We start from the raw sequence: 40711 nt of genomic DNA, 5'->3' as shown, positions 1-40711 counted from the left end.
GCGGCCGTTCTTCCGGGCAATCAGCTCCGCATGGCTGCCGCTCTCGACGATGTAGCCGTCGTCCACGACCAGGATGCGGTCGGCATTCGCGATGGTCGCAAGCCGATGGGCAATAACAAGCGTCGTGCGGCCGCAAGAGAGTTCGGCAAGGGATTGCTGGATGGCGCGCTCCGTCTCCGTGTCGAGCGCCGAAGTCGCCTCGTCGAGGATGAGGATCGGCGGGTTCTTCAGGAAGATGCGGGCGATGGCCAGGCGCTGCTTCTGGCCGCCGGAGAGTTTTACGCCGCGCTCGCCGATGATTGTGTCAAAGCCGTCGGGAAGGTTTGCGATCACGTCGTCGAGGCGCGCCCGGCGGGCGGCGTCGACGATCTCCGCCTCGCTTGCCTCCAGCCGGCCATAGGCGATGTTCTCGCGGATCGTGCCGGCGAAGAGGAAGACGTCCTGCTGCACGATGCCGATATTGGAGCGCAGCGACTTCAGCGTCATGTCGCGGATGTCGACGCCGTCGATGGCGATCGTGCCGCCCGTCACCTCATAGAAGCGCGGCAGCAGCGAACAGATCGTCGTCTTGCCCGCGCCGGACGGGCCGACGAAGGCGATCGTCTCGCCCGCCCTGATCGAAAGGTCGAGCCCGTCGAAGATCGGCCGATCGTCGCTGTAGCCGAAACGGACGCCGCGATAGTCGATGTCGCCGCGCAGCCGGCTGACATCGGTTGCCGTCTCGCGATCGCGGATATCCGGATCGGTGTCGAGGAACTGCGTGTAGCGCGTGAAGCCGGCAATGCCCTTCGGATAGGTCTCGATGATCGAGTTGATCTTGTCGAGCGGCCGGAAGAAGACGTTCACCAGCAGCAGGAAACCGACGAAGCCGCCGGCCGAGAGCTCGCCGCGCGTGACGAACCAGGCCCCCGCCAGCATCACCACCACCTGCACGAAGCGCATGGAGAGGTAGGAGAGCGACATGGAGGCCGCCATCACCTTATAGGCCTGAAGCTTGGTGACGAGGTAGTTGCGGTTGCTCTCGGCGAAGAGCCGGCGCTCGTGCTCCTCGTTGGCGAAGGCCTGCACGACGCGGATGCCGCCGACATTCTCCTCGATGCGCGCATTGAAATCGGCGACGCGGCCGTAGATAGCGTGCCAGGTCGAGGTCATGCGCGCGCCGTAATGGGTGGTGACGAAGGCCGTAAGCGGCACGATGACGGCGGTGATCAGCGCCAGCGGTACATGCACCCACAGCATGAGGATGAAGGCGCCGATCAGCGTCATGATGGCGATGAAGAGGTCTTCCGGCCCGTGATGGGCGACTTCGCCGATCTCCTCGAGATCCTTCGTCAGCCTTGCGACAAGATGGCCGGTCTTCTGGTTGTCGAAATAGCCGAAGGAGAGCTTCTGCAGGTGGTCGAAGGCCTTTCGGCGCATCTCCGCCTCGATGCGGATGCCGAGCATATGGCCCCAATAGGTGACGATGACCTGCAGGCCCGCATTGACGAGGTAGATGAGGAAGAGGCCGACGGCAGCGAGCGCGATGAGATCGAGCCGGCCGGTCGGCAGCAGGCGGTCGATGAAGAGCGTCACGGCGACGGGGAAGGCGAGCTCCAGAAGCCCGGCGACGACGGCGGAGGAGAAATCCAGCGCGAAGAGGCCGCGGTGCGGGCGGTAATAGGACGCAAAACGCTTCAGGAGATCAGGCATCGGGAAGGCAGCCTTCAGTATCGGTATTACCGGCCAGGACGGCCGAGGGTGCCCCTTCCCCTATCGTCGTTCCATTCGCTTGTCGACCGGCGTCTTTCGGCACCACCATAAGCCGTTATAAAAGTGGGCCGGCAGCGATGACGTCAATCGCAGAGGAGGCAGACGGACCGCGTACGAAGATTCTTTGGCGAGGGTGTCCCGAAGGACCCTTGCCGCCCGCGCCGACAGCCCGTTCTTCGCGCCCGGCCGTATCATGACGCATTTGATATGCAACGATATCGATTGATGATTTGACTGTCATGGGCCTTCCGCGCTTCCCTGTGGGTCACAGGGAGGATGGCGATTTGCGCGCGAGCGCGCGCTCCGCATCGCCCGCAGAACAGAAAGCAAGGCACGACAATGACATTCAAACCCTCCCCCTGGCCGCGCAAGCTGCGTTCGCAGGAGTGGTACGGCGGCACCTCGCGCGACAACATCTATCATCGCGGCTGGCTGAAGAACCAGGGCTACCCGCACGACCTGTTCGACGGGCGTCCGGTGATCGGCATCCTCAACACCTGGTCGGACCTCACTCCCTGCAACGGGCATCTGCGCGAGCTTGCCGAGAAGGTGAAGGCGGGTGTCTGGGAGGCGGGCGGCTTTCCGCTGGAGGTTCCGGTCTTCTCGGCCTCGGAAAACACCTACCGGCCGACGGCCATGATGTACCGCAACCTCGCCGCGCTCGCGGTGGAGGAGACGATGCGCGCCCAGCCGATCGACGGCGCGGTGCTGCTCGTCGGCTGTGACAAGACGACGCCCTCGCTTCTGATGGGCGCGGCCTCCACCGACATCCCCTCCATCGTCGTCACCGGCGGGCCGATGCTGAACGGCTGGTTCCGCGGCGAGCGCGTCGGCTCGGGCACGGCGCTCTGGCAGATGTCGGAGGCAATCAAGGCCGGCACGATGAGCAAGGAGGACTTCCTCGACGCCGAGCAGGCGATGAGCCGCTCGTCGGGCACCTGCAACACGATGGGCACGGCCTCCACCATGGCCTCCATGGCGGAAGCCCTCGGCATGGCGCTGTCCGGCAATGCCGCCATCCCCGCCGTCGACAGCCGCCGCCGCGTGATGGCGCAGCTCACCGGCCGCAGGATCGTGCAGATGGTCAAGGACGACCTGAAGCCTTCCGACATCCTCACCCGCGAAGCCTTCGAGAACGCCATCCGCACCAACGGCGCCATCGGCGGCTCGACCAATGCCGTCGTGCACCTCCTGGCGCTCGCCGGCCGCGTCGGCATCGATCTGACGCTCGACGACTGGGACTGCCTCGGCCGCGACGTGCCGACCATCGTCAACCTCATGCCGTCGGGCAAGTACCTCATGGAGGAGTTCTTCTATGCGGGCGGCCTGCCTGTGGTGCTGAAGCGTCTCGGCGAGGCGGGCCTCCTCCACAAGGAGGCGCTGACCGTTTCCGGCGAGAAGATCTGGGACGAGGTCAAGGACGTTACCAACTGGAACGAGGACGTCATCCTGCCGACAGAGAAGGCTCTGGCCCGTGAGGGCGGCATCGCCGTGCTCAAGGGCAACCTCGCGCCGAAGGGCGCGGTGCTGAAGCCCTCCGCCGCCACGGCCTCGCTGATGGTGCATCGCGGCCGCGCCGTCGTCTTCGAGGATATCGACGACTACAAGCGCAAGATCAACGATCCCGATCTCGACATCGACGAGACCTGCGTGATGGTGCTGAAGAACTGTGGTCCGCGCGGCTATCCGGGCATGGCCGAGGTCGGCAATATGGGCCTGCCGCCCAAGGTACTGAAGAAGGGCATCACCGACATGGTGCGCATTTCCGACGCGCGCATGTCCGGCACCGCCTATGGCACGGTCGTGCTGCACACCAGCCCGGAGGCCGCCGCCGGGGGGCCGCTCGCCATCGTGCGCGACGGGGATTTCATCGAGCTCGACGTGCCGAACCGGCGCCTGCATCTCGATGTGCCGGACGGCGAGATCGAGCGCCGCCTTGCCGAATGGCAGAGCCCGGTCGAGCGCCCCGCGAGCGGCTACGGCATGCTCTACCACGACCATGTCACCGGGGCCGATACCGGCGCCGATTTCGACTTCCTGCGCGGCGCCCGCGGCAATGCCGTGCCGAAGGATTCGCACTGACCGCCCGGGCGATCTCTCGGGATCGCCCTTCGGGAAATGCGGCGGCCGCCGATCCGGCCGCCGCCCACTGGCTCCTGCCGTCTGACAGACTTTTCGAAGCCGCGTTTTCCCCGCCTTCCGCCGCCCTCCTATAATCGTCCCGAACCGACAGGACTGGAGCCGGACGAAATGGACGCGACCGAAAACCTCAACCTTCCCTATATCCTGCCCGCGCAGGCGCAGAAGCACGTCACCCATAACGAGGCGATCAAGGCGCTGGATGCGATCCTGCATCTCGCGGTCCTGAGCCGCGCGCTTTCGAGCCCGCCGGCAAGCCCGGCGGGCGGTGACCGCTATCTCGTGCCGGCGGGCGCGACGGGCGCCTGGACCGGCCAGGCGAAGGCGGTCGCCGCCTGGCAGGATGAAGCCTGGACCTTCTATCCGCCGCGCGCCGGCTGGCTTGCCTATGTCCTCGACGAGAATGTCATGCTGGCCTTCAAGGGCGGCGACTGGGCGCCCGCCGGCTTCGATATCGTCCTTCCCGACCGGATCGGCATCAATGCGACGGCGGATGCGACGAACCGGCTGGCCGTCGCGTCGCCAGCCTCGCTCTTCACCAACGAGGGTGCGGGGCACCAGATCAAGGTCAACAAGGCCAGTGCCGGCGATACGGCCTCGCTGCTCTTCCAGACGGGCTGGTCCGGCCGCGCGGAGATGGGGCTTGCCGGCAGCGATGCTTTCCGCGTCAAGGTGAGCGCGGACGGCGCGTCCTTCGTGGATGCCATGGTGGCGGACCCGGCGACCGGGCGCGTTCGCTTTCCCGCGGGCGTGGAGGGCCTGCGGCCGCAGCTTACCGCGAGCCGCACCTATTACGTCGCGGCCGGCGGCAGCGACGGCAATGACGGCCTGACGCCCGGTACGCCCTTCGCCACCCTGCAGAAGGCGGTGGATGCGGCGCACGCGCTCGATTGCGCCAGCCATGACGTGACGATCCAGCTTGCCGACGGCAGTTACGCCGGGGCGACGGTCGCCCGGCCGCTTCTCGGCGGCGGCACGCTCTTCATCAAGGGCAACGAGACGACGCCGGCCTCCGTGGTCCTCACGGGCGGCCTCGTCTTTTCCAACGGCGCGCAGGCGCGCGTCTCCGGCATCCGCATCGCCATTGCGACGGACCTCGTGCACGGGCTTTCCGTCGGTAACGGCGTGACCCTCCGGCTCGGCAAGATGGAATTCGGCGCCGTCGGCGCGAATGCCGACCACATCTTCTCCGACAATCCCTGCCGGATCGTGCTGGAGGAGAACTACACCATCACCGGCGGCGCGCGCCGGCACATGAACATCGGCGCCGGCCTCCTCACTGGCGAGGGGCGCACCTTCACGCTGACCGGCACCCCCGCCTTCACCCAGTTCGTCGCGGCCCGCAATGCCGGCATAGTATCGCTGTCGAGCCCGGTGATCGTCGGCAGCGCCACCGGCAGCCGCTACCTCGCCGAGACCAACGGCGTCGTCAACACCTTCGGCAAGGCGGCGACCTTCCTGCCCGGCTCGACGGCCGGCACTACCCCCTCCGGCGGCATCTATGCCTGACGGGACCGACGCGGCGGCTCTTGCATCGGGGCCGCCGGTCTGGTTATGACAGGCCATGTCGCTCGAATCCGTCCGCACCTTCTTCGCCCGGAATGCTCCCGATATCGACGTGCTCGTCACCGAGCAGAGCTCGGCGACCGTGCCGCTCGCCGCCGAGGCGCATGGCGTCGAACCCGCGCAGATCGCCAAGACGATCTGCCTGCGCGTCGGCGAGGAGATCGTGCTCATCGTCGCGGCCGGCACGGCGCGGCTGAGCAACCGCAAGTTCAAGGACCGTTTTGCCGCAAAGCCGCGCATGCTGGGCGCGGAAGAGGTGGTGTCGGCGACCTCCCATCCGGTCGGCGGCGTCTGCCCCTTCGGCCTTCCTTCGGCGCTTCCGGTCTATTGCGACGTGTCGCTGCGCGCCTTCGACGAGGTGGTGCCAGCAGCCGGCGCGACCAATGCGGCGGTGCGCATCGCGCCGGATCGCATGGCGGGTCTCGTCGGCGGCGAGTGGGTCGACATCTGCGATTGAGGCGACGGCGGGCGGCGCCTGCCGTGAAAGAGTTTCGCGCAAATCCGGGGCAATCCCCGGCTGGCGCGGGCGCCCCTGAACACGCAATATGACAAAGCTGTGATCACGGTGGCCTGTCTCTTTCGGACCGCCGCGCACAGGCGCGGAAGGAACCGCGAACGGGCCGCTGGAGGAGCATCTGGCCCGTATCTATCGCACGGCGGCGCAACAGCGCCCGCCAGGGGGAGAAAATATGTTTGAAAAGTTTTTCAAGCTGAGTGAGCACGGCACGTCGGTTCGCACCGAGGTGATCGCGGGTCTGACGACCTTCCTCACGATGTCCTATATCATCTTCGTCAACCCGGACATCCTGTCGACGACGGGCATGGACCGGGACGCCGTCTTCGTAGCGACCTGTCTGGCGGCGGCGCTCGGCTCCATGGTCATGGCGACCATGGCCAACTGGCCGATCGGCATGGCGCCCGGCATGGGCCTCAATGCCTTCTTCGCCTTCACTGTCGTCGCTGCCCTCGGCTTCACCTGGCAGCAGGCACTCGGCGCGGTCTTCATCTCCGGCATGATCTTCGTTCTCCTCACGGTAACGGGTGTTCGCAGCTGGCTGATCGAAGGCATCCCGCATTCGCTGAGAAGCGCGATTGCCGCCGGTATCGGCCTCTTCCTCGGCATCATCGCCCTGAAGAGCTCCGGCATCGTCGTCGACAACCCGGCAACGCTCGTCGGCCTCGGCGATCTGAAGCAGACCGGCCCGCTGCTGGCGATCCTCGGCTTCTTCGTCATCGCCGTGCTGGATGCGCTGCGGGTCAAGGGCTCGATCCTTATCGGCATCCTCGTCGTCACGGTCCTGTCCTGGATCCTCGGCGTCAGCGAGTTCCGCGGCGTCGTCTCCATGCCGCCGTCCATCATGCCGACCTTCCTGCAGCTCGACATCATGGGCGCCCTGCATGGCGGCCTGCTGCATGTCATCCTCGTCTTCGTGCTTGTCGAGGTCTTCGACGCCACGGGCACGCTGATCGGTGTCGCCAAGCGCGCCAACCTCATCCAGGAAGGCCAGAAGAGCCGCCTCGGCCGCGCGCTTCTTGCGGACAGCACGGCCATCGTCGCCGGCTCGCTGATCGGCACGAGCAGCACCACGGCCTATGTGGAAAGCGCTTCGGGCGTGCAGGCGGGCGGTCGCACGGGCCTCACCGCCTTCACCATCGCGATCCTCTTCCTTGCTGCTCTTTTCCTGTCGCCGCTCGCGGGCTCGGTGCCGAGCTATGCGACGGCTCCGGCCCTGCTCTATGTTGCAGGCCTCATGATGCGTGAGCTGACGGAAGTCGAATGGGAAGACCTGACGGAAGCGGCTCCGGCTGCGCTCACCGCGCTCGCCATGCCCTTCACCTACTCGATCGCCAATGGTCTTGCCTTCGGCTTCATCAGCTATGTCGTTCTGAAGCTCTTCACGGGCAAGTGGAAGGACATCCACCCGGCAACCGCCATCGTCGCCATCCTCTTCGTCATCCGCTTCGCCTTCTTCGCGGAGTAGGAAAGAACGCATAGACAGGAAAGGGCCGCGCGATGAGTGCGGCCCTTTTCGTTTGGGGAAATACGAAGGCCGGAGAGGAGCGACGAGCCCGCCGCGCTATCGCTAAGCGTCGCCCACCTCTCCTCCGTCATGGTCGGGCCTGACCCGACCATCCATGCGTGGATGAGGATGATGTCGGCGGCTGGGGAATGGTCCCCGAAACACGAACGGGCCACGCTCATCGCGCGGCCCGTTCCTTCATGGCTCACAAAATCCGGATACGAAAAAGCCGGCCCGTGGAGGCGGGCCGGCGGATCCGTGAGGCCGGTGGAAGTCTCAGCGGATCAGAAACGCTTCCTCGTAGAAATGCTCCTCGAGGTTGACGCCCTCGCCGCCGCGGTCGACCACGGCGAAGTCGGAGGGCTTGTCGAGCGGGGTCAGGATGCCGTGCCAGACGTTCCGGCCGATATTGACGCCCTGGCCCGGCGCCGTGCGGAAGGCGATCGGCTCGGCCGGGCCGTTTTCCGTCTCCTCGGCGACGACCACCAGGAAGGTGCTGTCGCTAAGTGGAATGAAGGCCTGGCTGCCGAGCGGATGCCGCTCGACCATGTTGAGTTCCAGCGGCAGCGGATAGGGCTCGCCGCGCAGGAGGCTGATCATCGGCCGCGCCTTCTCGCCGGTCGTCTCGACATGCGCAAGGTCGTGGTAGCGCACGCATTTGCCCGCATTGATCGGGAAATTGTGCGCGCCGTCCTGTTCGATGACCTGGCCGAAAGGCGCGAAAGCCTCGCGGGTCAGCGGTTTGATCTCGATGGTCTTCATGGATTTCCTCCCTCGGCCGGAATGGCCGGATACGCTTGCCGGCGACAGGCCGTGCTGGTGAACGTTGCAGCGGGACAGGGTGGGGAGGCTCCCCGTCTCGCCAAGGTTTATCATATTCCGCTCAGGCGGGAAGCAGGGCGTTGAGCCGGAGCAGGGCGATCCGCTCCACCTGGCGGCACGCGGTGGCGAATTCGGCGTCGCGATCGTTCGCGATGCGCTTTTCGAAGGCCGCGAGGATGCTGGCCTTCGTGTTGTCGCGCACGGCGATGATGAACGGGAAGCCGAATTTCATGACATAGCGCTCGTTGAGTTCGGTGAAGCGTGCCCGTTCCTCGTCCGTCAGTGCATCGAGGCCGGCGGAGGCCTGCTCCTCCGTCGAGCTTGCCGTCAGGCGCCTGGCCTCGGCCAGCTTGCCGGCAAGGTCCGGGTGGGCGACGAGGACGCCGAGCCGCTGCTCGTCGCTTGCCGCGCGGAACTGGAAGGTGAGCGCGGCGGCGAGGCCGATGGCCGTGTCGTTCGCCGGCGAGAGCTCGTCCGCCCATGCCCGGCGCGCCACCCAGTCGGAATGCTCGAAAATGCCGCCGAAGCGCTCGACGAACGCCTCCTCGCTCATCTCGGACGGCCGCTCGGCGCGCGGGCGCGGCGGGTGGGTCTTCGCCCAGTGCTCGGCGATGTCGACGCGCCGGGCGATCCAGACCTTTTCGTGGCCCTTGACGTAGTCGATGAAGCGGGCGAGCGCCATGACGCGGCCGGGCCGGCCGATCAGGCGGCAATGCAGGCCGATGCTCATCATCTTCGGGCTGCCCGCCGCCCCTTCGGCATACAGCGCATCGAACGAATCCTTCAGGTAGCTGAAGAACTGGTCGCCGGAATTGAAGCCCTGCGGGGTGGCGAAGCGCATGTCGTTGGCATCGAGCGTATAGGGAATGATGAGCTGCTGCCGGCCGTCATGCTCGTGCCAGTAGGGCAGGTCGTCCGAATAGGTGTCGGAGATATAGTCGAAGCCGCCGGCCTCGGTGACGAGGTCGACCGTGTTCACCGAACAGCGGCCCGTATACCAGCCGCGCGGCCGCTCGCCGGTGACGAGCGTGTGCAGGCGGATCGCCTCGGCGATGGCCTCACGCTCCTCCTCCGGCTTCATGTCCTTGTGCTCGACCCATTTCAGGCCGTGCGAGGCGATTTCCCAGCCGGCGTCGAGCATCGCGGCGACCTGGGCGGGCGAGCGCCTGAGCGCGGTCGCGACGCCATAGACCGTCACGGGCACGCTCTTTTCGCTCAGCAGCCGGTGCAGGCGCCAGAAGCCGGCGCGGGCGCCGTATTCGTAGATCGATTCCATGTTCCAGTGGCGCTGGCCGGGCCATTGCGCGGCTCCGACGATCTCGGAGAGGAATGCTTCGGATGCCGCATCGCCATGCAGCACGCAGTTCTCCCCGCCTTCCTCGTAGTTCAGCACGAACTGCACGGCGACGCGCGCTTCGCCCGGCCATGCGGCCTTTGGCGGGGTCTCTCCGTATCCGTGCATGTCGCGGCAATATCGCATGGAACGCTCCTCCAAACGTTTTCGATGACGCATGTTTAACCCAGGATTCGCGCGCGCAATTCCCCTGGAAAATTTGAAAGTCTCGAACGATCTTTCCGCTTTTCAGTGGAAACGGGCTGGCGGATAGTGATTGCAGGCGCATTGTGCTCGGGAGGAAAACATGCAGTCTCATTCGCACGGAGCCGGCCGGCTCACGACCCACGTCCTGGACACCGCCCGCGGCAAGCCGGCGGAGGGCCTGCGCATCGACCTCTACCGGGTCGAAGGCGACGCGTTCCACCACCTCAAGACCACCGAGACGAACGACGACGGCCGCTGCGACGCGCCGCTGCTTTCGGGCGAGACGATGAAGGCCGGCACCTACGAGCTGCGCTTCCATGCCGGCGACTATCTCGGCCGCACGGGCGACGGCCCGCTCTTCCTCGACATCATCCCGATCCGCTTCGGCCTTGCCGACGAGGGCGCGCATTACCATGTACCGCTTCTGGTCTCGCCCTTCAGCTATTCCACCTACCGCGGGAGCTAAACCATGGCGGCCGTGACGATCCGCTCGGAACTGCGTTTCATCCTCAACGGCAAGGACGTGTCCCTCAGCGACGTCGCGCCGGACCAGACCCTGCTCGACTGGCTGCGCCTCTCCCGCCTGCTGAAAGGCACGAAGGAAGGCTGCGCCGAGGGCGACTGCGGGGCCTGCACCGTGCTGGTGGGACGCCTGATGCCGGAAGGCGGGCTGGTCTATGAGGGCGTCAATGCCTGCATCCGCTTCCTCGGCTCGCTGGACGGCTGTCATGTCGTGACGGTCGAGCATCTGGCCGCTGCTGACGGGCGCCTCCATCCCGTGCAGCAGGCCATGGTGGATTATCACGGCTCGCAATGCGGCTTCTGCACTCCGGGCTTCGTCATGTCGCTCTATGCGCTCTGGATGAAGACGCCGAACCCGGGCGACCGCGAGATCGAGACGGCCCTGCAAGGCAATCTCTGTCGCTGCACCGGCTACGAGCCGATCCTGCGCGCCGCCCGCGCCATCTCGACCTATGGCGGCACGGACAGGGACCCGCTGCTTTCCGAACGCGAGACCATGATCGCCCGCCTCAAGGGCATGCGCGACGGCGCCCGCGTCGAGATCGGCGAGGGCAAGCGCCGCTTCATCGTGCCCGCCGGCCTCGACGACTTCGCCGCCGTGCTGGAAGCTTCGCCGACCGCGACGGTCGTTGCCGGTTCCACCGACGTCGGCCTCTGGGTGACGAAGCACATGCGCGACATCGCGCCGGTGGTCTTCATAAGCGGGCTCGACGAGCTGAAGTCGATTTCGGTGAAGGATGGCACGGTCTCCATCGGCGCCGGCGTCACCTATAGCGAGGCCGTCTCGGTCCTCGCGCAGCATATTCCGGTGCTGGCGCCCCTGATCCACCGCATCGGCGGCCAGCAGGTGCGCAACATGGGCACGATCGGCGGCAACATCGCCAACGGCTCGCCCATCGGCGACACGCCCCCCGCGCTCATCGCGCTCGGCAGCATGCTGACCTTGCGCAAGGGCGCCGAACGGCGCACCATCTCCCTGCAGGACTTCTTCATCGCCTATGGCAAGCAGGACCGCCAGCCGGGCGAATTCGTCGAGGCCGTGCATGTGCCGGTGCCGGCGGCCTCCGAGAAGGTCGCCATCTACAAGGTGACCAAGCGCCGCGACGAGGACATCACCGCGACGCTCGGCGCCTTCCGCCTGGCGCTGGCCGACGACGGCACGGTGGCGGCGATCACGATCGCCTATGGCGGCATGGCGGCGACGCCGAAGCGTGCCTCCGCCGTCGAGGCCGCGCTCCTCGGAAAGCCCTGGACCGAGGCGACCGTGGAAGCGGCCATGGAGACGTACACGGAAGACTACGCACCGCTGACCGACATGCGCGCAACCGCCGAATACCGCGCGCTGGTGGCAAGGAACCTGCTTCTGCGGTTCTTCGTGGAAACCACATCCGGCGCGGCGAGCGCGCAGGTGCAACGATACGAGGCAGCGTGAGCCATGAACAAGCATACGACCGACCTCAAGGCCGAGAAGATCACCGGCGGCGTGCATGCGAGCCCCCGCCATGACTCCGCCCACAAGCACGTCGCCGGAACCGCCGTCTATATCGACGACATCACCGAGCCCGCCGGCACGCTGCATGCCGGCCTCGGCCTTTCCACCGTCGCCCACGGCGTCCTGAAATCCGTCGACCTTTCGGCGGTGCGCGCCGCGCCCGGCGTCGTCGCGGTGCTGACGCACGAGGACATTCCCGGCGTCAACGACATCTCGCCCTCGGGCATGCACGACGATCCGGTGCTCGCCGCCGGCAAGGTGGAGTTCCACGGCCAGCCGATCTTCTGCGTGATCGCCGAGACGCGCGAGGAGGCCCGCCGTGCCGCCCGGCTCGCGAAGATCGAATATGAGGAACTGCCGGCCGATATCGACATCTGGGACCTCGACCAGTCCACCCACCGCCAGGTCTTCCCGCCGCTGACGCTGAAGCGCGGCGATGCGGCGGCGGCGCTCGAAGGCGCCCCGCGCCGTGTGAAGGGCCGCATGCGGCTCGGCGGCCAGGATCATTTCTATCTCGAAGGCCAGGTCTCGCTCGCCGTGCCGGGCGAGGACGACGAGGTCCTCGTCCACTGCTCCACCCAGGGGCCGAGCGAGACGCAGCACATGATCGCCCATGCGCTCGGCGTGCCGAGCCATGCCGTGACGGTGGAAGTGCGCCGCATGGGCGGCGGCTTCGGCGGCAAGGAGACGCAGGCAAACCAGTGCGCGGCGCTCGCCGCCATCGCCGCCAAGAAGCTGAACCGCGCCGTGAAGGTGCGGCTCGACCGCGACGAGGACATGGTCGCCACCGGCAAGCGGCACGACTTCGCCATCGATTACGATGTCGGCTTCGACGAGGAGGGCCGCATCCTCGCCGTGGACTATACCTTCGCGCTCAGGGCCGGCTTTTCGGCAGACCTTTCCGGCCCGGTGGGCGACCGGGCGCTGTTCCACTGCGACAACGCCTATTTCTTCCCGCATGTGCACGCCAAGACGGCGCTGCTGCATACCAACACGGTGTCGAACACCGCCTTCCGCGGCTTCGGTGGCCCGCAGGGCATGGTGGGCGCTGAGCGCGTCATCGACGAGGTGGCCTTCGCCGTCGGCAAGGACCCGCTCGAAATCCGCAAGCTGAACTTCTACGACGAGATCGGCGTCGAGGGCACCCGCAACCTCACGCCCTATCACCAGAAGGTCGAGGACTGCATCATCCAGCGCATCGTCGCCGAGCTGGAGCAGAGCGCCGACTATGCCGGCCGCCGCAAGGCGATCGCCGAATTCAATGCGAAGAGCCGCATCGTCAAGCGCGGTATCGCGCTGACGCCGGTCAAGTTCGGCATCTCCTTCACCAAGACCGAATCCAACCAGGCCGGCGCGCTGGTGCATGTCTATACGGACGGCTCCGTGCACATGAACCATGGCGGCACGGAAATGGGCCAGGGCCTGCACCTGAAGGTGGCGCAGGTCGTGGCGGAAGAATTCCAGATCGATCTCGACCGGGTGAAGATCACCGCGACGACGACCGCCAAGGTGCCCAACACCTCGCCGACCGCCGCCTCCTCGGGCGCCGACCTCAACGGCATGGCGGCGCAGAATGCCGCCCGCCAGATCAAGGACCGGCTGATCGATTTCGCTGCGGAAAGCCATCAGGTGCCGCGCGACCAGGTCGTCTTCCTGCCCAACCGGGTGCGCATCGGCAATGCCGAGATTTCCTTCAACGATCTCGTCAAGCAGGCCTATGTGGCGCGCGTCCAGCTTTCGGCGGCCGGCTTCTACAAGACGCCGAAGATCCACTGGGACCGCTCCAAGGGCCGCGGCCACGCCTTCTACTACTACGCCTACGGCGCGGCCTGCTCGGAAGTGTCCGTAGATACGCTGACCGGCGAATATGTCGTCGAGCGCACCGATATCCTGCACGATACCGGCCGCTCGCTGAACAAGATCATCGATATCGGCCAGGTCGAGGGCGGCTTCATCCAGGGCATGGGCTGGCTGACGACGGAGGAGCTGTGGTGGGACGGCAAGGGGCGGCTGCGCACCCACGCGCCCTCCACCTACAAGATCCCGCTCGCCTCGGACCGTCCGAAGATCTTCAACGTGGCGCTCACCGACTGGTCGGAAGCCTACGAGCCGACGATCCACCGTTCCAAGGCGGTCGGCGAGCCGCCGCTGCCGCTCGGCCTTTCCGTGCTGCACGCCCTGTCGGATGCGGTGGCGAGCGTGGCGGATCACAAGGTCTGCCCGAAGCTCGACGCTCCCGCGACGCCCGAACGCGTGCTGATGGCCATCGAGCGGCTGAAAGCCGGCCGAGCAATTCCAGGAAAAGTGTGATGCGGTTTTCCGTCCGGAATTGCGGCCAGGCGAAGAAGGGATAGGACGATGCCCGCCGCGCGCGAAGACATCCGGGATTTCCTGCGCCGCGAACCGGCGGTCATCCTGGTCGAGGTGACGGGAGCCGCGGGCTCCACGCCGCGCGACACCGATGCCTGGATGCTCGTTTCCGAGCGGTCCATCTTCGCGACGATCGGCGGCGGACAGCTCGAATACATGGCCATCGACCAGGCGCGTCGGGCGCTGCGTTCCGGCCTTGCCGCCGAGCCGATGAACGTGCCGCTCGGCCCGGAGATCGGCCAGTGCTGCGGCGGCCGGGTCGGCCTTGCCTTCACCGCTGTCGGGCCTTCGCTGGCAGGCGACCTCGTCGCCCGCAGCGAGCGGGAAATGGCGGCGCGCCCGCATGTCTATGTCTTCGGCGCCGGCCATGTCGGCGATGCGCTCGCCATGGCGCTCTCGCTCGCGCCGCTGCGCGTCATCCTCGTGGATACGCGCGAGGATGAGCTGATGGCCTCCACGGTGCCGCGCATCGAGACGTGCCTCACCCCCATGCCCGAGGCCGTGGTGCGCGATGCACCCGCCGGCAGCAGCTTCGTGATCCTCACCCATGACCACGCGCTCGATTTCCTCATCGCCGCCGAGGCGCTGAGGCGCACGGATGCCGCCTATGTCGGCATGATCGGCTCGAAGACGAAGCGCGCCACCTTCCGCAACTGGCTGTCGCGCGAAAGCGGCTCCCCCGATCTCTTCGATAAGCTCACCTGCCCCATCGGCGGCACCGCCCTCAAGGACAAGCGCCCCGCCGTCATCGCCACCCTCGCCGCCGCCGAGATCATGACGGCGGCGCTGACGTGGACGGTGGAGCGGGCGAAGGCTTCCGAAACGTTCAGTCGATAGTTTCCTCGAACGCCGCCGGCTCCTCGTCGAGCAGCCTGCCGATCAGCCGCTGACAGCGCTCCGCCATGAAATCGATCATCAGGCGGACCTTCGGGTCCTGGAAGCGCTTGTGCGGGTAGATCGCGGCGAGCTGCACGGAGGCGGGCGGGCTGTCCTTCAGGATCTCGACAAGCCTTCCGTCCTTCAGGTGGTTGTTCACCTCGAAGCGCGGCTTGTTGATGATGCCGCGGTCCTCCAGCGCCCACTGGGTGAGCACGTCGCCGTCGTCGCTGTCATAGGGGCCGGCGACCTCGAACTTGCGCGGGCCTTCGGGCATCACCAGCGTCCAGTAATATTCCTTCGAGCCGGGATAGCGCAGCAGGAGACAGTCGTGCCTGTCGGCGATCAGCGCGTCTGCGTTCGCGGGCATGCCGCGGCGCGCGAGATAGGCGGGCGAGGCGCAGAGCACGCGCTCGCATTTGAGGATGCCGCGCATGCGCAGGTTCGAATCCTCCAGCACGCCGAGCTTGAAGGCGACGTCCACGCCCTCGGCGAGGATGTCGACATTGTGGTCCGACAGGCGCACGCGCACCTCGATGTCGGGATACTTGTCGTGGAATTCGGGAATGCCCGAGGCGATCAGCCGGCGGCCGATGCCGAGCGGGGCGGTGATGCGCAGCGAGCCCTTGGGGTTGCGCGACAGGTCCGCGATCGCCGCTTCCGCCTCGTTCACCGCCTCGATGATCTTCACCGCGCCGTCGTAGAACACGCGGCCGTGCTCGGTCGGCGAGAGCTTGCGCGTGGTGCGGTTGAAGAGGCGCACGCCGAGATGGCGCTCCAGCTCCTTGATGCGGTTGCTGGCGACCGCAGGGGTGACGCGCTGGTCGCGCCCTGCCGCGGAAAGCGTACCGAGTTCGACCACGCGAACGAAGACGCGTACATTATCGAGATAGGACATGGCCCTTTCTACCACATCGGCGTATGGAGCAAAGTAGGCTCCATCTTTTAGTTTTTTTTGAAAGTGTTGGTGATTCACCGGGATTTCCGGGAAAATCACTTGATGGCAAACAAGCCCATGGAAAATGGGTGGAGGTCCCTATGTACGAATATGCCATTGCCTGGGATTGGGTCATGTTCGCGGTCCGCTGGCTGCACGTGATCACGGCCATCGCCTGGATCGGCTCGTCCTTCTATTTCGTCGCGCTCGACCTGGGCCTGAAGAAGCATCCCGATCTGCCGCCGGGCGCCTATGGCGAGGAATGGCAGGTCCATGGCGGCGGCTTCTACCATATCCAGAAGTATCTCGTGGCGCCGGCCAAGATGCCCGAGCATCTCGTCTGGTTCAAATGGGAAAGCTACGTCACCTGGCTCTCCGGCTTCGGCATGCTCTGTCTCGTCTATTACGCGGGCGCCGACCTCTATCTCATCGACCCGAACGTGCTCGACGTCTCCAAGCCGGTGGCGATCGCCATCTCGCTGGCCTCGCTCGGCTTCGGCTGGATCCTGTATGACCTGATCTGCAAGTCGCCCTTCGGCAATGACAATACGCGGCTGATGGTGGCGCTCTATTTCATCCTGGTCGTCGTCGCCTGGGGCTATACGCAGCTCTTCACCGGTAGAGCCGCGTTCCTGCATCTCGGCGCCTTCACGGCGACGATCATGTCGGCGAACGTCTTCTTCATCATCATGCCGAACCAGCGCATCGTCGTCGCCGACCTCATCGCCGGCCGCACGCCCGATCCGAAATACGGCAGGATCGCCAAGCAGCGCTCCACGCATAACAACTACCTGACGCTGCCGGTGCTGTTCCTCATGCTGTCGAATCACTATCCGCTGGCCTTCGGCACCGAGTTCAACTGGATCATCGCCTCGCTCGTCTTCCTGATGGGCGTCACCATCCGCCACTACTTCAACACCCGCCACGCCGATGCCGGCAACCCGACCTGGACCTGGCTCGCCACGGCCCTGCTCTTCGTCGCCATCATGTGGCTCTCCACGGTGCCTAAGATCCTGACGGGCGAGACGGCCGACGCGAAGGTCTCGGCAACCGCGCAGCCCTTCATGACGGCGGAAGCCTTTCCGAAGGTGCGCGACACCGTGCTCGGCCGCTGCTCCATGTGCCATGCCAAGGAACCCGGCTGGGAAGGCCTGATCGCGCCGCCGAAGGGCGTCGTCCTCGAAACTGACCACGATATCGCCAACCACGCGCGCGAGATCTATTTGCAGGCCGGCCGCTCGCATGCCATGCCGCCCGCCAACGTCACGCAGGTCTCCGACGAGGAGCGCAAGCTCTTCGTCGCCTGGTACGAAAGTGCCGTCAGCGGGGAGAAGACCCAGTGAGCGATCTCCTGATCCGCGGACGGGTACTCACCTTCGTCGCCGAGCCGCAGGGCATCGACGACACGGCCGCCTGGCGCTACTTCGAGGACGGCGCCGTCCTCGTGCGTGGCGGCAAGGTGGTGGACACGGGCGATCATGCTGTCATCAGCAAACTCGTCGGCGCGGATGTCGAGGTGGCCGATCACCGGCCGAACCTCGTTCTGCCGGGCCTTATCGATACGCATCTGCACTTCCCGCAGACCCAGGCCATCGCTTCCTACGGTGCGCAGCTCCTCGAATGGCTGAACACCTACATCTTCGTCGAAGAGCAGAAATTCGCCGACGCCGCCCATGCGGGCGCCGTGGCGGACCGCTTCTTCGACGAGCTTCTGTCGAACGGCACCACCACTGCCGTCGCCTATTGCTCGGTGCATCCCGAGAGCGTCGACGCCTATTTCACGGCGGCCGAGGCGCGGGGCATGCGCATGGTCGGCGGCAAGGTGATGATGGACCGCAACGCGCCCGACGCGCTGCGCGACACGCCGCAGAAGGGCTATGACGAGACGAAGGCGCTGATCGGGAAATGGCACGGCCGCGGCCGCGCGCACTATGCGATCAGCCCGCGCTTCGCCATCACCTCGACGCCGGAGCAGATGGAGATGAGCCAGGCGCTCGTCGCGGAAAATCCCACCTGCTATGTCCAGACCCACCTTTCGGAAAACCACGACGAGATCGCCTTCGCAACCTCGCTCTATCCGGAAGCGAAGGACTATACGGACATCTACGCCCGCTATGGCCTCCTGAACGAGCGCATGCTGCTCGGCCATTGCATCCATCTCAGCGACCGGGAAATCGGCGTGCTCGCCGAGACCGGCAGCGTCGGCGTCTTCTGCCCGACCTCCAACCTCTTCCTGGGGTCGGGCCTCTTCGACCGCGACCGTTTCGACAAGGCTGGCGCGCGCTGGTCGGTGGCGACGGATGTCGGCGCGGGCACCAGCTTCTCCATGCTGGAGACCATGGACGAGGCCTACAAGGTGCTGCACCTTCGCGGCCAGAAGCTGACGCCGTTCAATTCCTTCTACCGCATGACGCTGGGCAATGCCCGCGCGCTCGGGCTGGAGAAGCATATCGGCTCGCTCCATGCCGGGGCGGATGCGGATATCGTCGTGCTCGATTCGAGCGCCAAGACGGCGATGGAATACCGCATGCGCACGGCGAAATCGCTGCTGGAGGAACTCTTCATCCTCCAGACCATGGGCGACGACCGCTGCGTTGCGGAAGTCTATGTCGCCGGCAAGGCGATGAAGGGCAAGGGCGCAAAGCGCGCGGCGGCCGCAAGCCGCCTGCTCGAAACCGCCTGACGGATCCGGGGCGGATCGCCCCTCATCCGGCCTGCCGGCCACCTTCTCCTTGGCTGCGGGGAGAAGGAAAAGCGCGGCACGGTTTCCCGTCCCGCTGCCCAAACTGTTTCAGGAAACCGGCGCACCATCTTCCTTCTCCCCGCTTGCGGGGAGAAGGTCGCGGCAGCGGGATGAGGGGCCCGCGCGTTCCTCGGCCGACTACGCCAGCCGTCCCCCCATCGCCCGCGTCACGCCCTCCGCCGCCGCCCGCACTACGGGGCCGAACGCATCCACCTTGCTGTCGGGAAGCCGCACCGCCGGGCCGGACACCGAGATGCCGGCAACCGCCTCGCCATATTCGTCGAAGATCGGCGCCGCCACGCAGCGCATGCCGAGCGTGTGCTCCTCGTCGTCGATCGACCAGCCGCGGGTGCGGATCCTGCCTATGTCCTCCAGCAGCGTCGGGATCGTGTCGCGGGTCTTGTCGGTGAAGTGCTGCAGCGTGCGGCCGGCCAGCAGCGCCTCGATCCGGGCGTCGGGCCAGGTCGAGAGGATCGCCTTGCCGATGCCGGAGGCATGGATCGGCCCGCGCCGGCCGGGGCGGAAGAAGGCGCGCATCGGCGCATGGCTTTCGACCTGCGAGATGAAGACGACGTCGCCGTCGTCCTCGATGGCGATATTGGCGGTCTCGCCGCATCCTTCCATCAACTGCTTGAGGAACGGCCGGCTGATCGTGCCGAGCTTGCGGAAGCGCAGATAGGCGGTGCCGATCTCGAAGGCCTTGACGCCGATCGTCCAGGCGCCGGTCTCCCCGTCATGCATCACCATGCCGTGCTGGGCGAGCGAGGTGAGCAGCCGGTGCACGGTAGAGGGCGCCATGCCGGAAGCGTCCGCAAGGTCCGTCAGCGCCGCGCCGTCGGCCGCCGCCACCAGATCGAGCAGCTTCAGGCTCCGGTCGAGCACTTGCACCGAGGACGGCGCCGCGTTTTCCGCCGGTTTGCGCCCCGGTCGCCCGCGCGTCTTTTCCTGATGCTGCGCCATGATGGTTTTCTCCTGCCTGCCTTGTCATTTCCATAGCCGGCCCGGAGCGATTGTTCCAGTTTCGTTGAAAATGTTTATTTCCGTATGATGGGATTTATTTCCATTTTATGATTGCGCTGAAACGCCGATGCGCTACCTTCCCTCTCAAGAGACGGAGGAAAACCCATGGCTAAAATGCGTGCTGTCGACGCGGCGGTGCTGGTTCTGGAGAAGGAAGGCGTCGATTGCGCCTTCGGCGTTCCGGGCGCTGCGATCAATCCCTTCTATTCGGCGCTGAAGGCGCGCGGCTCGGTCCGCCATATCCTCGCCCGCCATGTCGAGGGCGCCAGCCACATGGCCGAGGGCTATACCCGTGCCCGCGCCGGCAATATCGGCCTTTGCATCGGCACGTCGGGCCCCGCCGGCACCGACATGATCACCGGCCTCTATTCGGCCTCCGCCGATTCGATCCCGATCCTCTGCATCACCGGCCAGGCGCCGCGCGCCCGCCTCGACAAGGAGGATTTCCAGGCGGTCGACATCGCCAAGATCGCCGCGCCCGTCACCAAATGGGCCGTCACGGTCATGGAGCCGGGCCTCGTGCCTTACGTCTTCCAGAAGGCGTTCCACACGATGCGTTCCGGCCGTCCCGGCCCGGTCCTCATCGACCTGCCAATCGACGTCCAGCTCGCCGAGATCGAGTTCGACATCGACGCCTACGAGCCGCTGACGCCCTACAAGCCGGCCGCCACCCGCGCCCAGGCCGAGAAGGCGCTCACCATGCTCAATGAATCCGAGCGCCCGCTGCTCGTCGCCGGCGGCGGCATCATCAATGCGGATGCCTCGGACCTCCTGGTCGAGCTTGCGGAAATCACCGGCGTTCCGGTCATCCCGACCCTGATGGGCTGGGGCGTCATCCCGGACGATCACCCGCTGATGGCCGGCATGTGCGGCCTCCAGACCTCGCACCGCTACGGCAATGCCACGCTGCTCGTCTCGGACTTCGTCTTCGGCATCGGCAACCGCTGGGCGAACCGCCACACCGGCAACATCCCGACCTACACGGAAGGCCGCAAGTTCATCCACGTCGACATCGAGCCGACCCAGATCGGCCGTGTCTTCACGCCGGACTTCGGCATCGTCTCCGATGCCGGCGCCGCCCTTCAGGTCTTCGTCGAGGTCGCGACGGAATGGAAGGCGGCGGGCAAGCTGCGCGACTGGTCCGGCTGGGCCGGCGAATGCCGCGAGCGCAAGCGCACCATGCTGCGCAAGACCCATTTCGACCAGATGCCGCTGAAGCCCCAGCGCGTCTACGAGGAGATGAACAAGGCCTTCGACCGCGACACCTGCTACGTCTCGACCATCGGCCTCAGCCAGATTGCCGGCGCGCAGTTCCTGCATGTCTACAAGCCGCGCAACTGGATCAATTGCGGCCAGGCCGGCCCGCTCGGCTGGACGCTGCCGGCAGCGCTCGGCGTGCGCGCCGCCGACCCGGACCGTCCGATCGTCGCGCTGTCGGGTGACTACGACTTCCAGTTCCTCATCGAGGAGCTTGCAGTCGGCGCCCAGCACAAGCTGCCCTACCTGCATGTGGTCGTGAACAATTCCTATCTCGGCCTCATCCGCCAGGCCCAGCGCGGCTTCAACATGGACTTCGAGGTCTCGCTTGCCTTCGACAACATCAACGCGAATGCCGACTCGGAAGCCGGCTACGGCGTTGATCACGTCGCGGTCGCCGAAGGCCTCGGCTGCAAGGCCATCCGCGTTCGCAGCGCCAACGAGTTCCAGGAAGCCTTCAACACGGCGCAGAAGCTGATGAAGGAGCACCAGGTTCCCGTCGTCATCGAGTTCATCCTCGAGCGCGTCACGAACATCGCCATGGGTGCCGACATCAACGCTGTCGTCGAGTTCGAGGAACTGGCAGAACGCGGCGAGGATGCGCCGACGGCAACGCTGGCCGCGCTGCTGGATTGAGGGCAAGCAATTCCAGGAAAAGTGTAAAGCGGTTTTCCGTTCGGAATTGCGCTTCAAGAAGGAGAGAACCATGCCGAAATTTGCGGCCAACCTGACCATGCTCTTCAACGAGGCGCCCTTCATGGAGCGCTTCGCCCTGGCCGCCAGGGCCGGCTTCGAGGGGGTCGAATATCTCTTCCCCTACGATTTCGACAAGGACGCGATCCGCGCCGAACTCGACAAGCATGGCCTGACGCAGGTCCTGCACAACCTGCCGGCCGGCGACTGGGCCGGCGGCGAGCGCGGCATCGCGGTGCTGCCGGATCGCGTCGACGAGTTCCGTGAAGGCGTGGCGAAGGCCATCGACTATGCCACGAAGCTCGGCTGCAGGCAGGTCAACTGCCTGTCGGGCATCGCGCCGGCCGGCGTGCCGGACAGCGTGCTGCGCGCCACCTTCGTCGCCAACCTCAAGCTGGCGGCGTCGGAACTCGGCAAGCACGGCATCAAGCTCCTGATCGAGCCGATCAACCATTTCGATATTCCGGGCTTCTACCTCAAAACGCCGGACCAGGCGGCCTCGATCATCGCGGAGGTCGGCTCGGACAACCTCTACATCCAGTACGATCTCTACCACCAGCAGCGCACCGAGGGCGAACTGATCGGCACCTTCAGGAAGCACCAGGCGCAGATCCCCCACGTGCAGCTTGCCGACAATCCGGGGCGCAACGAGCCGGGCACCGGCGAGATCGCCTGGCCCTTCGTGTTCAGGACGCTCGACGCGCTGGGCTACGACGGCTGGATCGGCTGCGAATACAAGCCGCGCACCACCACCGCGGAAGGTCTCGGCTGGCTGGCCGAAGTCGGCCGATGAGCCGGAAAATCATTTCAAGATTGGGAGTTTAGATCATGGCAAATATCGGCTTCATCGGCCTCGGCATCATGGGCACGCCCATGGCGCGTCACCTCCAGGATGCCGGCCACACCGTCATCACCTCGAAGTTTTCGGTCGCGCCGCGTCAGGAGCTTCTCGACAACGGCCTGAAGATCGTCGACAGCCCGAAGGCGCTCGCCGAGACCGTCGACACGATCATCCTCATGCTGCCGGACACGCCGGAAGTCGAGGACGTGCTCTTCGGCGAGAACGGCGTCTCCCACGGTCTTTCGGCCGGCAAGCTCGTCATCGACATGAGCTCGATCTCGCCGATCGCGACGAAGGAATTCGCCAAGAAGATCCGCGCGACCGGCGCCGAATATGTCGACGGCCCGGTCTCGGGCGGCGAGGTCGGCGCGAAGAACGCCTCGCTCTCCATCATGGCCGGCGGCTCGCAGGAGAGCTTCGACCGGGCGCTGCCGCTCTTCCAGCTCATGGGCAAGAACATCACCCTTGTCGGCGATTGCGGTGACGGCCAGGTGACCAAGGTCGCCAATCAGATCATCGTGGCGCTCACCATCGAGGCGGTCGCCGAAGCCCTCGTCTTCGCCTCCAAGGCCGGCGCCGATCCGGCGCGCGTGCGCGCGGCGCTGATGGGCGGCTTTGCCTCCTCGCGCATCCTCGAAGTGCATGGCGAGCGCATGGTCAAGCGCACCTTCGATCCGGGCTTCCGCATCTCGCTGCACCAGAAGGACCTCAATCTGGCCCTCCAGGGCGCCAGGACGCTCGGCGTCGCGCTGCCCAACACGGCATCCACGCAGGAGCTTTTCAATCAGTGCGCGGCCCACGGCGATGCGGGCCTCGATCACTCCGGTCTCGTCACCGCGCTGGAGCGCATGGCGAACCACGCCGTCGCATGACGGCCTGGCCGGGCGGGGAGGGGAGCCCCGCCCGGTCACCCCATCCTGAGGAGGAGAGACAGCCCCTCGTCCCGCCGCGCCGTCTTGGAGGAGACGGCGCTGGCTTGCGGATGAGGGGCTGTGTTTATATGAGCTACCCGCATGACCCGGAGGAACCCCATGCCGACCATCGCCGACCCGCGCGCCTTTCTCGAACATCTCTTTTCCGTCGCGGTCGATGCGGCCGATCCGGAAAAGGTGCTGGCCGCCAACCTGCCGGAAAAGCCGAAGGGCCACACGGTGGTGATCGGCGCCGGCAAGGGCGCCGCGCAGATGGCCCGCGCCTTTGAGCGCCTGTGGGATGCGCCGCTGACGGGCGTCGTCGTCACGCGCTACGGCTATGCGGTGCCCTGCGAGCGCATCGAGGTGCTGGAAGCGGCCCATCCGGTGCCGGACGACAGTGGCCTTCTCGCCTCCGGCCGGCTGATGGCCGCCGTGCGGGGCCTCACCGAGGACGACCTCGTCGTCGCCCTCGTCTGCGGTGGCGGCTCGGCTTTGCTGCCCGCGCCCGCCGGCGACCTGACGCTCGCCGACGAGATCGCCGTCAACAGGGCGCTGCTCGCCTCCGGCGCGCCGATCAGCGCCATGAACGCCGTGCGCAAGCAGGTCTCGCGCATCAAGGGCGGCCGGCTGGCCGCGCTCGCCCATCCCGCCCGCGTCGTCTCGCTGGTCGTCTCCGACATCCCGGGCGACAATCCCGCCCTCGTCGCCTCCGGCCCGACCATCGCCGACGAGACGACCCGCGCCGATGCCCTCCGCCTCATCGAGCGCTACCGCCTCGACCTGCCGGAAGCCGTGATGCGCCATATCGAGGGCGGTACGGATGAGCCGCCGCTGCCCTCCGATCCGCGCTATGCCCGCAACGAGGTGAGGCTCGTCGCCTCCGCCGCCGTCTCGCTGGAAGCCGCCGCCGCCGCCGCGAAGAAGGCCGGCATCGAGGCGGTCATCCTCTCCGACGCCATCGAGGGCGAAGCCTGCGAAGTCGGCCGCGTGCATGCCGCCATCGCGGCGGAAGTCGTGCGCCGCGACCGGCCGTTCCGCAAACCCGTCGTCATCCTCTCGGGGGGCGAAACCACCGTGACGATCAGGGGCAAGGGCAAGGGCGGCCGCAACGGCGAGTTCCTGCTCTCCTTCGCCTGCGCCACCGACGGCCTTCCGGGCCTTCATGCGCTCGCCGCCGATACGGACGGCATCGACGGCTCGGAGGACAATGCCGGCGCCTTCGCTGACGGCACCACGGTCTCGCGCCTCGCCGACAAGGGCAAGGACGCCGCCGAGTTCCTGTCGCGCAACGATAGCTGGACCGCCTTCGACGCCCTCGGCGACCTCTTCGTGCCCGGCCCTACCGGCACGAACGTCAACGATTTCCGGGCGATCCTGATTCAGTAGTCCAAGCGGGAAAGCTCCGGCACGCCGGAGCCTTTAACCTCGCTCCACCCGCTGTCGTCATCCTCTGCCTTGTGCCGAGGATCTGCCAACGCATTGAAATATCGAGACGTTGCAGAGGCTCGGGACAAGCCCGAGCATGACGGAGGAGAGGTTTGCGGTTCTATTGAACATGCAAAAAAAGCCCCGGCGCTGCCGGGGCTTTTCGTTTGAGCCTTCAAGGCGATCAGCCCTCGAAGAATTCCTTCATCCGCGCGAAGAAGCCTGACGATTCCGGGTTGTTCTCCTTCGAGGAAATCTCCTCGAATTCCTTCAGCAGCTCACGCTGGCGCTTGGTGAGCTTCTGCGGCGTCTCGATCTGGATCTGGATGTAGAGGTCACCGATCTGGTTGGAGCGCAGCACCGGCATGCCCTTGCCCTTGAGGCGGAACTGCTTGCCGGCCTGGGTGCCCTCGGGCACCGAGACGCGCGACTTGGTGCCGTCGAGCGTCGCGACGTCGAAGGTGCCGCCGAGGGCCGCCGTCGTCATCGAGATCGGCACGGAGCAATAGAGGTCCGCCCCGTCGCGCTGGAAGAATTCGTGCGGCTTGACCGACAGGAAGATATAGAGGTCGCCCGCAGGGCCGCCGCGAAGGCCGGCTTCGCCCTCGCCGGAAAGGCGGATGCGCGTGCCGTCCTCGATGCCGGCCGGAATGTTGACCGACAGCGAGCGCTCTTCGGTGATGCGGCCGTTGCCGTGGCACTTGGTGCAGGGGTCGCTGATCGTCTGGCCGCGGCCGTGGCAGGTCGGGCATGTGCGCTCGATGGAGAAGAAGCCCTGTGCGGCGCGCACGCGGCCGGAGCCCTGGCAGGTGGCGCAGGTTTTCGGGCTGGTGCCGGGCTTGGCGCCCGAGCCGGAACAGACGTCGCAGGTGATCGATGTCGGCACGCGGATCTGCGCGTTCTTGCCGGCATAGGCCTCTTCCAGCGAGATCTCCATGTTGTAGCGAAGATCGCCGCCGCGCTCGCGTCCACCGGAGGAACGCCGCTGGCGCCCGCCGCCCATCATCTCGCCGAAGATGTCCTCGAAGATGTCGGAGAAGCCGCCGCCGCCGAAACCGCCACCGCCGAAGCCGCCGCCGCCCATGCCGCCCTGCTCGAAGGCCGCATGGCCGTAGCGGTCGTAGGCTGCCCGCTTCTGCGGGTCCTTCAGCATCTCATAGGCTTCGTTGACGTCCTTGAACTTCTGTTCTGCGGAGGCATCGCCCGGATTCTTGTCGGGGTGGTACTTCATCGCCATCTTGCGGAAGGCGCTCTTCAGCTCCTTCTCGTCGGCGGTCCTGGAGACACCCAGCGTCTCGTAAAAATCAGCTTTTGCCATTCGGGTTCACGTCCGTTTCAGGGGAACGGTCTTTTTATTATGGACCGGGAAGCTTGCCTTGGCCTCACGCATGCGAAAGGCGGAAGCCGGGCGAAGGGAAGGCCATGACGTCATCGCCGCGATAAACGGGGGTGATCATGCTGCCTTGTTTCCCTTCGTGCTGACTTCCGCCTTTTCACTATCCGTTGCACCGGCCGCGTCGGACGCGGCCGGCATGTCAGGAGGCTCAGGCCGACTTCTTGTCGTCCTTGACTTCCTCGTAGTCGGCATCGACGACATTGTCGCCGGCCTCACCCGAGGAGGAGGCGGTCTCTTCGGCCTGCTGGGCCTCGTAGATCGCCTGGCCGAGCTTCATGGAGACTTCCATGAGCGTGTTGGTCCTGGCCTTGATGTCCTCGGCGTCCGGCTCGGAGGCTTCGACCGAGGTCTTGAGGGCGGCGATCGCCTCCTCAATGGCCTTGCGGTCGTCTTCCGTGACCTTGTCGCCGTATTCCTTGAGGGACTTCTCCGACGAATGGATCAGGCTTTCGGCCTGGTTCTTCGCCTCGACGCCCTCGCGGCGCTTCTTGTCGGCCTCGGCATTGGCCTCGGCATCCTTGACCATCTTCTCGATGTCGGCGTCGGAAAGGCCGCCGGAAGCCTGGATGCGGATCTGGTGCTCCTTGCCGGTGCCCTTGTCCTTGGCCGAGACCTGCACGATGCCGTTGGCGTCGATGTCGAAGGTGACTTCGATCTGCGGCATGCCGCGCGGTGCCGGCGGAATGCCGACGAGGTCGAACTGGCCGAGCAGCTTGTTGTCCGCGGCCATTTCACGCTCGCCCTGGCTGACGCGGATGGTCACGGCCGACTGGTTGTCCTCGGCGGTCGAGAAGGTCTGGCTCTTCTTCGTCGGGATCGTCGTGTTGCGCTCGATCAGACGGGTGAAGACGCCGCCCAGCGTTTCGATGCCGAGAGACAGCGGGGTCACGTCGAGGAGAAGGACGTCCTTGACGTCGCCCTGCAGGACGCCGGCCTGGATGGCGGCGCCCATGGCGACCACTTCATCCGGGTTCACGCCCTTGTGCGGCTCCTTGCCGAACAGCTGCTTGACGGTTTCCTGTACCTTCGGCATGCGGCTCATGCCGCCGACGAGAACGACTTCGTCGATCTCGGCCGCCGTGACGCCGGCATCCTTGAGGGCTGCCTTGCACGGAGCGACGGTGCGCTGGACCAGGTCGTCGACGAGCGCTTCGAACTTGGCGCGGGTCAGCTTCATCGTCAGGTGCTTCGGACCGGAAGCGTCCGCCGTGATGAACGGCAGGTTGATTTCGGTCTGCTGCGCGGAGGACAGCTCGATCTTGGCCTTTTCGGCAGCTTCCTTGAGGCGCTGCAGGGCGAGCTTGTCGTTCTTCAGGTCGATGCCCTGGTCCTTCTTGAACTCGTCGGCGAGGTAGTTGACCAGACGCATGTCGAAGTCTTCACCGCCGAGGAAGGTGTCGCCGTTCGTCGACTTCACTTCGAAGACGCCGTCGCCGATTTCCAGGACCGAGATGTCGAACGTGCCGCCGCCAAGGTCGTAGACGGCGATGGTCTTGCCGTCCTTCTTGTCGAGGCCGTAGGCGAGCGCGGCAGCCGTCGGTTCGTTGATGATGCGCAGCACTTCAAGGCCCGCGATCTTGCCGGCGTCCTTGGTCGCCTGGCGCTGCGCGTCGTTGAAGTAGGCCGGAACCGTGATGACGGCCTGCGTGATGGTCTCGCCGAGATAGGATTCGGCGGTTTCCTTCATCTTCTGCAGGATCATCGCGGAGATCTGCGAGGGGGAATAGCCCTTGCCGCGGGCATCGACCCAGGCATCGCCGTTGTCGCCCTTGACGATCTTGTAGGGAACGAGCGCCTTGTCCTTCTCGACGAGCTTGTCGTCGTAGCGGCGGCCGATGAGGCGCTTGACGGCGAAGAGGGTGTTTTCCGGGTTGGTGACCGCCTGGCGCTTGGCCGGCTGGCCGGTCAGCCGCTCACCGTCTTCGGTGAAGGCGACCATGGAAGGCGTCGTGCGCGCGCCTTCGGCGTTTTCGATGACTTTCGCGTCCTTGCCATCCATGACGGCGACGCAGGAATTGGTCGTTCCGAGGTCGATACCGATTACTTTAGCCATGTCATTCTCTCCTTGAAGCGAACTGCCGGAACCCATTCAGGCATTCTGTTGGCAGCCCCTAATGGTATGGTCTTGTCGAAAGCGCCGGCCTGAACCGAAGCTTTGCGGGGTATATAAGGACCCCTCCAGACGACTGCAAGACATGGACGAGGCGCAAAGCTCGCAAAATCAGCGCGTCCGGCAAGGTGAAAGGGTCGCCGCCGGCAATGTGGTGAGCTTGCCGGCGGGCGTCAAGCCGGCAGAACGGCCCGTGCCGCGGGGTACAGGTTTTATGCGGGCGTCAGCCGCCCATCAGGATGTCGAGAAGCGTCGTGCGGCGCGTGGCCGGCCGGCCCTCGCCGCCGACCTCGGCCGGCGGGATCATCCCGTCGTCGAGCGGCCCGTTGTCGAGCGGAACAGCGCCGGTCTGCTCGTTGGCGACGGCCGCGCCCGTGTCGATGGGCCGTTCGTCGGTGCCGAGCGTGCGCGAGATGATGTCGAAGAGCTGGTCGCCTTCCGGCGCCGGCTCGGTGGCCTGCAGCGGGTCGCCGCCCGCCGTGCCGAAGAGCGGCGAGGGCGAGAGGCCGGCATGGGCCGCCGTCATGAACTGGCTCCAGGCGCGCGCCGGAAGCCCGCCGCCCGTCACCTTCTTCATCGACTTGCCGTCGTCGTTGCCGAACCAGACGCCGGTCGTCAGGTTGCTGGTATAGCCGACGAAGAGCGCGTCGCGGAAGGACTGCGTCGTGCCGGTCTTGCCGGCGGCCGGCCAGCCGGGGATGCGGGCGTTCTTGCCGGTGCCCTCAGAGATCACGCGCATCATCATGCCGTTCATCATAGAAACGATGTTGGGCTCCAGCACGCGGGGCGGATTGTCGTAGGTGTTCTCGTAGAGCACCTTGCCTTCGGCGGTCGAGATGCGGCGGATGATGTGGGGCGTCGCCTTGTAGCCGCCGTTCATGAAGGGCGCATAGGCGGACGTCAGCTCGACGAGCGTCACCTCCGAGGTGCCGAGCGCGATCGAGGCATTGGCCTGCAGGTCCGATTCGATGCCGAGCCGGCGGGCGAGCTTGACCACCTCGTCCGGCCCCACTTCCATGACGAGCTGGGCGGCGATGGTGTTGAGCGATTCGGCGAAGGCCGAGGCGAGCGTCACCTCGCCGCGATATTTCTGGTCGTAGTTCTCCGGCGTCCACTTGCCGATCCTGACGGGCGCGTCGTTGCGCAGCGACAGCGGCGAGCGGCCCGCTTCAAGCGCGGCGGCATAGACGAAGGGCTTGAAGGCCGAGCCCGGCTGGCGCTTGGCCTTGGAGGCGCGGTCGAACTGGCTTTCGGCATAGTCGCGCCCGCCGACCAGCGCGCGGATCGCGCCCGTGCCGTCGATGGAGACGAGGGCGGCCTGCGAGGCATTGGACTTGGCGCCGTCCTTGTCGAGGATCTTCGAGATCGCCTCGTCGGCCTTCTTCTCCAGGTCGAGATCGATGGTCGTGTCGATGACGAGGTCTTCCTTGATGTCGCCGATCATGCCGGGAAGCTGGGCCATGACCATGTCGGCGGCATAGTGCTCGGCGCCGGACCAGTAGCTCTTCGCCCGCGCCGGGCTCTGCGACATCGCGGTCTTGATCTCCGCGTCGGTGATGTAGCCTTCCTCGCGCATCGCGCCGAGGACGACCTGGGCGCGTGCTTCCGCCGCCTCCGGGTCGCGCGCCGGCGAAAGGCGGGAGGGCGCCTTCAGGAGGCCCGCCAGCAGCGCAGCCTCGCCGAGATTGACGTCGCGCGCCGACTTGTTGAAGTAGCGCCGCGAGGCCGCCTCCACGCCGTAGGAATTCGAGCCGAAGAACACGCGGTTGAGATACATCGCAAGGATCTGGTCCTTGGTGTATTTGTGCTCCAGCCAGAGCGACAGCAGCACTTCCTGCACCTTGCGCTCCAGCGTGCGCTCGGGCGAGAGGAACATGTTCTTGGCGAGCTGCTGCGTCAGGGTCGAACCGCCCTGCACCATGCGGCCGGACGTCACGTTCGTCAGCATCGCGCGGGCAAGGCCGAGCGGGTCGATGCCGAAATGCGAGTAGAAGCGCCGGTCCTCGATGGCGATGACCGCCTGTGGAATATAGGGCGACATGTTTTCCAGCGACAGCGCCTCGCCGCCGGTGAGGCCCCGGTTGGCGATGATGTCGCCGTTGACCGAGAGGATCTTGACGTTCGGCGGCCGGTCCGGGATCGCCCAGCTCGTGGCGCTCGGCATGCGCGAGCCGTAGTAGAGCACGAGCCCGCCGACGCCGATGGCGCCCCAGAGCCCGAGCACCAGGCACCAGTAGACGAGCCGGCGGAAGAGGCCGAAAATGCCGAGCGAGGGCTGCCGGCGCCGGGCCTCGCCGCGCCGCGGTTTTGCAGCCTTCGGCGGCTTGCCGCGGCCGTTCCGCCCGCCGCCGGCCACACGATCCTCCGCGCCGAGATGGAAATCATCGTCGTCGTCTCGCCCTGCCGCTCCCCGGAAGGACGGTTCGATGCGCTGGGATTTTCGGTTGCCTGCCATAAGCGGTCGGATGAGCCCTCTGGATATCGCCGGTCGGTGGACCTTAAATGCGGCGATTTAAGGGGTCGTTAAGAAGCGGTGAACGCGCTGGCGTCAATTCGACAGAATCGGGTCGACGGGATCGGGCGGCCCGAAGGCCGCCCGGAAGGTCGTCTCAATAATAGGGCGAGAGGCACTCGCGGCGCGGGCCGTAATTGGGCTGGAACGTGTTGTCGTAGGCCCGGTACGAGCGATAGCGCGCATAGCACCAGTCGGTATGGCGCGGATTGATGCCTTCGTAGCGCGGACGGGAGTAGCCGTCGTTGGCGATCGCACCGCCGATGATCGCGCCGGCGCCGAAGGCGGCCAGCGGATACCACCAGCCGTCCGAATGGCGGCGATAGCCCGGGCGGTGATGACGATAGCCGCGATGGCCCTGATACCAGCCGCGGCGGCCGCCGTACTGCACCTGCTCGACGTCGCTGCTCTGAGAAACGCCGGCCTTGGGCATCGGCACGGCGAAAGCCTGTGCGGGGACGAACGTCGTGGCGAACATGGCGACGGCCATGGCGGCGGAAAGGCCGGTCTTGATCGTTGTCTTCATGTCGGTCTCCCTTGGTTTTTCATTGCTTCACAATGATCTGGACGGATCAGAGCATGAAACAATTCGACTGAACCGAAGATGAACCGAAACTATTCCTGGTTTCAATCCTCCCCGTTCCTCGCTCGTGCAAGAAAACGTGATCGCTCGAAGACGAGGATGACGACCAGCGCCATGACGAAGGGAACGATGAGGTAGAAGAGGCGGAAGACGGCGAGCGCCGCCAGCACCACGGCCGGGTCCATGTCCGGCAGGCCGGCGAGGAAGACGAGCTCGAGCACGCCGATGCCGCCCGGCGCATGGGAGAGGAGCGCGACGGAGAAGGAGGCGAGGAAGATGCCGAGCACGACGAAGAAGCCCGGATTGCCCTCCGCCGGCAGCACGAAATAGATGATCCCCGCCGCGCCGATGAGCTCGATGGGCGCGATGATGAGCTGGCGGAAGACGAGCGAGGGCTTGGGATATTCGAGCTTGAGCCAGCGTGTGTCGATCGGCCGGAAGCCGACGAGGCTGCCCACCACGTAGAGCGCGACCACCGCGAGGATGAAGACCCCCGTCGAGAAGGCCGCCTCGATCGGCAGGAAATCGGCGAAGCGCTCGATGATCTCCGGCTCCAGCACCAGCACGAAACCGAACAGCATGAAGGTTCCGAGCGCGAAGGTGAAGGAGCAGAAGGCGACGAGAACGCCCACCTCCGATCCGGTGAGCCCCTTCGACGTATAGGCGCGGTAGCGCACCAGCGCCCCGGAAAACACCGAGGCGCCGATATTGTGCGACAGCGCGTAGGTGGTGAAGGAGGTGAGGGTGATGAACCACAGCGAGATGCGGTGGCCGAGATGCTCCAGCGCCAGGTGGTCGTAGCCGGCGAGCGCCGCATAGGCGACGAGCGTCGCCCCGCAAGCGAGGATCCAGCCGGACACCGGAATGGCGTTGATGCTCGCCATGAAATCGTCGAGCGAAAGGCCGCGCAGGTCCTTGTAGAGGATATAGACCGACAGGACGATCGCGAGGGTGCTGACGAGCGGCCAGAAGAATTTCCGCAGTCGCTTCATGCCGCCCCGCCTTCCGCCGTCTTCGACGGGCCGTCGTTCGAGCAGCAGGTTGCCTTCGCAGTCCGTGCTGGCGCCATCCTCACCCTTTCCCCATCATGGGCCCGTCATCGCGCGATGCGACGCGGCCATTCTTGTCGTTGGTCGGTTGGCCAGCATTTCCGTTTCGCCCGGTGAATGCCAGCCAGCCGCATCATCACTTCTGCGTCAACGCGCCGCCAGCGCGGAGAGAATCCGGACCCAGGAGCGGATGCCCTTCTCGAAGGAGCGCAGTTCGTATTTCTCGTTCGGCGAATGGATGCGGTCGTCCGACAGCGCAAAGCCGACAAGCAAGGATTCCATGCCGAGCATCTTCTGGAAATCGCCAACGATGGGGATGGACCCGCCCATGCCGATGACGACGGCCGGCTTCGGCCATTCGTCCGACAACGCGGACTTCGCCTTTTCCAAGAGCGCCGAATCGTAGGGAAGCTGGATGGCCGGCGAGCCGCCATGGGCGTGGAAGGAGACCGAGCAGTCGGCCGGAACCTTCGAACGGACATAGGCGCGGAAGGCGTCGCGGATCTTCGCCGGATCCTGCTTGCCAACCAGGCGGAAGGAGACCTTCGCCGAGGCTTCCGCCGCGATCACCGTCTTGAAGCCCTCGCCGGTATAGCCGCCGGTGATGCCGTTGACCTCGGCGGTCGGCCGCGCCCAGGTGAGCTCCAGCACCGAACGGCCCTTCTCGCCGGACGGGATCGACAGGCCGATCTCGCCGAGGAAGCTTTCCGCCGAGCTGCCGAGCTTTTCCCAGGCGGCCTTGATCTGCGTCGGGGTCTCCTCGACGCCCTCGTAGAAGCCGTCGAGCGTCACGCGGCCCGTCTCGTCGTGAAGGCCGGCGAGAATGTCGGAAAGGATGTGGATCGGGTTCGCCGCCGCGCCGCCGAAATAGCCGGAATGCAGGTCCCGGTCGGCCGCCTTGATGACGATCTCCTCGCCGACGAGGCCGCGCAGGCCCGCCGAGATCGCCGGCGTGTCGGTGTCCCACATGCTGGTATCGCAGACGAGGGCGAAATCGGCCTTCAGCTCCGCCGCATTGGCTTCGAGGAAGGGCTTCAGCGAGGGCGAGCCGGACTCTTCCTCGCCTTCGAATAGGATCGTGACGCGGCAGGGCAGCGCGCCGGCCGTTTCCTTGTAGGCGCGGCAGGCTTCCACGAAGGTCAGGAGCTGGCCCTTGTCGTCGGAGGTGCCGCGGCCGGTGATGATGCGGCGGCCGCCCTCGGCGTCGCGCACCGCCGGCTCGAAGGGATCGTGGTCCCAGAGATTCAGCGGATCGACCGGCTGGACGTCGTAATGGCCGTAGAACAGCACATGCGGGGCATCGGGACGCGCGCCGTCGTGATGGGCGACGACCATCGGATGGCCGGGCGTGTCGCGCACGGTGGCGTCGAAGCCGAGCGAGCGCAGCTCGGTGACCAGCCATTCGGCAGCCTTGCGGCAATCGGCCTTGAAGGCCGGGTCTGTGGAAATGGACTTGATGCGCACCAGCTCGAAAAGGCGTTCGAGGCTGGCGGGAATGCCGGCGCTGGCGCGATCGAGGACGGGCAGAATGTTGGTCATGGTCGAATCCCTTGCGAATTGCGCGGCGACATTAGACCGATCGCCTCGGCGAGGGCAAATCGTATGACGGTCTGCGGCGGTCAGACGCGCGGATCGCGGCCGAGATTGGTAAGCACCATGCGCATATATTCGAGAAGCAGCTCCCGCTCGAAGCGCCGGAAGCCCTGGAACAGCGCTTCCTCGGTGGCGGATGCGGCGGCCATCGCGGTCTCGCGCAACGCCCTGCCGCGCGTCGTCAGGAAGACGAGCTGCGCCCGCCGGTCCTTCGGGTGCCGGCGGCGCAAGATCAGCCCGTCGCGCTCCATGCGCGAGAGCGTGTTGGCCATCGTCGCCTGCTCGATGTCGAGCCGGTCGAGGAGTTCGCGCTGGGTGAGGCCGTCGCCACCCCAAAGTTCGAGCAGGACCGGGAACTGGCCGGGCGCGAAGCCTGCGCCGTCCGCCCGTGCATGGAGGGCGCGCGAGGCTGCCTTCGCCAGAAGATTGGCGAGGTAGGCTGCCGACTCCTTGCGATCAAAGTCCATGCGGGAAAGCTATGCCGGTTCGCGGCGGAAGACAATGTCGGATCGCTTGCGATCCGCATGGCCGCGAAAGGCCGAAATGCGAGAAGCCGCCGACGACAGGAGGCGTGTCGCGGCGGCTTCTGCGAATTATGGACAAAGGCCCGGAGAGGGGGATGAGGCCTTTGTCCTCGTCTGGCGCGGCGGGGGACAGGCCGTATGCCAGACAACGGCTTTGATCAGGTGCCGATGACCAATATCTGTGGGTCCGAATGTGGCTTTTCAAGGGTTTTGCGGCGGTCCGAAAATTACAAATTGGTAACGTTCGCGTGAGGTTTTGCAACGCCGGAAAACCCCCTCTGCCTGCCGGCATCTTCCCCACAAGGGGGGAGAAAGATAGAGGCTTGCTCACCATTCAAAATCGAGTGCCAACGGCGCGGCAGATTAAGCCCCTCCCCCTCGTGGGGAGGGGTTGGGGAGGGGCCCGCATCCGCAATGAGAGATGGACGCGGCAGACGGCCCGCGCTATCCATTCACCCCATGAAAAAAGGTGATCATCTCTTCCTCGTCGACGGCTCCGGCTTCATCTTCCGCGCCTTCCACGCCATCCCGCCGCTCAACCGCAAGTCGGACGGGCTGCCGGTCAATGCCGTCTCCGGTTTCTGCAACATGCTGTGGAAGCTCCTGAAGGATGCGCGCAATACCGACGTGGGCGTGACGCCGACGCATTTCGCGGTCATCTTCGACTATTCCTCGAAGACCTTCCGCAACGAGCTCTACGATCAGTACAAGGCGAACCGCACCGCGCCGCCGGAAGACCTGATCCCGCAGTTCGGCCTCATCCGCCACGCCACCCGCGCCTTCAACCTGCCCTGCATCGAGAAGGAAGGGTTCGAGGCGGACGACCTGATCGCCACCTATTCGCGGCTTGCGGAAGCCGACGGCGCCGACGTCACCATCGTCTCCTCCGACAAGGACCTCATGCAGCTCGTGACGCAGAGCGTCTCGATGTACGACGGCATGAAGGACAAGCAGATCTCCATTCCCGAAGTCATCGAGAAATGGGGCGTGCCGCCGGAAAAGATGATCGACCTGCAGGCGCTGACCGGCGATTCGACCGACAACGTGCCGGGCGTGCCCGGCATCGGCCCGAAGACCGCCGCGCAGCTTCTGGAAGAGTACGGCGACCTCGACACGCTGCTCGCCCGCGCCGACGGGATCAAGCAGGTCAAGCGCCGCGAGAACATCATCGCCAACCGCGAGCTCGTGCTGCTCTCGCGCCAGCTTGTCACCCTGAAGACCGACACGCCGCTCGACATGCCGCTGGACGACCTGATCCTGCATCCGCAGGACGGGCCGAAGCTCATCGCCTTCCTGAAGGCCATGGAGTTCACCACGTTGACCCGCCGCGTCGCGGAGGCCTGCGAGTGCGATGCCGGCGCCATCGAGGCGGCGAGCGTGCCGGTCGAATGGGGCGCCGAGGCGCATGGCCCGGACCTCGACAAGGGCGAGGTCGCCGGTCCCGCGCTCGATCTTAACGGCGACGAGACGGCGGCCGAGGCCGCCGAGACCCTGCTGCCGACCGCAAAGCCGGGCGAAGCCACGCCCTCGGCCCTTGCAAGGTCCCGCGCCGAGCGTTTCTCCGCCGGCCCGATCGACCATTCGACCTATGAGACGGTGCGCGACCTCGACGCGCTCGACCGCTGGATCGCCGCGGCGCGCGAGACCGGCCTTGTCGGCTTCGATACCGAGACGACCTCGCTGGATGCCATGCAGGCCGAGCTCTGCGGCTTCTCGCTCGCCATCGCCGACAATGCGAAGGACCCGTCGGGCACCACGATCCGCGCCTGCTACGTGCCGGTCAACCACAAGACCGGCGTCGGGGACCTGCTCGGCGGCGGGCTTGCCGAGGGGCAGATCCCGATCCGCGCGGCACTGGAGCGGCTGAAGGCGCTGCTGGAGGACCCGTCCGTCCTCAAGGTCGCGCAGAACCTCAAATACGACTATCTCGTCATGCGCCGCCACGGCATCACCATGCAGGGCTTCGACGATACGATGCTGATGTCCTATGCGCTGGATGCCGGCGCGGGCAACCATGGCATGGACACGCTGTCCGAGCGCTGGCTCGGCCACAAGCCGATCGCCTACAAGGAGGTCGCCGGCTCCGGCAAGGGCGCGCAGACCTTCGACATGGTCGATATCTCCCGCGCCACGGCCTATGCGGCCGAGGACGCCGACGTGACGCTCCGTCTCTGGCACGTCCTGAAGCCGCGCCTTGCGGCCGAGCGCATGACGGCGGTCTACGAGCGGCTGGAGCGCCCGCTGGTGCCCGTGCTCGCCCGTATGGAGGAGCGCGGCATCACCATCGACCGGCAAGTCCTTTCCCGCCTTTCCGGCGAGCTGGCGCAGGGCGCGGCAGGCTTCGAGGAGGAGATCTATGCGCTTGCCGGCGAACGCTTCAACATCGGCTCGCCCAAGCAGCTCGGCGATATCCTCTTCGGCAAGATGGGCCTTCCCGGCGCCTCCAAGACGAAGACCGGCCAATGGTCGACCTCCGCGCAGGTGCTGGAGGACCTTGCCGCGCAGGGCATTCCGCTGCCGCGCAAGATCGTCGACTGGCGCCAGCTCACCAAGCTGAAATCCACCTATACCGACGCGCTGCCCGGCTTCGTGCATCCCGAGACGAAGCGCGTGCACACGTCCTACGCGCTCGCCGCGACGACGACCGGGCGCCTGTCCTCCTCCGACCCGAACCTCCAGAACATCCCGGTGCGCACGGCCGAGGGCCGCAAGATCCGCACCGCCTTCGTCTCGACGCCCGGCAACAAGCTGGTCTCGGCCGACTACAGCCAGATCGAATTGCGGGTGCTCGCCCATGTCGCCGAGATCCCGCAGCTCAAGCAGGCCTTCGCCGACGGCATCGACATCCACGCCATGACCGCGTCCGAAATGTTCGGCGTGCCGGTGGAAGGCATGCCGGCGGAAATCCGCCGCCGCGCCAAGGCGATCAATTTCGGCATCATCTACGGCATCTCGGCCTTCGGCCTCGCCAACCAGCTCTCCATCGAGCGTTCGGAGGCCGGCGACTACATCAGGAAGTATTTCGAGCGCTTCCCCGGCATCAAGGACTACATGGACAGTACCAAGGCCTTCGCCCGCGAGAACGGCTATGTCGAGACGATCTTCGGCCGCCGCGCCCATTACCCGGAGATCAAGTCGTCCAACCCGTCGGTGCGCGCCTTCAACGAGCGCGCCGCGATCAACGCACCGATCCAGGGCTCGGCCGCCGACATCATCCGCCGCGCCATGGTGAAGATGGAGCCGGCGCTCGCCGCCGCCGGCCTGTCCGCCCGCATGCTGCTGCAGGTGCATGACGAACTGATCTTCGAGGTCGAGGACGGCGAGGTCGACAAGGCCATCCCCGTCATCGTCGACATCATGGAAAATGCCTCCATGCCGGCACTCTCGATGAAGGTGCCGCTGAAGGTGGATGCACGCGCCGCGACCAACTGGGACGAGGCGCACTGACGAAGGCCGCCCGGCCCGCCGGGACGGCCTGAGCCGGCAAGGCACGCGAACCCTGTCCGGCACGATACGGCACGGCGTCAATCCCGCCGATGCCGTGTCCGGCGGCGCCGTAATCCCCCATTTTGGTGAGGATTGCGATTTTCGGACAGCTTTTCGCCTTATGGTTGATAAAGCTTGAAGCCCCCCGATTCGTATCGTAGCGGAACACTTGGGTCCTCGCGCAACCGCCCGGAAATCCGGGCTTTCTCATCTTTTCTTCAGAAATGGCGATATGGGTGCGTTCCAGGCTGGGGCAGTGCTGCGGGGCGGTTCACGAAATCTTATCCATGTCCCTTCAGCCGATCTTATCCGGCCGGGCCTAAGCCCTTGGGCAGGATGAATGGCGGCCAGATGTTTGGCCGGACGAGCCCGATGGAGAAAAGCATGAAGCAGAAAATCCGTGAAATCCTCAGCAAGCACGGCGGCCTTCCGGTCCCGGTCGACCAGCTCGCGGACGATGCCGATCTCTACGCGGCGGGCCTCTCCTCCTTCGCTTCGGTCCAGGTGATGCTCGGCATCGAGGATGCCTTCGACATCGAGTTCCCCGACAGCCTGCTCAACCGCAAGTCCTTCCAAAGCATCGCGGCCATCGTCCGGGCGGTGGAAAGCCTTGTCGGCAGCGCGGAGGAGGCCGCATGACCATCACCGTCGGGAGAGGCTACACGGAGCGCGCCGAACGCGTCGCCGCCGTGGCTGCCGCGCATGCCGACGACGTGGACGCCAAGGGCCGCTTCCCCCGGGAAGCGGTCGACGCCATGATCGCCGAACGGCTGCTGTCGATCCAGATCCCCGCCGCGCTCGGCGGCGAGGAAGCCTCGCTTTCGGAAATCGCCGAGATCTGTTCGCTGGTCGGCCAGAGCTGCGCGGCCGCCGCCATGGTCTTCGCCATGCACCACATCAAGCTGTCGAGCCTCGTCTCGCACGGCGCGGACGATCCCTGGCATGCCGGCTTCATGCGCCGGATCGCCGCCGGCCAATTGCTGCTCGCCTCGGCGACGACCGAGGGCGGCATCGGCGGGAACCTGCGCAACAGCATCTGCGCCATCGAGGTCGAGGGCGACACCTGCCGCCTCACCAAGGATGCCACGGTGATCTCCTACGGCGCCCATGCCGACGCGATCCTCATCACCTCGCGCGCCCATGCGGACGCCGCCTCGACCGACCAGGTCATGACCGTCTTCACGAAGGACCAGTACACGCTCGAGCGGACCCATGTCTGGGATACGCTCGGCATGCGCGGCACCTGCTCGGACGGCTGGCTCTTCAAGGGCGAGGCGCCGAAGGTGCAGATCCTGCCGAAGCCTTTCGCCGAGATCGCCGCGCAGTCGATGCTCGCCACCTCGCACCTGCTGTGGAGCGCGGTCTGGTACGGCATCGCCGTCAATGCCGTCGCCCGGGCGCAGGCCTTCGTGCGCGCCGCCGCCCGCAAGAGCCCCGGCGTCACGCCGCCCGGTGCGCTGCGCCTCGCGGAAGCCTCCAACCTTCTCCAGCTCGTCAAGGCGAGCACGGTCGCCGGCCTTCGGGAATACGAGGCGGCCAAGGCGGATGCGGACCGGCTCTCCTCCGTCGGCTTCGCGGTGGCGATGAACAACGTCAAGATCGCCGCCTCGGAGACGATCCTTGCGATCGTCAACCAGGCGATGCTGATCTGCGGCATCATGGGCTACAAGAACGGCACGCCCTTCAGCCTCGGACGGCACCTGCGCGACGCGCATTCCGCCCAGCTCATGATCTCCAACGACCGCATCCTCGGCAACACGTCGAACCTCCTGCTCGTCCACAAGCAGGACACCAGCCTGATCGGGTGACACCATGGATATGCAGACCTCGCTTCTCGACCGGCTCTTCGATACCGGCCTTCTCATCGATACCGGCGTAGAGGGCCTCTACGGCCGCAGCGGCGCCTTCGAGGACGTCATCGCCCGCTTCGAGCGGCTGATCGACGCCTATGGCGGCGCCGACGGCGCGGAAGCCATGCGCTTTCCCCCCGGCATGAGCCGCGCGCATTTCGAAAGCAGCGGCTACATGAAGAGCTTCCCGCAGCTTGCCGGCACGGTGCACAGCTTCTGCGGCAGCGAGCTCGACCATATGAGCCTCCTGCAATGCATGGAGGTCGGCGACGACTGGACGAAGGACCAGAAGGCGACGGACATCGTGCTGACGCCGGCGGCCTGCTACCCGCTCTATCCGACCATCGCCAGGCGCGGCCGCCTGCCGGCGAAGGGTGGGCTCTACGACCTGCAGTCCTACTGCTTCCGGCACGAGCCCTCCAGCGACCCCGCCCGCCAGCAGCTCTTCCGCATGCGCGAATATGTCTGCATGGGCACCGAGGGTCATGTGACGGATTTCCGCCAGAGCTGGATGGACCGTGGCCTTGAGATGATGGGCCGGCTCGGTCTCGACGTGACGATCGATGTCGCCAACGACCCGTTCTTCGGCCGCGCCGGCCGCATGCTCGCCAACAACCAGCGCGACCAGAACCTGAAGTTCGAGCTGCTCATCCCTGTGACCTCGGCCGCAAAGCCGAC

Annotated in this window: 30 protein-coding genes (1 of these 30 cut by a window edge); 18 read left to right on the top strand and 12 right to left on the bottom strand. The window is 66.0% G+C overall.

Annotated features, from left to right (window positions below):
* Window positions 1-1692: ABC transporter ATP-binding protein (locus ACZ1A1_RS18920; protein ID WP_463621125.1), on the bottom strand; the 1692-nt coding region annotated here is incomplete at its 3' end.
* Window positions 1693-2091: 399 nt separating this feature from the next.
* Between ACZ1A1_RS18920 and araD the strand changes: the two genes are divergently transcribed.
* The 4 genes from araD to ACZ1A1_RS18900 all read left to right on the top strand — a co-directional run bounded on the left by araD (window position 2092) and on the right by ACZ1A1_RS18900 (window position 7439).
* Window positions 2092-3834, top strand: a complete 1743-nt coding sequence (gene araD, locus ACZ1A1_RS18915) for an L-arabinonate dehydratase (protein WP_463621124.1) — start codon at window positions 2092-2094, stop codon at window positions 3832-3834.
* Window positions 3835-4002: 168 nt separating this feature from the next.
* The gene (locus ACZ1A1_RS18910; protein WP_463621123.1) at window positions 4003-5400 is read left to right on the top strand and encodes a DUF2793 domain-containing protein; all 1398 of its coding nucleotides are present in this window, start codon (window positions 4003-4005) and stop codon (window positions 5398-5400) included.
* Window positions 5401-5455: 55 nt separating this feature from the next.
* On the top strand, window positions 5456-5914 hold the full coding sequence (locus tag ACZ1A1_RS18905) for a YbaK/EbsC family protein (RefSeq protein ID WP_463621122.1): 459 nt from the start codon (window positions 5456-5458) through the stop codon (window positions 5912-5914).
* Between the two features lie 232 nt (window positions 5915-6146).
* Complete coding sequence (locus ACZ1A1_RS18900; protein ID WP_463621121.1) at window positions 6147-7439, top strand: NCS2 family permease; 1293 nt, start codon at window positions 6147-6149, stop codon at window positions 7437-7439.
* Window positions 7440-7754: 315 nt separating this feature from the next.
* Here ACZ1A1_RS18900 and ACZ1A1_RS18895 read toward each other — a convergent pair whose 3' ends face one another.
* Both ACZ1A1_RS18895 and puuE read right to left on the bottom strand, forming a co-directional pair.
* On the bottom strand, window positions 7755-8240 hold the full coding sequence (locus ACZ1A1_RS18895; RefSeq protein ID WP_463621120.1) for an ureidoglycolate lyase: 486 nt from the start codon (window positions 8238-8240) through the stop codon (window positions 7755-7757).
* A 121-nt stretch (window positions 8241-8361) separates the two neighbouring features.
* Window positions 8362-9780 carry an allantoinase PuuE gene (gene puuE / locus ACZ1A1_RS18890; protein WP_463621119.1) on the bottom strand — a complete coding sequence of 473 codons (1419 nt, stop codon included), beginning with the start codon at window positions 9778-9780 and terminating at the stop codon, window positions 8362-8364.
* 160 nt (window positions 9781-9940) lie between these two features.
* Between puuE and uraH the strand changes: the two genes are divergently transcribed.
* Genes uraH through xdhC form a run of 4 tightly spaced genes read left to right on the top strand, consistent with a single transcriptional unit; the run spans window position 9941 to window position 15061 of the window.
* Window positions 9941-10306: a hydroxyisourate hydrolase gene (gene uraH / locus ACZ1A1_RS18885; protein WP_203317086.1), complete on the top strand. Its 366-nt coding sequence runs from the start codon at window positions 9941-9943 to the stop codon at window positions 10304-10306.
* Window positions 10307-10309: 3 nt separating this feature from the next.
* The gene (gene xdhA / locus ACZ1A1_RS18880) at window positions 10310-11794 is read left to right on the top strand and encodes a xanthine dehydrogenase small subunit (protein ID WP_463621118.1); all 1485 of its coding nucleotides are present in this window, start codon (window positions 10310-10312) and stop codon (window positions 11792-11794) included.
* A 3-nt stretch (window positions 11795-11797) separates the two neighbouring features.
* Window positions 11798-14164, top strand: a complete 2367-nt coding sequence (gene xdhB / locus ACZ1A1_RS18875) for a xanthine dehydrogenase molybdopterin binding subunit (protein WP_463621117.1) — start codon at window positions 11798-11800, stop codon at window positions 14162-14164.
* Window positions 14165-14212: 48 nt separating this feature from the next.
* On the top strand, window positions 14213-15061 hold the full coding sequence (gene xdhC, locus ACZ1A1_RS18870; protein ID WP_463621116.1) for a xanthine dehydrogenase accessory protein XdhC: 849 nt from the start codon (window positions 14213-14215) through the stop codon (window positions 15059-15061).
* On the opposite strand, the gene ACZ1A1_RS18865 is transcribed toward xdhC, so the two are convergent.
* Window positions 15051-15998, bottom strand: a complete 948-nt coding sequence (locus ACZ1A1_RS18865; RefSeq protein ID WP_463621115.1) for a LysR family transcriptional regulator — start codon at window positions 15996-15998, stop codon at window positions 15051-15053. The two genes, xdhC and ACZ1A1_RS18865, sit on opposite strands and share 11 nt — an antisense overlap.
* Before the next feature lie 140 nt (window positions 15999-16138).
* Between ACZ1A1_RS18865 and ACZ1A1_RS18860 the strand changes: the two genes are divergently transcribed.
* Both ACZ1A1_RS18860 and guaD read left to right on the top strand, forming a co-directional pair.
* A complete protein-coding gene (locus ACZ1A1_RS18860) occupies window positions 16139-17380 on the top strand; it encodes a urate hydroxylase PuuD (protein WP_203317093.1) in 1242 nt (413 codons plus the stop codon).
* On the top strand, window positions 17377-18720 hold the full coding sequence (gene guaD, locus ACZ1A1_RS18855; protein WP_463621114.1) for a guanine deaminase: 1344 nt from the start codon (window positions 17377-17379) through the stop codon (window positions 18718-18720). Before ACZ1A1_RS18860 ends, guaD begins: the two co-directional genes overlap by 4 nt.
* Before the next feature lie 198 nt (window positions 18721-18918).
* On the opposite strand, the gene bhcR is transcribed toward guaD, so the two are convergent.
* Window positions 18919-19740 (bottom strand): HTH-type transcriptional regulator BhcR, encoded by an 822-nt coding sequence (gene bhcR, locus ACZ1A1_RS18850; RefSeq protein WP_463621113.1) that lies wholly within the window; start codon window positions 19738-19740, stop codon window positions 18919-18921.
* 165 nt (window positions 19741-19905) lie between these two features.
* On the opposite strand from bhcR, the gene gcl reads away from it, so the two are divergent.
* The 4 genes from gcl to ACZ1A1_RS18830 all read left to right on the top strand — a co-directional run bounded on the left by gcl (window position 19906) and on the right by ACZ1A1_RS18830 (window position 24891).
* The gene (gene gcl / locus ACZ1A1_RS18845; protein ID WP_463621112.1) at window positions 19906-21693 is read left to right on the top strand and encodes a glyoxylate carboligase; all 1788 of its coding nucleotides are present in this window, start codon (window positions 19906-19908) and stop codon (window positions 21691-21693) included.
* Window positions 21694-21763: 70 nt separating this feature from the next.
* Window positions 21764-22543 (top strand): hydroxypyruvate isomerase, encoded by a 780-nt coding sequence (gene hyi / locus ACZ1A1_RS18840; RefSeq protein ID WP_463621111.1) that lies wholly within the window; start codon window positions 21764-21766, stop codon window positions 22541-22543.
* A 35-nt stretch (window positions 22544-22578) separates the two neighbouring features.
* Window positions 22579-23463, top strand: coding sequence for a 2-hydroxy-3-oxopropionate reductase (locus ACZ1A1_RS18835; RefSeq protein WP_463621110.1), 885 nt, complete (start codon window positions 22579-22581; stop codon window positions 23461-23463).
* A 159-nt stretch (window positions 23464-23622) separates the two neighbouring features.
* A complete protein-coding gene (locus ACZ1A1_RS18830; RefSeq protein WP_463621109.1) occupies window positions 23623-24891 on the top strand; it encodes a glycerate kinase type-2 family protein in 1269 nt (422 codons plus the stop codon).
* Window positions 24892-25114: 223 nt separating this feature from the next.
* Here ACZ1A1_RS18830 and dnaJ read toward each other — a convergent pair whose 3' ends face one another.
* From dnaJ to ACZ1A1_RS18795, 7 genes are all read right to left on the bottom strand, one after another.
* Window positions 25115-26248 carry a molecular chaperone DnaJ gene (gene dnaJ / locus ACZ1A1_RS18825; protein WP_463621108.1) on the bottom strand — a complete coding sequence of 378 codons (1134 nt, stop codon included), beginning with the start codon at window positions 26246-26248 and terminating at the stop codon, window positions 25115-25117.
* A 226-nt stretch (window positions 26249-26474) separates the two neighbouring features.
* Window positions 26475-28379 (bottom strand): molecular chaperone DnaK, encoded by a 1905-nt coding sequence (gene dnaK / locus ACZ1A1_RS18820; protein WP_463621107.1) that lies wholly within the window; start codon window positions 28377-28379, stop codon window positions 26475-26477.
* Between the two features lie 280 nt (window positions 28380-28659).
* Window positions 28660-30891 carry a transglycosylase domain-containing protein gene (locus tag ACZ1A1_RS18815; protein WP_463621106.1) on the bottom strand — a complete coding sequence of 744 codons (2232 nt, stop codon included), beginning with the start codon at window positions 30889-30891 and terminating at the stop codon, window positions 28660-28662.
* A gap of 154 nt (window positions 30892-31045) precedes the next feature.
* Window positions 31046-31474, bottom strand: a complete 429-nt coding sequence (locus ACZ1A1_RS18810; protein WP_313195634.1) for a BA14K family protein — start codon at window positions 31472-31474, stop codon at window positions 31046-31048.
* A 101-nt stretch (window positions 31475-31575) separates the two neighbouring features.
* Window positions 31576-32523 (bottom strand): lysylphosphatidylglycerol synthase transmembrane domain-containing protein, encoded by a 948-nt coding sequence (locus ACZ1A1_RS18805; RefSeq protein ID WP_313195635.1) that lies wholly within the window; start codon window positions 32521-32523, stop codon window positions 31576-31578.
* Window positions 32524-32727: 204 nt separating this feature from the next.
* Window positions 32728-34119 (bottom strand): dipeptidase, encoded by a 1392-nt coding sequence (locus ACZ1A1_RS18800; protein ID WP_463621105.1) that lies wholly within the window; start codon window positions 34117-34119, stop codon window positions 32728-32730.
* Window positions 34120-34199: 80 nt separating this feature from the next.
* Window positions 34200-34640 (bottom strand): MarR family winged helix-turn-helix transcriptional regulator, encoded by a 441-nt coding sequence (locus ACZ1A1_RS18795; RefSeq protein WP_313195637.1) that lies wholly within the window; start codon window positions 34638-34640, stop codon window positions 34200-34202.
* 516 nt (window positions 34641-35156) lie between these two features.
* Between ACZ1A1_RS18795 and polA the strand changes: the two genes are divergently transcribed.
* The 4 genes from polA to ACZ1A1_RS18775 all read left to right on the top strand — a co-directional run.
* Window positions 35157-38144 (top strand): DNA polymerase I, encoded by a 2988-nt coding sequence (gene polA / locus ACZ1A1_RS18790; RefSeq protein WP_463621104.1) that lies wholly within the window; start codon window positions 35157-35159, stop codon window positions 38142-38144.
* A gap of 423 nt (window positions 38145-38567) precedes the next feature.
* Window positions 38568-38822, top strand: coding sequence for an acyl carrier protein (locus ACZ1A1_RS18785; protein WP_313195639.1), 255 nt, complete (start codon window positions 38568-38570; stop codon window positions 38820-38822).
* Window positions 38819-39991: an acyl-CoA dehydrogenase family protein gene (locus tag ACZ1A1_RS18780; RefSeq protein ID WP_463621103.1), complete on the top strand. Its 1173-nt coding sequence runs from the start codon at window positions 38819-38821 to the stop codon at window positions 39989-39991. The genes ACZ1A1_RS18785 and ACZ1A1_RS18780 overlap by 4 nt, the downstream gene beginning before the upstream one ends.
* A 4-nt stretch (window positions 39992-39995) precedes the next feature.
* On the top strand, window positions 39996-40711 hold the 5' portion of the coding sequence (locus ACZ1A1_RS18775) for an amino acid--[acyl-carrier-protein] ligase (RefSeq protein ID WP_313195641.1). Its footprint extends 199 nt past the window's final position; 716 of the gene's 915 nt are visible here — the first part of the coding sequence; it begins with the start codon at window positions 39996-39998; the stop codon falls past the right edge of the window.

The sequence above is a fragment of the Shinella sp. R2-11 genome (assembly GCF_055330205.1).
This window is presented reverse-complemented; position numbering and strand designations above follow the sequence as displayed.

Bases quoted from the DNA above. Each gene is read 5' to 3' on its own strand.
- ACZ1A1_RS18865 (WP_463621115.1), bottom strand. From the start codon at position 15,998: ATGTCCTATCTCGATAATGTACGCGTCTTCGTTCGCGTGGTCGAACTC.
- puuE (WP_463621119.1), bottom strand. From the start codon at position 9,780: ATGCGATATTGCCGCGACATGCACGGATACGGAGAGACCCCGCCAAAG.
- ACZ1A1_RS18815 (WP_463621106.1), bottom strand. From the start codon at position 30,891: ATGGCAGGCAACCGAAAATCCCAGCGCATCGAACCGTCCTTCCGGGGA.
- xdhA (WP_463621118.1), top strand. From the start codon at position 10,310: ATGGCGGCCGTGACGATCCGCTCGGAACTGCGTTTCATCCTCAACGGC.
- dnaK (WP_463621107.1), bottom strand. From the start codon at position 28,379: ATGGCTAAAGTAATCGGTATCGACCTCGGAACGACCAATTCCTGCGTC.
- ACZ1A1_RS18800 (WP_463621105.1), bottom strand. From the start codon at position 34,119: ATGACCAACATTCTGCCCGTCCTCGATCGCGCCAGCGCCGGCATTCCC.
- araD (WP_463621124.1), top strand. From the start codon at position 2,092: ATGACATTCAAACCCTCCCCCTGGCCGCGCAAGCTGCGTTCGCAGGAG.
- ACZ1A1_RS18785 (WP_313195639.1), top strand. From the start codon at position 38,568: ATGAAGCAGAAAATCCGTGAAATCCTCAGCAAGCACGGCGGCCTTCCG.
- ACZ1A1_RS18895 (WP_463621120.1), bottom strand. From the start codon at position 8,240: ATGAAGACCATCGAGATCAAACCGCTGACCCGCGAGGCTTTCGCGCCT.
- ACZ1A1_RS18905 (WP_463621122.1), top strand. From the start codon at position 5,456: ATGTCGCTCGAATCCGTCCGCACCTTCTTCGCCCGGAATGCTCCCGAT.
- ACZ1A1_RS18805 (WP_313195635.1), bottom strand. From the start codon at position 32,523: ATGAAGCGACTGCGGAAATTCTTCTGGCCGCTCGTCAGCACCCTCGCG.
- dnaJ (WP_463621108.1), bottom strand. From the start codon at position 26,248: ATGGCAAAAGCTGATTTTTACGAGACGCTGGGTGTCTCCAGGACCGCC.
- bhcR (WP_463621113.1), bottom strand. From the start codon at position 19,740: ATGGCGCAGCATCAGGAAAAGACGCGCGGGCGACCGGGGCGCAAACCG.
- ACZ1A1_RS18795 (WP_313195637.1), bottom strand. From the start codon at position 34,640: ATGGACTTTGATCGCAAGGAGTCGGCAGCCTACCTCGCCAATCTTCTG.
- polA (WP_463621104.1), top strand. From the start codon at position 35,157: ATGAAAAAAGGTGATCATCTCTTCCTCGTCGACGGCTCCGGCTTCATC.
- ACZ1A1_RS18900 (WP_463621121.1), top strand. From the start codon at position 6,147: ATGTTTGAAAAGTTTTTCAAGCTGAGTGAGCACGGCACGTCGGTTCGC.
- gcl (WP_463621112.1), top strand. From the start codon at position 19,906: ATGGCTAAAATGCGTGCTGTCGACGCGGCGGTGCTGGTTCTGGAGAAG.
- ACZ1A1_RS18860 (WP_203317093.1), top strand. From the start codon at position 16,139: ATGTACGAATATGCCATTGCCTGGGATTGGGTCATGTTCGCGGTCCGC.
- xdhB (WP_463621117.1), top strand. From the start codon at position 11,798: ATGAACAAGCATACGACCGACCTCAAGGCCGAGAAGATCACCGGCGGC.
- ACZ1A1_RS18780 (WP_463621103.1), top strand. From the start codon at position 38,819: ATGACCATCACCGTCGGGAGAGGCTACACGGAGCGCGCCGAACGCGTC.
- xdhC (WP_463621116.1), top strand. From the start codon at position 14,213: ATGCCCGCCGCGCGCGAAGACATCCGGGATTTCCTGCGCCGCGAACCG.
- ACZ1A1_RS18830 (WP_463621109.1), top strand. From the start codon at position 23,623: ATGCCGACCATCGCCGACCCGCGCGCCTTTCTCGAACATCTCTTTTCC.
- ACZ1A1_RS18810 (WP_313195634.1), bottom strand. From the start codon at position 31,474: ATGAAGACAACGATCAAGACCGGCCTTTCCGCCGCCATGGCCGTCGCC.
- hyi (WP_463621111.1), top strand. From the start codon at position 21,764: ATGCCGAAATTTGCGGCCAACCTGACCATGCTCTTCAACGAGGCGCCC.
- uraH (WP_203317086.1), top strand. From the start codon at position 9,941: ATGCAGTCTCATTCGCACGGAGCCGGCCGGCTCACGACCCACGTCCTG.
- ACZ1A1_RS18910 (WP_463621123.1), top strand. From the start codon at position 4,003: ATGGACGCGACCGAAAACCTCAACCTTCCCTATATCCTGCCCGCGCAG.
- ACZ1A1_RS18835 (WP_463621110.1), top strand. From the start codon at position 22,579: ATGGCAAATATCGGCTTCATCGGCCTCGGCATCATGGGCACGCCCATG.